Here is a 57,671-nt window from a genome sequence, read left to right as displayed (position 1 = left end):
TGCCGGCCCACTTCCCCACCGACGCCCACGGCCTCGCCGAGTTCGACGGCACCCACCTGTACGAGCACGCCGACCCCCGCGAGGGCTTTCACCAAGACTGGAACACCCTCATCTACAACTACGGCCGCAACGAGGTGCGCAGCTACCTGGCCAGCAACGCGCTGTACTGGATCGAGCGCTTCGCCATCGACGGGCTGCGGGTGGACGCCGTCGCCTCGATGCTCTACCGCGACTACAGCCGCAAGGCGGGCGAGTGGGTGCCCAACCGCCACGGCGGCCGCGAGAACCTCGAGGCCATCGAGTTCCTGCGCCGCACCAACCACCTGGTCGGCACCCAGCGCCCCGAGGCGGTGATGCTGGCCGAGGAATCCACCGCCTTCCCCGCCGTCACTCGCCCGCCCAGCGACGACCTGCAGGGCGGCGGCCTGGGCTTCCACTACAAGTGGAACATGGGCTGGATGAACGACGTGCTGGCCTACATGGCCCGCGACCCGATCCACCGCCAGCACCACCACGACCAGATCCGTTTCTCGCTGATGTACGCCTTCAGCGAAAACTTCGTGCTGCCCTTCTCCCACGACGAGGTGGTGCACGGCAAGGGCTCGCTGCTCGGCAAGATGCCCGGCGACGACTGGCAGAAGTTCGCCAACCTGCGCCTGATGTACGGCTTCATGTGGGGCCACCCGGGCAAGAAGCTGCTGTTCATGGGCTGCGAGTTCGCGCCGTGGGAAGAATGGAACGCCGACCGCGCCCTGCCCTGGCAGCTCCTCGAGCACGCCCCCCACGCGGGCGTGCAGCGCCTGGTGCGTGACCTCAACCGGGTGCTCCAGGCCTGCCCGGCCCTCCACGAGCTCGACGCCTCGCCGGACGGCTTCGGCTGGATCGACCACGCCGACGCGGCCCATTCGATCCTCGTCTTCGAGCGCCGCGCCCGCAGCGGCGAGCGGGTGCTGGTGCTGTGCAACTTCACCCCGGTGGTGCGCCACGGCTGGCGCATCGGCGTGCCCCAGGCCGGCACCTGGGCCGAGCTCATCAACACCGACGCCGACGTGTATGGCGGCTCCAACGTCGTCAACGGCCCGCTGGCCAGCGAGCCCGTGCCCTGGCAGGGCCAGGCCCAGTCGGTGCAGCTCACCCTGCCGCCCCTCGCCACCCTGATGCTGGTGCGCCGTGGCTGACCTCATCCACCTCTCGCTCCAATCCGGCCGGCCCTGGCCCCTGGGCGCGAGCTGCACCGGCACGGGCGTCAACTTTGCCGTGTGGGCGCCCGACGCCACCGCAGTCGAGCTGTGCCTGTTCAACGACAGCGGCAGCCTCGAAGAAGCGCGCCTGCCGCTCCCCGCCTGCAGCGAGGGCGTCTGGCACGGCTTTCTGCCCGGCGGCCGGCCCGGCATCGTGTATGGCCTGCGTGCCCACGGCCCGTGGGCGCCCCAGCAGGGCCACCGCTTCAACCCCGCCAAGCTGCTGCTGGACCCGTGGGCCCACGAGGTGGTGGGCCGCTACGGCCGCCAGGCTCCCGGCCCGGTCGACGACCCGCAGCAAGCCGCCCAACTCGCAGCAGAGCTCGCACTGCACGTCGGCAGCAGCCCCGACGACCCCAACCGGCCCGACCCCCGCGACAACGCCGCCACCGCCCTCAAGGCCCGCGTGCCGGCCCCCGAGCACCGCCGCCCACGCCCGCGCCGGCCGCGGGTACCGCCGGAGCTCACGGTGCTCTACGAAGCCCACGTGCGCGGCCTCACGATGGCCCACCCGGATGTCCCGCCCGAGCTGCGCGGCAGCTACGCCGCCCTGGCCCACCCGGCGATGATCGCCCACTACAAGGCGCTGGGCGTCACCACCCTGTCGCTGCTGCCGCTGCATTTCCGGGCCGACGAGGCTGCCCTGCAGCAGCGCGGTCTCGCCAACCACTGGGGCTACTCGCCCATCGCCTGGCTCGCCCCCGAGCCCCGCTACGCCAGCGGCCGGCCCGGCACCACGCCGGGCGACGAGCTGATGGACGCCATCGACGCCCTCCACGCGGAGGGCCTCGAGGTCATCATCGACGTGGTCTTCAACCACAGCGCCGAGGTGGACCGGCTGGGCCCGACGCTGTCCCTGCGCGGCCTCGCCAACGCGCACTACTACCACCTGGGCCCCCACGGCGCCTATCTCAACTGGACCGGCTGCGGCAACGCAGTCAAGCTGGCCGAGCCACGGGTCGTCGAGCTGGTGCTGGGCGCCCTGCGCCACTGGGCCGGGCGCTACCGGGTGGATGGTTTTCGCTTCGACCTCGCCACCACCCTGGCCCGCGACCGCCACGGCCACTTCGACCCCAACGCCGGGCTGTTCGCCGCGCTGCAGGCCGACCCGCTGCTGTCGCGCCTCAAGTGGATCGCCGAGCCCTGGGACATCGGCGCCGGCGGCTACCAGCTGGGCGCCTTCCCGCCCGGCTGGCGCGAATGGAACGACCAATACCGCGACACCCTGCGCAGCTGGTGGCTGCAGCGGCAAGGCGACGGGGGCAGCTTCGCCCACCGCTTTGCGGCGTCGAGCGGGCAGTTTCACCACCACGGGCGGGCGCCCACCGCCAGCGTCAACTTCATCTGCGCCCACGACGGCTTCACGCTGCGCGACCTGGTGAGCTTCGAGCACAAGCACAACCTCGCCAACGGCGAACACAACCGCGACGGCCACCACCACAACGCCTCAATCAACTGCGGCGTCGAGGGGGACACCACCGACCCGGCCGTGCTCGCCCTGCGCCACCGCCTGCAGCGCGCCCTGCTCGCCACCCTGCTGCTGTCCCAGGGCACGCCGATGCTGCTGGCCGGCGACGAGATCGGCCACAGCCAGCAGGGCAACAACAACGCCTACTGCCAGGACAACGCCACCACCCGCCTCGCCTGGCCCGCCGCCGATGCCGCGCTTCTGGCCTGCACCCGGCGCCTGCTGGCCCTGCGCCGGCGGCACCCGGCGCTGCGCCAGGCCTGCTGGCTGAGCGGCCCGTCCGACACCGGCGCGGCAGCCACCGTGCGCTGGCTGGAACCCGACGGCAGCCCGCTGTGCGGCGAAGCCTGGCAGGCCGACCACGGCGCCCTGGCGATCTGGCTCCACGCCGCGCCCCACGACCCGGCCTGCGCCGCCCCAGGGGCGGCCCTCACGCCGGTGCTCATCCTCATCAACCGCGACCCGGCCCCCTGCCACTTCACGCTGCCCGCCGGCGCCTGGCACCTGCAGTTCGACAGCGACCAGCCCGACGGCCACCCCGCCAGCACCGACACCCTGGCGCCAGCGCACGTCGACTGCCCGGGGCGAACGTTGCGCGTGCTGGTGGATGACCCCACTTGCGGCGGGGTTTCGTGAGGCACATTACGGGCATGGACGCGCAAACTGCGGAAAATCACATCCACATGATCCGGCGCTCCGCCCCGCAACCGGCACGCTGCCCCCGGGCCCGCGAGCGGACAGCATAGAGTTCAAATCAAGCAAGCAGAAAAGAGCACATCATGGATACCGGCAAGACGATAGACCGACGCGATGCCCGCCGAACCCTGGCGCTGGTGCTGGCAGGTGGCAGGGGCTCGCGGCTGCGCGACCTGACCAACGTGCGCGCCAAGCCCGCGGTGCACTTTGGCGGCAAGTTCCGCATCATCGATTTTGCGCTGTCGAACTGCATCAACTCGGGCATGCGCAGCATCGGGGTGATCACCCAGTACAAGTCCCACTCGCTGCTGCGCCACCTGCAGCGGGGCTGGAGCTTCCTGCGCAAGGAACTCAACGAGTTCGTCGAGCTGCTGCCCGCCCAGCAGCGCGTCGACGAAGAGCACTGGTACCAGGGCACCGCCGACGCCGTGTACCAGAACCTCGACATCATCCGCGACGAATCCCGCCCGCCCGACTACATCCTGATCCTGGCCGGCGACCATGTGTACAAGATGGACTACTGGGTGATGCTGCGCGACCACGTGCAGAGCGGCCGCAAGGTCACCGTGGGCTGCATCGAGGTGCCCCGCCGCGACGCCCACGCCTTTGGCGTGATGGCCATCGACGACGCCCGCCACATCACCCAGTTCGTCGAGAAACCCGCCGACCCGCCCGCCATGCCCGGCAACCCCGAGATGTCGCTGGCGAGCATGGGCATCTACATCTTCAACGCGCCCTACCTTTACCAGCTGCTCGAGGAGGACGCCCGCAACGCTGATTCCAGCCACGACTTCGGCAAGGACCTGATCCCCCGCGCGGTGGCCGAAGGCCAGGCCCAGGCCCACCCCTTCAGCCTGTCGGCGATCACCACGCCGCCCTTCTCGGGCCCCTACTGGCGCGACGTGGGCACCATCGACGCCTACTGGGCCGCCAACCTCGACCTGGCCTCCACCACCCCGGCCCTCAACATGTACGACAAGGACTGGCCGATCTGGACCTACCAGGAACAGCTGGCCCCCGCCAAGTTCGTGCATGACGAGGAGGGCCGCCGCGGCATGGCGGTGGATTCGCTGGTGTCGGGCGGCTGCATCGTGTCGGGCTCCGTGATCCGCAACTCGGTGCTCTTCTCGAGCATCCTGGTACGCTCCTACTGCGAGATCAGCGAAGCGGTGGTGCTGCCCGACGTGCAGATCAACCGCCACTGCCGGCTGCGCAAGGTGGTCATCGACCGGGGCTGCAAGCTGCCCGAAGGCCTGGTGATCGGCGAAGACCCCGAGCTCGACGCGCGCCGCTTCCACCGCACCGAAGGCGGCGTGGTGCTGGTCACCCAGCAGATGCTCGACGCCCTCCAAGGATGACCGCCATGCACGTACTCCAGGTTTGTGCCGAGATCTTCCCGCTCCTCAAGACCGGCGGCCTCGCCGACGTGGCCGGCGCGCTGCCGGCGGCCCTCGCCGCCGAGGGCGCCCAAGTGCGCGTGCTGCTGCCGGGCTTCCCGGCGATCCTCGCTGGCCTCGAGGGCGGCGTCGAAATCAGCCACCTGGCGCCGCCCGGGGCGATGGCCGCCGCCGATGCCCGTCTGTTTTTCGGCCGGCTGCCCGCCTGCGGCGTCGACGCCTACGTGATCAACGCCCCGGCCTTCTATACCCGCAACGGCGGCCCCTACGCCGACGCCCACCAGCAGCCCTACGCCGACAACCACCTGCGCTTCGCGCTGCTCGGCTGGACCGCCGCCCAGCTGGCCGGCGGGCTCGACGCCAGCTGGGTGCCCGACGTGGTGCATGGCCACGACTGGCACGCCGGGCTAGCCCCCGCCTACCTGCGCGCCGAGGCCGAGCGGCGCGGGCAGGCCCTCGCGCCCAGCCTGTTCACCGTGCATAACCTGGCCTACCAGGGCATCTTCGATGCTGCCCACTTTGCCGAGCTGAGCCTGCCGGCCCATTACTTCGCGATGCACGGCGTCGAGTTCCACGGCCGCCTCAACTTCATGAAGGCCGGGCTGTACTACGCCGACCGGATCAGCACCGTGAGCCCCAGCTACGCCCGCGAGATCCAGCACCACGACCAGGGCTGCGGCCTCGACGGCCTGCTGCGCAGCCGGGCCCATGAACTCGAGGGCATCCTCAACGGTGTCGACGCCGCTGTCTGGAACCCGGCCGTCGACCCGCTGCTGCCGGCCCCGTTCAGCGCCGACGACCCGGCCGGAAAGGCCAGCTGCAAATCGGCGCTGCAGCGGGAACTCGGCCTCAAGCGCGCGGCCAGCGCGCCGCTGTTCTGCGTGGTCAGCCGGCTCACCGAGCAGAAGGGCCTGCACCTGGTCCTCGAAGCCCTGCCCCGGCTCGTCGAGCAGGGCGCCCAGTTTGCGCTGCTGGGCAGCGGCGACGCGGCCCTGGAGGCCGCCTTCCGCGCCGCCGCCGAGGCCGACCCCGCGGCGGTGGCGGTGCGCATCGGCTACGACGAGCCCTTCGCCCACCGGCTCATCGCCGCCAGCGACGTGATAATGGTGCCGTCCCACTACGAACCCTGCGGGCTCACCCAGCTGTACGGCCTCGCCTACGGCGCGCTGCCGCTGGTGCGCCGGGTCGGCGGGCTGGCCGACACGGTGGCCGACGCACGGCTCGAAACCCTGGACAACGACGCCACCGGCTTCGTCTTCGAACCCTTCGCCGCCGAGGCCCTCGAGGCCACCATCCGCCGCGCCCTGGCCCTCTACCGCCGCCGCGCCGACTGGAAGCTGGTGCGCCAGCGCGGCATGCGCCAGCACTTCGGCTGGGACGCCGCCGCGTCGCGCTACATGGCGCTTTACGGCATACTCGCGCCCCACTCCGCCCCGTAAACCCACACCACCGCCGCGCCGGATTCGCCATGGACCTGAAGCAGTTCTCCCGCCAGTACGACCACCTGCTGCACGACGTTTCGGCGCTGAAGCGTGCCATCTGCAACAAGCTCGTTTACCAGATCGCCAAGAACCCCGAGTCGGCCCGCAGCGAAGACTGGCTCCACGCGGTGTCCTACGCGGTGCGCGACCACCTGGTCGGGCGCTGGATGGAGACCATCGGCAGCGACTACGAGCAGGACGTGAAGCGGGTGTTCTACCTGTCGATGGAGTTCCTCATCGGCCGCACCTTCAGCAACGCCATGCTGGCCCTCGACCTGATGCCCACGGTGCGCCAGGCCCTGCACGAACTCGACGTGGACCTCGACGAGCTGCTCAACCTCGAGCCCGACGCGGCCCTCGGCAACGGTGGCCTGGGCCGGCTGGCGGCGTGCTTTCTCGACTCGATGGCGACCCAGGGCGTCGCGGGCTTCGGCTATGGCATCCGCTACGACTACGGGATGTTTCGCCAGCGCATCGTCGACGGCCAGCAGGTCGAGGTGCCCGACTACTGGATGACCCACGGCAACCCCTGGGAATTCCAGCGCCCCGAGATCCGCGTGCTGGTGCGCTACGGAGGCCGCCTTGAAGAGGACGGCAAGACGGTGCGCTGGGTGGACACCGAAGACGTGCTGGCGATGGCCTACGACCAGATCATCCCCGGCTACGGCACCAAGGTCACCAACACCCTGCGCCTGTGGTCGGCCAAGGCCACCGAAGAGATCGACCTGTCGGCCTTCAACCGCGGCAACTACTTCGGCGCGGTGGAGACCAAGAACCACTCCGAGAACGTCTCGCGGGTGCTCTACCCCGACGACTCCACGCTGCTCGGCCGGGAGCTGCGGCTGCGCCAGGAATACTTCTTCGTGTCGGCCAGCCTGCAGGACATCGTGCGCCGCTACCAGGTGAACCACCAGGATTTCGACGCCCTGCCCGACAAGGTCAGCATCCACCTCAACGACACCCACCCGGTGCTGGCGATCCCCGAGCTCATGCGGCTGCTGGTGGATGAGCACAAGCTCGACTGGAAATACGCCTGGAGCCTGTGCCGCCGGGTGTTCTCGTACACCAACCACACGCTGATGCAGGAAGCCCTCGAGACCTGGCCGGTGTCGATGCTCGGCCGGGTGTTGCCGCGCCACCTGCGCATCATCTTCGACATCAACGCCGACTTCCTCGAGAGCATCGCCGCCAGGCACGGCCACGACACCGACCTGATGCGCCGGGTCTCGCTGGTGGACGAAGGCGGCGAGCGCTACGTGCGCATGGCCTATCTGGCCGTAGTGGCGTCGCATTCGGTCAATGGCGTGTCGGCGCTGCACTCGGAGCTGATGAAGACCTCCATCTTCCGCGACTTCGCCCGCCTGTGGCCCGAGCGCTTCAACAACAAGACCAACGGCGTCACCCCGCGCCGCTGGCTGGCCCAGGCCAACCCGGGCCTCGCCGCGCTGATCGACGAGCGCCTCGGCCCCGACTGGCGGCGCCAGCTCGAACTGCTGCACGGCCTGCGCGACTACGAGCACGACAGCTGCTTCATGGCCAGCTTCCGCGCCATCAAGCGCGCCAACAAGGAGCGCCTGGCGGCCTACGTGCAGAAGCAGCTGTGCATCACGCTCAACCCCGACGCCATGTTCGACGTGCACGTGAAGCGCATGCACGAATACAAGCGCCAGCTGCTCAATGTGCTGCACGTGGTCACCCGCTACCAAGCCATCCTGGCCAACCCGGGCGCCGACTGGGTGCCGCGGGTGGTGATTTTCGCCGGCAAGTCGGCCTCGGCCTACTACTTCGCCAAGCTGGTGATCCGCCTCATCAACGACGTGGCCGCCACGGTCAACAATGACCCGCGCATCGGCGACCGCCTGAAGGTGGTGTTCATCCCCAACTACCGGGTGAGCCTGGCCGAGCTGATCATCCCGGCGGCCGACCTCTCCGAGCAGATCTCCACCGCCGGCACCGAGGCCTCGGGCACCGGCAACATGAAGCTCGCCCTCAACGGGGCCCTCACCATCGGCACCCTCGACGGCGCCAACGTGGAGATCCGCGAACAGGTGGGCGCCGACAATATCTTCATTTTCGGCAACACCATCGAGCAGGTCGCCGCGATCCGCGCCGGCGCCTACCGCCCCCGCGAGATCTACGAAGCCGACCCCCGGCTCAAGAGCACCCTCGACGCCATCCGCGACGGCCTCTTCAGCCCCCAGCAACCCGACCGCTACCGCAACATCTACGACGCCCTGGTGAACCACGGCGACCACTACCTGCTACTGGCCGACTACGCCAGCTACGTGGCCACCCAGCACGAGGTCGACGCGGTCTTCCGCCAGCCCGACGAATGGAGCCGGCGTGCGCTGCTCAACGTGGCCGGCATGGGCGTGTTCTCGTCGGACCGCACGATCCTGGAGTACGCCCGCACGATCTGGAACACCCCGCCGGCCCAGCCGGCCTGAACGCCGCCGGGCCCCGGATGGCGCCGCGCCGCCCCTGTAGAATGCCGCACAAATTCGATGTCTGTTGGAAATGAAAGCGAACGTCATGCCGATCACCCACAGCGCCGCCTGGCAGGAACTCACCGCCCGGCGTGAGGAACTCTCCACCCGTCACCTGCGCGAGCTCTTCGCCGAAGACCCCGACCGCTTCGCCCGGCTGTCCCTGAGCGTCGACGGCCTGCTGGCCGACTTCTCCAAGCAGCGCATCGACGGCCGCACCCTAGAGCTGCTCATCGAGCTGGCCCGCTCGGCCGACATCGTGCGCTGGCGCGAGCGCATGTTCGCGGGCGAGCCGATCAACACCAGCGAGAACCGGGCCGTCATGCACCCGGCGCTGCGTCACCTCAAGCTCACCCCCTTCCCGACCGCCGACCACGACGTGATGCCCGAAGTCCGCGAGGTGCGGGCCCAGATGCGGGCCTTCTCCGAGCGGGTGCGCGGCGGGCTGTGGCGCGGCTTCTCGGGCGAGGCGATCCGCGACGTGGTGAACATCGGTATCGGCGGCTCGGATCTCGGCCCCAAGATGGTCGTCCGCGCCCTGTCCTCCTACCAGCGCGCAGGGCTGCGTATGCACTTCGTGTCCAACCTCGACAGCGCCCACCTGGCGCCGCTGCTCGACAGCCTCGACCCGCGCTCCACGCTGTTCATCGTCGCCAGCAAGACCTTCACCACCCAGGAGACCATGCTCAACGCCTTCACCGCGCGCCAGTGGCTGTGCGCGGCGGCCGGCGAGCAGGCGGCGCGGGCGCTGCCGCTGCACTTCGTGGCGGTGAGCTCGGCGGTCGACAAGGTGCGCGAGTTCGGCCTGCCGCCCGAGAACATCTTCCGCATGTGGGACTGGGTCGGCGGGCGTTACTCGCTGTGGTCGGCGGTCGGCCTGCCGATCGCCCTGGCCATCGGCATGACCGGCTTCGAGCGCCTGCTGGCCGGCGCCCAGGCCATGGACAACCACTTCTGCCACGCCCCCCTCGAGCGCAACCTGCCGGTGCTGATGGCCATGATAGGCATCTGGAACACCAACTTCCTGGGGGCCGAGACCTGCGCCGTGCTGCCCTACAACGAGGCACTGCGCTTTTTGCCGTCCTTCCTGCAGCAGCTCGAGATGGAGTCCAACGGCAAGACCGTCGGCCGCGACGGCCTGCCCCTCAGCTGCCACGCCAACCCCATCGTGTGGGGCGAGATCGGCTCCAACGGCCAGCACGCCTTCTTCCAGCTGCTCCACCAGGGCGGCTGGCTGGTGCCCAGCGACTTCATCGCCAGCGCCCACAGCGACTACCCGCTGCCCGGCCACCAGGCGCCGCTGATGGCCAACTTCCTGGCCCAGAGCGCCGCGCTGGCCTTCGGCAAGACCGAAGCCGAGGCCCGCAGCGAGCTGCAGGCCGCCGGCGTGCCCGCCGACAAGATCACCGAACTGCTGCCGAACAAGGTGTTCGCCGGCAACCAGCCATCCACCACCCTGCTGCTGCCTCGCCTCAGCCCCTACCACCTGGGGATGCTGCTGGCGCTCTACGAGCACAAGGTGTTCGTGCAGGGCGTGGTGTGGGGGATCAACTCCTTCGACCAGTGGGGCGTCGAGCTCGGCAAGCAGCTTGCCGGGCGGCTACTGCCGGCCCTGTGCGGTGAGGTCGGCACCGAGGGGCTGGACCCGTCCACCCGGGCCCTGATCGGCTGGTGCCGGGAGTACGGCAACTTTTGAGTCGGCCGGCGGGCCGTGATATGCGGCCCGCGCCCGGCCATCAAAAATCGTAGGCGGTGTCTTCGCCGATGTCGGGTATGCGCCTGGCCCCGGCTTCATCCACCCCGCCCCGCGGTGCAGCCTCGAAGCCGGCCAGCCCGACCTCGTGGCGCAGGGCGTTGAGGCGGTTCAGCCAGCCCTTCAGGAACACCCCCAGGCTGGCGTTGCGGCGCACGAGCTCGCGGTAGTAGGCCTCACGGGTGGCACAGTAGCTGGCAATGAGATCGCCCGGCCTGCAGGCCTGCACCGCCTTTTCGGTCTGGCTGCCAAAATCGCCATCCACACCGCAGCCGGCGGCCTTCTGCAGGAAGCGCACGGCGCGCCCGGGGCCCATATTCACGGCGGTGTCGAAGTGCACCAGGTCGAGCTGGCGCGCCAGCCGGTCGCAGTGGGGCGGAATCCAGTAGCCGGATTCGTAGATACGATGCAGCTCGGTGTCGTCGAGGCGCTTGACGTCGCGCACCGGCAGCCCCTGCCGCTTGCGCCAGGCGTCGTAAACCTTCTGGGTGACGCCCTTGTTGGTGCGCCCGCCGGGGTCGTTGGGGTGATCGACAAAGCCCCCCTCCCAGCGCAACACGAAAGGCAGGGAGGCTTCGAAGGCAGCGCTGGGCATGATGGACTCCTCGGGTCGAAGGCCGAAGGCGGCGCGGGCGCAGCCCCGGCGGCAATCACATGGCGGCCCCCGGGCAGCCAAGGCCCGAGGCTCATTTTCATGCTAGCACGTGCGCTCCGGGGCGCCAGCCGGCTGCGGGGCTACTCGAACTCCACCACCACCTCGTCGGCCTGCACGGTGTCGCCGGGCTTGACCTTGATCGTGGCGACCTTGCCGGCCACCGGCGCGGTGATGTTGGTCTCCATCTTCATGGCCTCCAGCACCATCAGGCTGTCGCCCACCTGGAGGCTCTGGCCGGGCTGGGCGACGAGCTTGACGACGATGCCCGACACCGGGCTGCGGCAGACCTTGGCTTCGTTTTCCACCGGTACGGCGCTGGGCGCAGCGACCGGCGCCGGGCTGCCCACGACGCTGCCGGCGAGCCGCGCCGAGCCGATCGGGTAGGCCGGCGGCAACCCGGCGTGGTCGGCCTCGGCCACCTCCACGTCCACTTCGTAAGTCTTGCCGTCGATGGTGATGTTGAGCTTCACGGTGATGTCCTGTCAGTGGCGTCTTTGGTGGGAGGCATGCACGTTGAGCCGCCCGATCTGGCCCCAGGTGGTGGACTGGATCAGGCGCACCTGGCGGATGTGGGCGCGCACGCCCAGGTAGGCGGCCACCGCCGCCGAGATGGCGAGGAGCTCGTCCTCGGTGATCCCCGCCGAGGCCTCTGGCGGCACAGGCTCCATGGCGGGCGTGACAGCCGGCGGCCGGATGCCGGCAGCGGCGAGGCAGCCTTCGAGCTCGGCCACCCGTCCAGCCAGGCCGCGCACTTCGTCGCGCAGCGCCTGCAGGGTGGCGACGAGCTCGCCGTCGGCCTTTGGATCGTCTCGGTCGTTCATGGCGGGCTCCTAGAGGGGCATCAGGCCGTGCTTTTTATGGGGCCGCGGCTGGCGCTTGATGCGCAGGTATTCCAGCGCCTGGGCCACGTGCCGGCGGGTGAGCGCGGGCTCGATGACCGCATCCACCAACCGGTGCTCGGCCGCCACGTAGGGGTTGGAGAAGGCCTCGCGGTACTGGGCGATGAGCTCCTGGCGCTTCTCTTCGGGCTTGTCGGCCTCGTCGATCTCCTTGCGGAAGACGATCTCGGCGGCCCCCTCGGCGCCCATCACCGCCACCTCGGCGGTCGGCCAGGCGAACACCCGGTCGGCGCCGAGGTCCTTGCCGCACATGGCCAGGTAGGCGCCGCCGTAGCTCTTGCGGAGGATCACGGTGATCTTGGGCACCGTCGCCGAGGCGTAGGCGAACAGCAGCTTGGCCCCGTGGCGGATGATGCCGCCGTATTCCTGCTTGACGCCCGGCAGGAAGCCCGGCACATCGACGAAGGTGACGACCGGGATGTTGAAGGCGTTGCAGAAGCGGATGAAGCGCGAGGCCTTGTTGGAGGCGTCGATGTCGAGCACGCCGGCCTGCACCGAGGGCTGGTTGGCGACGATGCCGACGCTGTTGCCGCCGATGCGCCCGAAGCCCACCACGATGTTCGGGGCGTGGCCGGCCTGGACTTCGAGGAAGTCGCCGAAATCCACCACCGCGGCGATCACCTTGAGCACGTCGTAGGCCTGCTTGGGGTCGACCGGCACCAGGGTTTCGAGCAGCGGGTTGGGGTCGACGGTGCAGTCGCCCTCGATCTGCGGCGGGTCTTCGAGGTTGTTGGCGGGCAGGAAGCTGAGCAGCTTCTGGCACAACAAAATGGCGTGGCGGTCGTCCTCGGCGATGAAGTGGATCACGCCGGAATGGATCATGTGAGCTTCCGGCCCGCCCAGCTGCTCGGCCGTCACCGACTCGCCGGTAACCTGCTTGATCACCTGCGGCCCGGTGATGAAGAGCTGGGCCTGGCGGGTCTGGATGATGAAGTCGGTGAGCGCCGGGCTGTAGGCGGCGCCGCCCGCGCAGGGCCCGCAGATCAGCGAGATCTGCGGCACCGCGCCCGACAGCAGCACGTTGGCGTTGAACACCTTGCCGTAGCCGGATAGCGAATCGACGCCCTCCTGCACCCGCGCGCCGCCCGAGTCGTTGATGAAAACAAAGGGCGAGCCGGTCTTGAGGGACTGGTGCATGATCTCGGCCACCTTGATCGAATGCACCTCGCCCGCGGAGCCGCCGGCCACGGTGAAATCCTGGCTGGCCAGGTGCACCAGCCGGCCGCCGATCGAGGCCGCCCCGGTCACCACCCCGTCGGCGGGCAGACTCTTGCCTTCCATCCCGAACAGCGTGGCGCGATGGGTGGCGAACAGGCCGGTCTCCTCGAAGCTGCCTTCATCGACGAGGGCCGCCACCCGCTCCCGGGCGGTGAGCTTGCCGGCCTCGCGCTGTTTGTCCTGACGCGCGGCCCCGCCGCCCAGAAAGGCCTGCTCCTGGCGGCGGCGCAAGTCGTCGATCAGATCCTGCATGGTGCTCATCATCGCGTCCTCGTTAATCGGCCGGCGCCACCGACACGCGGTGGGAACGGCCATTGAGCTTGACCTCGTAAACCACCTCGCTGCGCACCGGCCCCTTGCGCCGCTCCACCGGCGGCACGGCTGGCTGGCCGGCGTCGGCGGCATCGGGGGCGTGGCCCAGGTTGCGCGGCCCGGCGGCGCGGGTCTCGAAGAACTTGGCGCCCACCTGGGGGAACATCGCGTAGGTGAGGACGTCCTCGTCGCTGCCGTCGCAGCCCGGCAGCGCCACCGCGGTGTCCCGCAGGGTTTGCCATTCGGGCTCGAGCAGGTCGGCCGGGCGCTCGGTGATCGGCGCCTTGCCGGACTGGCGGGTGGCCAGCGCCATCACCTCCGGGTCGCGCTCGCCAGAGGTGCTGCCGTAGTAGCCGAGCATGAGGTCGGCAAACTCGCCGGACATCGCCTTGTAGCGGCCCATCATCACGTTGAAGACAGCCTGGGTACCCACGATCTGGCTCGACGGCGTGACCAGCGGCGGGTAGCCCGCGTCGCGGCGCACGTTGGGCACCTCGGCCAGCACCTCCTTGAGCCGGTGGGCGGCCTTCTGCTGCTTGAGCTGGCTCTCCATGTTGGAGATCATCCCGCCCGGGATCTGGCTGTCGAAAATGTCGGTGTCGACGCCGGTGATGTTGGACATGAACTCCCGGTAGCGCGGCCGCACCGCGTCGAAGTGGTCCTTGATGCGGTGCAGGCGCGCCTTGTCGACGCGGGTGGCAAAGTCTGTGCCTTCGAGCATCTCGACGAGGCTCTCGGTGGGGTTGTGGCCCGGGCCGAGGCTCAGCGAGCTGATGGCGGTGTCGACGCAGTCGGCGCCGGCTTCGATGGCCTTCATCAGGCTCACCAGGGTCACGCCGGTGGTGGCGTGGGTGTGCACATGCACCCGCACCGCCTCGCCGCAGGCTTCCTTGATGCCCTTCACGATGTCGTAGGCCGGCTGGGGCTTGAGCAGCGCCGCCATGTCCTTGATGCACAACGAGTCGCAGCCCATGTCGACCAGCCCGCGGGCCATGTCGACGAAGCCCTGCACCGTGTGCAGCGGGCTCACGGTGTAGCAGATGGTGCCCTGGGCGTGCTTGCCGTTGCGCCGCACCGCCTGCACCGAATGGCGGATGTTGCGCAGGTCGTTGAGGGCATCAAAGACACGGAACACGTCCATCCCGTTCTCGGCAGCCTTGTCGACGAAGCGATCGACCACCGAGTCTTCGTAATGCCGGTAGCCGAGCAGGTTCTGCCCGCGCAGCAGCATCTGCAGGCGCGAGTTGGGCAGCAGGCGACGGAAGGTGCGCAGGCGCTCCCAGGGGTCTTCGTTGAGAAAGCGGATGCAGGCGTCGAAGGTGGCGCCGCCCCAGCATTCCACCGACCAGTAGCCGGCCTGGTCGATGTCCTCGCAGGCGGGCAGCATGTCCTCCAGCGCCATGCGGGTGGCCAGCAGGCTCTGGTGGGCGTCCCGCAGGGCCAGCTCGGTGATCTCGATGGTCTTGGCCATGGCTTGAATCCTTGAGTGAAACGCGCAAGGCACCAAGCGTACATCCAAACCCGGTTTGGTGCAGGGCAGCAACGCGGCTTTCTGAGCTTGATCAAAAGCCCGCGCGGAATGCGGTTCCCACGGATGCGACAGGCCGGATTTTGTGGTCTGCAGCCTGCGCTTGCACTGCAACAAAAGCCCTGCTGATGCGGTGGCGGGACTCGCCTCTTTCAAGTGAGCACAAGGCCACCCCAACGTTTTCTTGCCCCCCACAGGGGGCGGAGCCCGGCTCTGGGGCGCTCAGTTCCTGAGCCCGGTGGGCAGCGCGTGCCCCATGCCGGCCATGGTGAGCACGCGCCACACGTAGGCCCGCGTCTCGAAGTAAGGCGGCACGCCGCCATGCCGTTGCACCGCGCCCTCGCCTGCGTTGTAAGCCGCGACGACGCGGAGCACGTCGCCCTTGAAGTGGCGGCTCAGCCAGCGCAGGTAGGCCAGCCCGCCGCGGATGTTGTCCTCTGCATCGAGGGGGTTCCTGACGTTGAAGCGGGCAGCCGTCTCGGGGATCAGCTGCATCACCCCGCGGGCGTTCTTGGGCGATTGGGCGAGGCGATCGAAGTTCGACTCGACCCCGGCGATGGCCCGGGCCAGGCGAGGGTCCACGTCGTACTCGGGGGCCAGGCGCACGACCAGCGCCGCCACGTCCTGGCGCCGGGCCGGCAGGCTCTGGACGTAGCGGTCCTCGCTGACGACGGCGGTCTGCTCGTAGGAACGCTCATCGCTCAGGCAGGCCGGCATCTGCTGGGGAACATTGCCCAGCCCATGGCGGGCCAGCGCCTCACCGGCCGCGGGGTGGCCGAGTTCATGGGCGAAGGCGAAAAATGACTTGGCCAGGCCCGCATCGCGCACGCTGCGCCCGCCCTCGGCGCGCAGCAGGCCGTTGCGGTAGTGGGCTTCGGCGCTCCCGTAGCGTGCCGCCTCGCAATACAGGGCGACGGCCAGCGGCTCGTTGCGCTCGCTGCCCTTGCCGGTCTCCGCCGCCCAGGCGCGCTCGAGCAGCGAACGCACCCGCGGCGGCTCGGCCGCCCAACGGTCGGGCATCGCGGTGCTGGCCGCAGCCGGCGGCGTGGCCGCAGCGAGGCCCGCCAGCGCCAGGGCAAGTAGGCGGAAGCGGATCATCTTGCGATCATCACTCGGCCATGCTGACCTTCATCAGCAGGTCCACCTTGCGACGCTCCGCGCCGTCCGGGTCGCGCACGATCACCAGCAGCGGGATCTGCTCGGGCGCGTTGGCCGGCAGGGTGCCGAAGATGCGCCGGCTGCCGGCGTCGAAATTGATCCAGCCCGGCAGCGGATCGCCGTTGGCGAGGGTCACGCCCTCGATCTCGCCGCGCCCGGCGATCTGGGCCAGCGAGGTCTGGAAGTGGGCGCTGCGCACTGCCGACAGCAGGATCGGCACCATCAGCGGCCGCACGCTGGCCCCCGGCGTCGCGCCGAAGAGGCCAACCGGGGTGAGCGTGCCGACCGGTTCGAGGGGCGGGCTGACCTGCACGAAGGCCGCCGCGTCGTGCAGCGGAGTGCCGTCCGGGCTGGCCGAGGAGACATTGCGGTTGTTGAACAGCGGGCCGCTGCCCGGCGCGCCGCCGCTGACGCGGTCAAACTGCTCCGGCGGCAGATAGCGGGCGGTGGTGATGTAGCCGTTGCCGGCCTGGGTCACCTGGTCGGGGCCATACACCGCGTAGCCCGACGCCAGCACCAGGAAGTCGCGGCCCAGCCCGTTCATGTCCTTGTCGGCGAAACCCGGGTTGTCATCGTAGATCAGCCAGCGGCCGTTGTTCGCCACCACCGCGGCGCTGCCCGGGGTAGCCTGGTTGTAGAAGCGCTTGCCGGCATTGAGCACGACGGCGTTGGAGCCAGCACCGTCGCCGGTGCCGGACACCGGCTGGGTGAGGCTCAGATTAGCGGAGGGCACATCGACAAAAACCTTGCCGCCGGCCGCGATGCCATCCACCGCCGCGCCACCGGCACGGGTAACGCGGCCGATCGCCAGATCGCCGCCGTTGCGGTACGCGAAGGCGCCCGCGCTGCGCGCTGCGAGGCTGGCGACGGCATTGCCGGCGTTCTGCAAGGCGCTGTCGGCGCCGGCTTCGACCAGCAGGCTATCCGCCCGCACAACGCCCGCGCCCGCCTGATTGACACCGCCACCGGCGCCTAGGCGGACGGTGCCGCCATCGACATTGCCGGCGCCCTGGGTGAGCGCGCCGCCGGCCGCCACATTGATGTCGGCCCCGCCGCTGGCGAGGTCGGTGGCGAGGGTGACGTCACCGGTGCTGGTGAGCGTGATGGCCTCGCCGCGGGTGCGGAGACCGGCGGTGGTGCCGGAAAGCAGCGCGGTCTGCGTCGTCACGCGGTCGACCGTGACGGCCTGGCTGCCGGCGAAGCTCAGCGCCCCGCCGGTGACGTCGGCGGCCAGCTTGGCCACGCGGTTGCCGGTGTTGCTCAAGGCGACGGCGCCGGCGCCCGTCTGCAGTCGCAATTGCGAGGTGCTCAGGGCAGCGGCGGCGTCGCCAGACTGGCCGATGCCACCGGCGGCCGCGAGGGTCACGGTGTCGCTGGCGCCCGCATCTGCGTTGGTGGCGACCTGCTGCGCGACGGTGATGTCGCCGGCCAGGGTCTGCACGCTGATGTGCCGGCCGGCTCCTGCCGCCAACAGGCCGGCGCGGGTGCCGGCGGCGGCGGCGGTGGCAGTGGTCACGCTGCCCACGCTCAGGGCCTGGCTGTTCACAAAGCTGATGTTGCCGTCAGCGGCTTCGGCGGCGAGCGTATTCACCGCGTTACCGGCGCTCTCCAGTGCCACCGCCCCGGCAGCGCGGACGCTCACGGCGTCGGAGCTGACCGCGGCAGCCGGCCCCTGGCTGACGTCGCCGCCCGCCTCGAGGGTGGTTACGGCGCCGGTGCCGACGGTGCTGACGGCGTTGTCGAGCTGCAGCTTACCGCTGCCCGCCACGAGCGTGGTCGCCCCGACGGCGGTAACGCCGGTGGTGGTGCCAAGGGTGGCAACGGGCCCGACCGTGGTGCTCACGCTGCCGACGCGGAGCGCCCCGGCATTCACGTAACTGCTGCGGCCGCCGGTGTTGGTGGCCAGGGTGGCAACGCTGTTGGCGGTGTTTTCGAGGATCGCGTCGCCCGCAGCCTGCACCCGCAGCGCCGCGGCCGTGACGGTGGCATCGCTGCCCGCGCCCTGGGCGACGCCAGCGGCGGAGACGAAGGTGGTGACATCGGCAGCGGTGATGGCCTGGGCCAGCGTGATGTCGCCGGCCAGGGTCTGCAGCGTGACGCTGCGGCCGCTTGACGCCGCGGTGACGCCGGCCGTGGCCCCGGAGGCGCTGCCGGTGCTCACCGCGCCAACGCTGAGCGCCTGGCTGTTCACAAAGCTGATGTCGCCAGCGCTGGCCTGGGCTGCGAGGGTGTTGATCTGGTTGGCGCTGTTGTCGAGCCGCGCCGAACCCGCCGCGGCCACCACGCGGGCCTTGTCGGCGAGGATGCGTGCCGAGGCGTCGGCCGCCTGGCTGATGGCGCCGGCCGATTCCAGCGTGACGGTGCCGGTGCCCCCGGCGATGCTCACGCCCTGGTCGAGGGCAAGGCTGCCGCCCTGGGTGCGCAGACTGATGTCGCTGCCAGCGCCGGTGGCCTGCAGGCCACCGAGCACGGGGCCGGCATTTACGCCGGTGAGTGCGCCGAGGGCAAGGTTGCCGCCGCCGTGGCTGAGCCACTGGGTATCGGCCGATTGGGTGGCGAGGGTCGTCACGCCAGAGAGCTCGATGCGCCGGCCTTCGTTGCCGATCGCCCCGCCGGCCACCAGCAAGGCATTGCCGGCGGTGCTGATCTCGGGAGTGCTGCCGTCGGCGGTGCTGGTGCGGATGTCGCCGCTGGCGATCACCTGCACCTGGCCCGTGGTCGAGCGCAGGCTGGCGCCGTCGATGGCAATCGCGTTGCCGCTACCGCCGGTGCGCAGGTCCACGCTGCCGGCGCCGTGGGCCGAGACATCCTGGGCCACGCTGAGCGCACCGGCCGCCACGTCGAGGGCGATCGGCGCGTCTCCGGTGGTGGAGACAAGGCCGGCCTTGTCAGGACCGCCGGTGTCGGCGGGCTTGAGGCCGGTGACAGCGCCGATGGTGAGGCTGCCGCTGGTCTGGCGCAGCCACTGGGCGCCGGTTGACTGGGCCGCCAGGGTGTTCACGCCGGCCAGCTCGATGCGCCGGCCGTCGGCGCCTATGCTGCCGCCGGCCACCAGCAGGGCGTTGCCCGTGGTGGCGATTTCGGTGGTGCTACCGTCAGCGGTGGTGGTGGCGATGTTGCCGCCGGCGATCAGCTGAACCTGGCCGCTGGTGGACGACAACGTCGCGCCGTCGAGGGTGATGGCCTGCCCGACGCCGTGGGTGCGCAGGTCAATGCTGCCGGCGCCGTTGGCGCTGAGGTTGCGGGTGGCGGTGAGCGCGCCGGTTTCATTGACCAGCGCGATGCGGCCATCGTTGGCGGTGGTGACCAGCCCGTCGAGGCTGCTCACCGCGCCGCCGAAGCTGGCCGACGGGTTGATCGCCGCGACGCTGCCGAGGGTGAGGTCGGCGTGGGTGCTGCCCAGCTTGCGCAGCCAGGTGTCGCCACCGGCGCGGCTGGCCAGGGTGGCGGCCTCCTGGATCTCGATGCGCTGCCCGTCGGCGCCGATGGTGCCGGCGGCCTGCAGCAGCACGCTGCCGCTGCTGCGGATCTCGGGCGTCACCACCGCGCCGCTGTTGGCGGTGCTGGTGCTGATGTCGCGGCCGGCCACCAGCTGCACGGTGCCGCTACCGGCACCCGCGCCATTGGTGGAGCGAAGCGTGGCGCCGTTGATGGCGATGTCGCCCGCCGTACCGCCGGCGCGCAGGTCGATGGCGCCATTGTTGCCGGCGCTCACGTTATTGACGACGGTGATCGCGTCCCCTACCCCGCTGCCGAGGGTGGCGACACGGATGTTGCCGTCGGCGGTGGTGATGCCGTTGGTGGCGGTGGCGCTGTCCTGGGCGGTGGCGCTGTCCTGGGCGGTGGCGCTGCCGATGGTCAGCGCCTGGTCGTTGCGGAAGCCGAAGCTGGCGCCCGTGCCGGTGATGTTGGCGGCCAGGGTGCCGACCAGGTGCCTGCCGCCGCTGCCGGTGTTGTCGAGGGCGGTGCTGTCCTGGGCATTGACGAGCAGGCGGGTGGCGCTGATGTCGACGTTGGCGGTTTCGGTGACGGCGCCCTTGATCGCTTCGAGGGTGGCGGTGGTGCTGCCGCCGGCGATCACATCGTCGCTGAGGGCGAGGTCGCCGCTGGTGCTGCCGGCGTCCTTGGAGGCCGACAGGCGGATCGCGCCGTTGGTGGTGCGCACGCCGTCCATCGGGGTGCCGGCCACGTCGGCGACGGTGCCGATGGTGAGGGCGTTCCTGTCGGAGAACACCAGCGCGCCGGCCCCGCTCACCCGCGCGGCCAGGGTGGCCACGTCGTTGGTGGTGTTGTCGAGGATCGCGCCGCTGGCCGTGCCCAGGTAGAGGTTCTGGGTGGTGATCGGCGAGGCGGCGGCCTGGCTGAGGGCGCCGGCCACGGATTCGAGCTTCACGGTGGCGCCGCCGCTGGTCGTGCCGGCGGTGATGCCGGCCGTCGCGCCGCCGCCCGCGTTGGGGGCCAGCGTGCCGACGGCGAGGTTGTCGGCATCCATGTAGCTCAGGTTGCCGCCGGCGGTATCCGCCGCCAGCGTGGCGGCGTTGTTGGCCGGGTTGGTGAGGGTGACGTCGCCGGTGCTCTTCACCAGCAGGCCGCCGGTGGCGATGGACTGGGTCTGGCTGATGGTGCCGGTGCCAGCAGGCGCGCCGGCGGTGTCGAGGGTGAGCGTGCCGCGGCTCGCCGGGCTGCCGATGGCGAGGCCGTCGGTGCCAAGCACGCTGCCGACGCTGAGCGCCCGGGCGTTGGTGAAGTCGAGCCCCTGGGCGTCGCCGCTGATGCTGCCGGCGAGCGTGCCGACCTGGTTGGCGTTGTTCAGCAGCGAGGTATTCGCTGCGCTCAGGCGGAGCGCGCTGGCGGTGACGATGGCGACGGGCACCGCGGCGTTTTCGAGGATCGCGCCCTTGCCCGACGAGAGGTCGACCACCGCGGTGCCGGCATTCACGAACTGGTCGAGCTGCAGGTTGCCGGTGGTGGAGCTGGCGTCGGCCGAGGCGGCCAGCGTGACGTTGCCGTTGTTGGTGCTCACGCCGCTGGTGCTGCCCAGCAGCGTGCTGCTGCGGGTGCCCACGCTGAGCGCGTTGCGGTCGGCGAGGCTGAGGGTGCTGCCGCTGCCGGCAAGGTTGGCCGACACGGTGCCGATGTCGTTGGTGCTGCGTGACAAGGTGGCAGAGCCGCTGGTGAGATCCAGATGCAGGCCGGTGGCGGTGATGTCCTGGCTTTGCGTGAGGCTGCCGGCGGTGAGCTGCAGGGCCACGTTACCGCTGGCCGGTTGGGTGGCGCTGATGCCGTCGCGGGTGGTTGTGGTGGTGGCCACCGTGCCATCGGCCTGGGCGACGCGGTTGGTCACGGTGACGCGGCCCACGTCGAGCCCGCGGGTGTCGCGGAATTCGAGATTGCCGGCGCTGACGCTGGCGGCCAGGGTGCCGACCACGTTGTCGTTGTTGAGCAGCGAGCTGTCGCGGGCGCCCACGTAGAGCTTGTCGGCGGTGATGACCGGCGTCGCCGCGCCGGTGGCGCCGGTTTCCTGCACCTTGCCGGCGGGGGTGGTGAGGCTGACGGTGGCGCCGGTGGCGGTGATCGAGTTGTTGATGGCGAGATCGCCCGCACTGAGCGCGATGGTGGCATCGTGGCCGGTGGTGTTGATGCCGACGGTGCTGGGCGTGGTGCCACCAAGCCAGCCGTTGGGGCCGGCGCTGGCGGTGTCGCGGGCATTGACGGTATCCACCGCCAGCGCCTGGGCGTTGTTGAAGGCCAGGTTGCCGTCGATGCTGGCGGCGAGCTTGCTCACCAGGTTGGCGCCGGTCAGCACGTTGTCGCCGCTACCGAGGAGCTGCACCGAGCTGGCCTCGATGGTGCCGGCTCCGGTGGCACCGGCCTGGGTGTCGAGGGTGAGCGTGCGCGCGTTGTCGCCGCCGGTGCTGCCCTTCACGGTGAGGGCGGCGTTGATCTTGACGTTGCCGCCGGTGCCGTCCATCTCGAGGATGGCGTGGTCACGCAGGGTGGTGGCCGCGGCCACGGTGAGGGTGCCGGTGGAGGCGCTCAGCACCGGCGTGGCGGTGGCCGATGCGGCGCTCGCCGCGTGGCCGAAAACGATGTCGGTGAAGCCCGGCTGGAACACCGAGGTGGACGCGCCGTTGAACCAGTTGCTGCCAAGGTAGAGCTTGTCCACGCCGCCCGGGGTGCCGAAGGTGATGTTGCGCCCCGCGGTTTCGGTGTGCACGCGCAGCTCGCCGCCGGAGGCGACGTTGAGGTGCAGGTTGGAGGCGTTGATGAACTGCATGCTGTCGGCCGCCAGGGTGACGATGCCGCCGGCCGTCACCCCGCCGCTCACCGCGGTGGAGGGCGCCGAGCCGATGTACATGCTGTCACCGGCCGAATAAATGCCGAAGCTGTTGGCGCCGCCCGAATCGCTGGTCTTGCCGCCCGAGCTGCCGTAGAGGCTGATGTTGCCGGAGGTGGAGACGATGCTGGTCTTGGCGTTCTCGAGCTTGATGCCGTGGTTCTCGACCAGGTAGCTCTGGTCGCCGCCGCTGCCCTTGCCGACGATGGTGATGTTGCCGCTGTCGGTCTGGACCAGTGCGGCCGAGGAGATCACCACCCCGTCGTAGCGGCTGGCGCCCGTCACCGATGGAGACGTGCCTACGCCGGTGGCGTCGCCGGTGATGGCGATGGCGCCGCTGGTGGTGGCCAGGGTGACGCGGGAGCTGCCGTCCTCGCCGATCACCACGCCGTCCTTCTGGCCGGACGAGGCGCCGCCGGACACCGTGCCGGTGATGGTGAGGTCGCCACTGCCCGAGCGCAGGTTGGTGAGCGCGCCCTTGATGCGCACGCCGGCGCCAGCGGTGGTGGTGGTGGGCGCGCTGCCAACGAGGGTGATGGCGGCGCCACCGCTGCCGGCGACCTGCGAATCGAGCACCGCGTTCTCGAGGTAGATGCCGTCCTTGATGCCCGACAGGTCGGCGCCGAAGCCGGTGGCGGCCTGGCTGGCCGAACCGAGGCTGATGCTGCCGCCGTTGCTCCTGATGCTGGCGACGACCGAATCGCTGCCCTGCAGGATCACCGCGCCGCCGCTGTTGCCGTGGGCCGACGACTGGAAGGGGTTGAGGGCCACGTCGAGCTTGCCGCTGGTGGTGCTGCCGTCGATGCTGCGCTGGACGAGCTTGATGGAGCGGTCGGCATTGATCGTGAGGGTCTTGTCGCCGGCCGCCTTGACGATGTCGAAGGTGCTCTGCAGGTAATCGGTGAAGCCGGTGTTGCTGCCGTAGGTGCCGCCGCCCACGTTGAAGGTGGTGTTGGCGGCATTGAGGACGATGGACGGAGTGCCGAGCAGCGACGAGGCGGTGATCACGTCACCCGAGGTGGAGAAGATATTGACCGTGCCGGCGTTGAGCGTGGTGCTGAGCGGGCCGACCAGGGTGAGGCTCTTCAGGCCCGCAGTGCCAGCGCCGCCCACGTAGTTGGCCGACGAGGTGCCGAGGGTGATCGCCCCGGGCCCGCTGGCGGGGGCGCCGGCGTCGGCGCCGGTGGTGTCCAGCGTCAGGGCCTGCGGATATTGCTGCAGATAGGTGCCGGAGACGATGTTGCCCTTCACGTCGATGTTGCCGCCGCGGCCGGTGAAGTTGGCGCCGCTCTGCGGGCCCTGGGCGTTGATCGTCACCGCGTAGCCGGGCGCCGCCAGGGTGACGTCCTGGTAGAAGCTCACGTTGCCCGACTGGGCGCTGCTGGCCTCGGTGATCTTGGTGGAGATCGGCGTGGTGCTGGCTAGCACGACCGGCTTGTAGAAATTGATGTTGCCGCCGTTGGTGGTCAGCGCGTTGTTGAGGGTGACGCTGCCGCCGCTCTGGGTGGCGTCGGCGCCCAGGTTGATGTTGAGCGCGCCGGCGATCGACGAGATCTGGTTGTTCACCACGATGTTGCCGCTGGCCGAGTTGAAGGTCAGCGTCGAGGCCGCCCCGACCGTCTTCGAGATGTCGGCGTTCACCGTGATGAGGTTGTCGGCCTGCAGCGTGACGGTGGTGCCGCCGGCGTTGAGGGCGGTCTGGATCGAGGTGTTGGAAACTGTCGGGTTGGTGCCGTTGGTGTTGCCCACCAGCGCCGAGCCGGTGGTGGTGACGTCGAGGGTGGCCGGATCGAGCAGCCAGTTGCCGCCCTGGCCGCTGTCGGCCGCCACATCCACCTGCCCGGCAAGGCCGAGGCTGCCCTGGGAGGATGTCTCCACCTGCCCGCCCGCGCCACTGCCGGTGCCCCGGGCGCTGATGCTGCCGTCCATCCGGGTGGCCTTGGCCGACCACAGCACGGCGGTGCCGCCCGCGCCGCTGGTGGTGGCGTCGGCCTTGATCACCGCGCCGGCCTCCTGCGTAACGCTGCCGGCGGTGGCGATGGTGGCATCCTTGCCCTGCCAGCCGCCGCCCAACAGCACCTGGCCGCCGCCGGCTGCGCCGCTGGCGTCGGTGAGCGAGCCGCTGGCCAGCGTCACCGTGTCGCCGGTGGCGACGATGCGCCCGCCCGTCTGCCCGGCGCCGCTGCCGGCCGCCTGGGTGGTGCCGGCCAGGCGCGCATCGCCGCCGCGGGCTTCGATCCACACTTCGCCGTTGCGGCTGGCGATGCTGTCGGCCCGCACGGTGCCGCCCTGATTGACCGCCGCGGCGAGCATCGGCGCCGCGCTCTTGGCGGTGAGCAGCACCTTGCCGGCATCGGCCGCCACCAGGCCACTGTTGTCCACGCGGGCCGCGTCAGACCCCGCCGCCACATCGACGCTCACCAGCCCGGTGAGGCCCAGGTTGACGGTGACCTTGTCGCCCGCCACCAGCGCCGCCGTGCCACCCGGCGTGACGATCTGCCCGGCATTGTTCACCGTGGCACCGATGAGGGTGACGAAGCCGCCCTCGCGGCTGACCAGCGCGCCGAGGTTCTCCACCTTGCCCGGCACCACCGGCTGGCCGAAGAGGTACTTGCCGGCCATGAAGTCGGCGTCGCTCATGCGCATCGCCGCGGCGATCAGGCCGCCCACGTCCACCCGCGCGCTGGCGCCGAACAGCACCCCGCTGGGGTTGAGCAGCACCACCACGCCGTTGGCGTTGAGCTGGCCGAGGATCTGCGAGGGGTCGGCCGACAGCACCCGGTTGAGGGCCACCGCCGAGCTGTTCGGCTGCACGAAATTGACCGTCGCGTTCTGGCCGATGTTGAAGCTCTGCCAGTTGGTGATCATCCGGGCGGTGTTCTGCTGGATGTTCATCACGTTGCCGGCCTGGCTGATGCTGCCCGAGCCGGCGGTGATCTGCGCACCGCCAGGCAACGCACCGGCCGCCGGCGGCGCGGCGAGCACGACCGACCCGGGGTTGAAGGTCACCGCGAAAATGAAGGCGATGAGGCGGACTTTGGGCAATTTGATGGCGTTCATCGTGGTATCCGTTGCTGTCCGGACGGTCAGAAGCTGACCGTGCCCATGATCCAGATCCGGGCCGACTTGTCGGTCCCGTCGCTGTCGGTGTCGTTGACGGTCGGGTTCGGGTTGGAGCCGCTCTTCTTCGCCACCACCGCCTTCAGCGAGGCGACGTCGGTCTTCATCAGGCTGGCGCCGATGCCGTAGCCCTTGAGCGTGTAGCTGTTGGGCCGGTTGCCGGTGCTCCAGCCGCTCCAGGTGTTGTGGTACTGGGTGATGCCGCCCAGGTCGAAGAAGCCCAGCAGCGTGAGTTCGCCCAGCGGCGTGCTGCCCAGGCTGCGGCGCAGCTCGAGGTTCGCCAGGTAGCCGGAATCGCCGAAGGCCTCGCCGACCGGGTAGGCGCGCACGCCGTTGGGGCCGCCGAGCTGGAACTTCTCAGCCGGGTCGAGGTTGTTGCCGGCGAGCTGCCCGCTGAGGGCCGCGTACCAGCTCCACGGACTGCCGGCGCCGCCGATGGGCGCCAGGCGGCTCACGGCGTAGTTGGTCTTGGTGAAATGCCCGTCGGTGCGGGCGCCGATGTTGTCGCGCAGCGCGTTGGCGGCGTTGCCCGAGAGGTCGGCGCTGCCGCTGGCCAGCGACAGGTTCCAGCTGTAGGTGCCGCCGAAGCGGTCGAGCCCGTCGCCGAGCAGGCCGAGGGTGAACAGGCTGATCTGGCGGTCGCTGTCGGTGCTGCCCTCGATGTTGTGTTGGAGGCTCTTGGCGTCGTAGCTGCCCGACAGCAGCACATTGGACGTGGCGCTGCGGTGCAGCGGATAGCTGGCAAACACCGACGCGACCCGCGCCTTGCCGTCGAGGTTGACCGGGATGACCTGCCCCGCGAAATCCATCGACACTTCCGAGTACGACGCACCGATGCGCCCACCCCGGCTGCCGACCGGCACAATTGCGCCGAAGCGGCCGCTGGTCATGCCCGACGACTTGCTGGCGGTAAGCGTCCACAGGTCGCCGTAGCCGGTGGGGCTGTTGAGGTTGGCGGCAACGCTCAGGCGGCCGCTGCCGGTGTAGTGGTTACCGTAGTTGTCGGCCCACACGCTGCCGGTGACGAGCCTGCCCTCCTCCACCTGGGCTTCCACCTGGGTGGTGCCGGGCTGGCTGCCGGGGGCGAGGTTGGCCTTGATCTTCTTCACGCCGGGCAACTCGTTGGCGACGAGCAGGCTCCGCTCGAGCGCCTCGCCATCGAGGGGCTGGCCGGCCGGTGCGCCCTCGGCGAGCACCCGGGCCACCACCTCCGGCCGGATGCGCTTGTCGGCACCACTGGTGACGATGCCGCCGATGCCCACGCTGCCATCGACAACACCCTCCTGCACCCGGATCTCCAGCGTGCCGCCGTCCACGCGCTGGGGCGGCAGGAAGGCCTGGGCGAGGGGGTAGCCCTTGGCGCGGATCGCGCCAGCGATGGCCTCGGCCGGCTTCTGCATGTCCGCAATGCTGAGCTCCTTGTCCTCCCAGGGCTCGAGGATGGCCTTCAGCTCGTCGGGGCTCAGGCGCGTCACGCCGGTGACTTCGAAGCGCTTCACATGGATCAACGGCTCCACCACCGGCACGTCGGCGTAGTCGGCCGAGCGCGGCGTGAGGCCCTCGATGGCGACCGCCATCTGGCCTTCCTTCATCATCGTCCGCGAGATGCGCACCTGCACCTTCGGGTGCCCGTTGTGGCGGAGGTAGTCGGCCACCGCATGGACGGCCTTCTCGAACTCGGGGAAGCTCAGCTCGCGGTCGAGCCAGGGCGCCATCGCCTGCTGGAGGCCGTCTTCCGAGACCCGCACGTTGCCCTCCACCCGAAAGCCCTGCATCGACAGCCGCAGACCCGCCAGGGAGGTGCGGGCCTTGGGCAGGCTGGAGCGGATCTCCGGCTTGCGGAGCGGGCTGGCCAGCGGCAGGCGCCCCGCCGGGGTGCCCTGGCTGGCCCGCGCCTGGCCTGCGGTGACGACGCCGACGTCGGCCGCAGGCGGCGCCGCCTGCGAGCCGACCACGGGCACGACGAGCAGCAGGGAGCCGGTGCCCAGCCGGGCGAGACGTTCGAGGGCAAGGGCGCGCGGACGACGGAGAGTGACCATGGCACGAGTCATCACAGTTGGAAATTGATGGCGCAGCGCTGCCCGGACGGCAGCTCGAAGCGCGGATTGGAGAGCAGCAGGCGCACCCGGAAGGTGCCGCTGGCGGCATCGATGACCCGGTCGACCTGGCTGACCTTGGCCTTCTGGGCTGACGGCCCGAGCTCGGGCAGCACGTCGAATGTCTGGCCGCCGCGCACCTTGCCGAACATCCGCGAGGGCAGGATGGTCTCGACGTAGAGCGGGTCGAGCTGGGCGATGCGGAAGATCTTTTCCTGCTTCACCAGGTCGCCGCGCTGGCGGTAAACATCGACGACGACGCCCCGGATGGGGCTCTGGATGGAGCGCAGCTTGAGCCGCTCGCGCCGCTCGCGCAGCTCGAGTTCGGCCATCTGCTGCTCGGTGGTGAGCTCGTCGAGCTCCTGGGCCGAGATCAGCTGCTTGCGCTGCAGCTCCTCGTTGCGCTGGCGCTTTCGCGCGCCGAAGCCGGCTTTCGCCGCCTGGGTGTCGACGGACGCCGACTCGACCGCCGAATTGAGGCGGGCGAGCAATTGCCCCGGGCTGACGATGTCGCCGCGGTCCACGTTCATCACCTCGATCACGCCGTCGACGGGCGTGCCGACATTGACCTCGAGGGAGGGCTGAATGAGGCAGCTGACGTCCGGATTGGCGCGGGGCCGGGCGGGGGCCGCCGGGTCGGCAGCCAGCGCGCCGCCCGCAAGCAACGCGAGCGCCAGGGTAAATAGCGTGGTCTTTTCGTTCAAGGCAATGACACCCCTCTTATTCCATCTCCCCCGTGAACGACAAGGCGACCCGGTTTCTGAAGTCCGCCCGCAGCAAAAGCTCGCGCAAATGCGCATGACGCCGCTCGACGCGCCACTGGCGCCAGCGATAAAGCGCCAGCGCGAGGCCATGCCAGGCACCGCGCTGCCCGCCGCCAGCGAGCCGCGCGGCCAGCAGCGCCAGCAGGGGGGTCGGCAGGCCGGCGGGCAGCTCGTCGTCGAGGGAGAGGATCTCCTCCCACGAGCCCGGGTCGCCCATCCGCGCGCAGCGCCCGGCCAGCTGGCGGTCGACCCGCGAGGCGTCGTGGAGCTCGGTGAGGATCACGTGCAGCCCGCCGGCCGCCCGTACCGCGTCGTCGAGCTTGATGTCGGTGCCGCGGCCGGCCATGTTAGTGGCAATGGTCACCTGCCCGGCCTCGCCGGCACGGGCGACGCAGCCCGCCTCCTGCTCGTCCTGCTTGGCGTTGAGCACCTGATGGGCAATGCCCGCCGCCTGCAGGCGCCCGGAGAGGTGCTCGGAGGCGGCGATCGAGCGGGTGCCGACCAGCACCGGGCGGCCCTGCCGGCTGTAGCGCGCGACGCTGTCCACCACCGCCAGCCAGCGTGCCTCGCTGCTGGCGAACAGCCGGGCCGGCAGGCGCAGCCGGCGGGACGGCCGGTAGGGCGGAATCCGCACCACCCCGAGCCCGTACACGCTGGCCATCTCGCCGCGCACCTCGCGGCAGGTGCCGGTCATCCCGGCGAGGCGCAGGTAGCGGCGGAAGAACAGCTGGTAGCTGATGCGGCCGAGGGTCTCCTTTTCGGGCGACACCGCGACGCCCTCCTTCACCTCGATGAGCTGCTGGAGGCCGCGCTCCCACGAGCGGTCGGGCATCACCCGGCCGGTGTTCTCGTCCACGATCATCACCTTGCCGTCGCGGACGATGTAGTGGATGTCGCGCCGGAAGGCGTGCAGCGCCTGCAGCGCCAGCACACAGGCCTCCTCGGTGCGCAGCACGCTGCGCCACACCGGCGACCCGGCGCCGGCCGCGGCGAGTTGGGGCAAACGCCGGCGGCCGGCCTCGGTCAGGCTGGGCTGGCGTTGCGGCACTTCGAGCGTGAAGTCGTCCCCCACCACCAGCTGGCCGGCCAGGGCGATGGCCTCGCGGTAGAAGGCCTCGGCCTCGACGCTCGGGCGGGCCGCCGAGATGATGAGCGGCGTGCGGGCTTCGTCCACAAACACGCTGTCGGCCTCGTCGACGATCGCAAACTGCAGGCCGTGGAGCAGCTGGCGCCGCCGCTGGCCGAGCATCGCATCCAGCGCCAGGCGCAACGGCTGCATGCGGTCGAGCAAGGCCAGGCGGTCGCGGAGGTAATCGAAGACGATGGTCTTGTTGCTGCAGTAAACGATGTCCGCCGGGTAGGCCGCAGATTTCTCTTCGGGTGTCGCCGATTCGCCCACGAAGGCGCAACTGAGGCCCAGCGCGGCGTAGAGCGGGCCGAACTCGTCCCGGTCGCGCCCGGCGAGGTAGTCGTTCACCGTCACCACATGCACCTTCATGCCGGCCAGCGCCGCGGTGGCGGCGGCGAGGGTGGCCATCAGGGACTTGCCCTCGCCGGTGTTCATCTCGGCCACGTTGCCATGCAGCAGCACCCAGGCGCCCTGGATCTGGGTGCCGAAGTGCGCCTTGCCGAGCAGCGTGCGGGAGGCCATGCGGACCACCGCGAAGGCCCGCGCCACCAGTGCGTCGTCGGCGAAGCCATCGCGGCGGAGCTGGCGCCGCAGCTCGGCCAGCACGGCCGCCCGCGCGCTGTCGTCGAGGGCCGCGAGGCCTGCCTCCTCGGCGTCCACCCGGGCAACCAGCGCCTCGCGACGCCCCACCCGCAGGGCCAGCCGCGCCGCGAGGCGCACGCGCAGGCCCTCCCCGATGCGGTCCAGCCACGGCAGATCCCGCCAGTCGCGGCGCTGCGGGTAGGTGTCGGCGTGGAGGGTGAGCGAGAACATCGGCTACACCGCGAAGCGCTTCATGAACTGCTGGCGCAGGCTGCGATACCACTGCTCGCCCAGCGGCGCCGGGTTGTGGCTGATGCGCACATGCACCCGCCCGCCCAGGTAACGCGGCTGCGCCGGGCCGGTGAACTGCATCTCGAACTGGAACAGCGGCTCCAGGGCCTTGGGCGCCCGGTTGTCGGCGCTGGCCTCCGGGTCGAGGCCGATCTGGCCGCCGCCCTGAAGGGCCAGCGCCATGCTCGGCAGCTCGGCGCTGGCGCCGGGCACCTCGCGCACGATCTGCGCCTGGAGCACGTCCCACAGGCGCTCGGCCGAGCGGATCTCGACCTTGCCGGCGCGCTGCCGCACGAGGTCCACCCGCCCCTGGGGCACCACCGCCAGCAGGGTGTAGCGGGACGGATCGAGCACGTAGGCGACCTGCTCGCCGCGGGGCAAGTAGCGGCCGGAGAAGTCGTCCAGCGCCTCCATGTCGAAGCGGCCGGCGTGGGGGCTGCGCACCACCAGGTCGCCTCGCCGCGCCGCCAGGTCGGCCAGGCGTTGTTTCTGGTGGGCGAGTTCGCTGCGCACCATCTGCAGCTGCACCCGCTCGGCGGTGGCGGCCAGGGCCAGGCGGGCTTCCTGCTCCCGCACCAGTGCCTCGGCCTGGGCCACCTGGGCGTCGAGCTCGGGTTCGGTGCAGCTGAACAGCGGCTGCCCGGCCACCACCGCCTCGGCCGGCCGGGCCAGGATGCGGTCGCCGAAGCAGGTGGCCGGCACGCGGATGCGCGACTGCTCGGGCATCCAGATCACCCCCTCGACCATCGTCCAGTCGGCCACCGGAACGAAGGCGATGAAGCCGGCGAGCACCCCGCCCAGCGTGAGGCTCACAAGCCCGGCCTGGCGGCGATGCCCCTCCAGCGACGGGTCGCGCAGCATGAAGCGGGTAAATTTCACCAGCGGCTGCACCAGCAGCCCATACGCCGCCCACAGGGCCAGCAGCACCCCGAACACAAAGAACTGCCCCGCCACCAGCACGATGATGGAGACGGTGACCACGGTGCGGTAGATCACCGAACCGACCGCGAAAAAGGTGAGCCACAGCGGCTCGCGGGCGGTGAGGTGGAGCGGCGGTCGGGCCTCGCTGCGGAACAGGTAACGGCGGACGAGGTAGCCCACGTAGCGGTTGGCGCGCTGGGACAGGTTGGGGATCTCCAGCGCGTCCGACAAGATGTAGTAGCCGTCGAAGCGCAGCAGCGGGTTGGCGTTGAAGATCAGCGTCGTCACCCCGGCGAGGATCACCACCTGATGCAGCACCGCCTTCGTCACCCCGCCGCTCACCCCGGTCCACAGCCACACCGCGATGGCCGCCAGCCCCAGCTCGGCGATCATCCCGGCCGCGCCGATCAGCATCCGCTGCCACTTGCCGGGCAGGGTCACGCTCTCGCTGGCGTCCACGTAGGGCACCGGGATGAAGACCAGGAACATCAGCCCCATCTCGCGGCAGCTGCCGCCCAGCGCCTTCACCGCCAGCGCGTGGCCAAACTCGTGGAAGGCCTTCAGCAGCGGGTACAGCAGGGCCAGGATCAGCATGTTGTCGCCGGTGAACACCCGCGCCGTGATGTCGGCGGTGAGCGCGTCCCAGTGCATGCCGACGAGCAGCGCGCCGAACAGGATCAGCGCCAGCCACACCAGCAGGATGCCGCCCCACGCGGCCGGCGGCACCCGCCGGGCGATGGCCCCCACCAGCGGGTCGGGGTCGAACAGCGGCAGCTTGAGCGACAACGGGTTGGCCAGGTATTGCTTGAGCCGCGTGCGGCGCAGGCGCTGGCCGCGCTCGGCGAGCTCGCCCAGGTCGGGCTTGCGGTCGGTGAGCAGCACGTTGGCCTGGTGGAGCTGGGTCAGCAGGCCGAGGATCTCGTCCTGGGTCGGTGCCTGGTCGCCGAGGGTCAGGCAGGCGCTCTGCCAGATCTCGTCGAGGGAGCGTACCCCGTCCATCAGGGCCAGCACCCGGTAGGCCGACGGGTTGAAGCGCAGCACCCGCCCGCTGGCGAGATCCTGCATCACGTACCAGCGCTGCCCGCGGTAGGTGTGCGGGACAATCCGGGCCTGGCGGCGCAGGCGCGGCCTGAGCTCGGCCACCCGGTACCACGATGACGAGAACAGGGCCGAGGTCATCGCGCCGCCCTCACACGCCTAGCCACGACCACAGCTGCAGTCGGCTCCAGTCGACGAAGCGGCGGGTCCAGATCCGCACCAGACGCGCCTCGCCGACGCTCACCTTGCCGACCCCGGCCATGCCCGGGCGCAGGTCGGGGATCGCCGCCTCGGGCGTGGCCTCGACACGGAACACGTTGCGGCCGCCCTCGGTGTGGGCCACCGCGGTGATCAGCGTGACGCGGAAGGGGATCACCCGGTCGGGCAGCGCGGTAAGCACCAGCTCGCCGGCCTGCCCCACCGCGAGGTGGGCGATGTCGCTCTCGGCCACCTGTAGCACGATGCGGTAGGCGTCGAGGGGCGCGATCTCGAACAGGTTCTGCCCCTTGCGCACGGCGCCGCCGAGCTGCTGGGACAGGTCGCCGCTGACGATCAGGCCGGCAAACGGCGCCCGCACCTGGGCCTTGGCCATCATCGCCTCCGACAGCTGGCGCTGGGCCTCGGCCTGCTGGCTCTGGGCGCGGGCGATCTGGATCTGCGCCAGGTTGCGCTGGGCCTCGGCGTCGTTGGCCTGCTGGTTGAACTGGTTCTGCTGGCTCGACCAGCGCGAGGCTTCGAGCTGCAGCTCCCGGTCGTCGAGGGTGGCGAGGATGTCGCCCTCCTTCACCACCTGGCCGGCCCGCGCCTGGGCCGACGCCACGAAACCATCGAAGGGCGCAACGATCAGGCGCCGCACCCGCCCTTCGAGCGTCGCGTCACCGCTGATGCGGAAGTCACCGGTGGCAAACACGCCCGCCAGCACCGCCACCACCAGCGCAAGGCTGCCCAGCTTGAACGCCCCATGGCGTGGCCCGACGAGCCGCTGCGTCAGCCGCCGGCCTGCGTCGCCGAGGCGCAGGTGGAGCGGGCGCTCCTGGCGGCGCTTGGTGACCAGGGCATGGCCGAGGATGGCCGGCAGCGCGCTCGCCAGAACTTCGGCCTGGGGGTCGATGCCGGCGTCTTCCGGCCACTCGAAGGTGAACACGCCGTGCTCCTGGCGATCCAGGCCATCGGCCGCCGGCAGCGCGAAGGGGACCGACAGGATCAGGCCGTTGCCGTAGTCGCGGGCCAGGCTGGCGTGGTCGCGCCGCACCAGTCCGTCGGGCTGGGGGTCGTTGTCAGCGTGGTCGGCCTGGCGGATCGGCTGACCCTGGTCGGCGGCCTCGGTCATGGCCGCCTCGAGGGCCCGCACCAGATCGAGCCGGCGCGCGAAGTCGGCGGTGTGGGACAGCGCCGCCAGGCGCAGCGTGGCCTTGCCCCGCGCAAAGCCGACCGCCACCCGGTCGCAGCCGAGGCGCACCGCGGCTTCGGTGGTGACGGCCCGGCAGGCGTCGTCGGCCCGGCCTTCGCCAAGGGTCAGCATCAACAGGTCGAGGGCCGTCATCAGCCGCTCGCGGAGGGCGTCGCCCTCGTCCTGGTGGCTCGCGCCGAGGCGCACGGCCAGCCAGCCGCTGCCCCAGCGCAGCCACTCGGCGGCACCGGCGGGGACACCGGCTAGGCGAAAGCGCACGCCGACCACGCCGATGAGGTCGTCGGCGACCTTGACCGGGTGGGCGAGCACCGACTCGGCACCCACCTGACGGCTGACGGCGAGGCGCAGGCCCAGCGCCTGTTCGCAGGCGGTGGCGAGCTCGGCCGAGCACGGCTGGCCGGCGGGCCACAGGGCGCGGGCCTGGAACGGCCCGGCATTGGCCGGCCCGAGCACAAGCACGGCCTCGCGGACCTGCCCCGCGCCCCCCAGCCCGACCACCGCCCGATCGAGCCAGGCGGGGGCGAACTCGGCGTCGTCGTCGAGGCGGGCGATGGCGCTCCACGGGTCGGTCAACGGATGATTCTCGGCAGCGCGCATGGGGATTTCCAGATAAAGACTGGCGGTTAATCGACCCAAACCCGGCCACTCTTGAGGGCGGCAGCCAAAAAAGTCATCGCCCCCTCGGGGGCGATGCGCTTTGTTGCGTGCTTCTTACAATCCGCCGCGGCCCGCCGCGGCTTCAGGGCACCCTCAGGGCCAGACCCCGCCCAGCCCGCGCCCCGTGGGGGCAAGGAAACTTCAGGGCGGCCCTGCGTTTTCTTGAGAGCATTCCAAGGCCATGCCGGCCTCGGCGTGGACGGAGAAACACTGGCTTGTTTCTCAAGAGATCAGAGCTTGAGTTCGCCGTAGCGGCCTTCGTACTCCTTCAACGCGATCTCGAGCAGCGCGTGGAGGCGCTTGGCGGCGTAGGGGTTCATGACGATGCGGTTGGACAGGGCCACCCGCACCTCCTTGGCGTCCTGCTGCCAGGTCTGGTGGGTGCCGAAGAGCAGCGCCATCTCCTCGCGGGTGCCCATCACGTTGCAGACATTGGCGTATTGGGTCTGCATGGCGCTGTCGTCCCACACCAGCGTCGGTGCTTCCTGGGGCTGCTGCATGTTCTGGACCGTGGCTTGATCGCTCATCGAGTGCTCTCCTTGTTTAAGGTTTTCAGGCGGCCCGCCGGCCGGATGCGCGGCGGTTAGCTGCTTTATCGGCCGCAGGCAGCGTCCATTGAATGCGACCGGCGCCGGCCAGCACGCCGGCAGCGGCAACCAGCGCACTGCCGGTGGCGGTGTCGATGTCTTCGGTGGGCTCAGCCGGGCCGGCGGTGGCCATATCGGTGCCCGGGATGAGGGCCGATGTGAGGGCCGCTTCAGGCACCTCAGCCAGCGGGCTGAGGCGCTCCACCGGCAGCACGCGGGCCGAAGGCTCGGCGGCCTGGGGCGCGGCGGGCTCGCCATCGCTGACCGCAGGCGCTTCACGATCCTGCTGCAGGCCGTTGTTGCCCGACTGGCGGTCGAGCTCGCCCGGCACCGACAGCGGGCTTTTGGCGAGGCGGATGTTCTGCCCGAAGGCGAGCATCCCGATCGGCGGGCTGGGAGGCGAGAAGACCCTGGTCCCGGTAGTTTGCGGGATGACCACCGGCGCCTGCTGGACCACCGGCGGCACGAGGCCGCCGAGGGTCGCCCCATCGGGCCGGGCGGTGCCACCGAGCGCCCCGGCGGGCTGCGCTTCGCTGCTGCTGCGGCTGCCCGCAACGGCGGCGAGGCTGCCGCTGGCGGGCTGGGCGATGCCGCCATCCATGCTGCCGCCGGCGTTGGGCAGCGCGCCGCCCTCGCCCGGCGGGGTAGCGGCCTGCAGCGGCACGGGCGCCGGGCGGGCAGCCTGCGTGCTGACACCCAGGCTGCCGGCGGAGTCGGACGGGCCGGCGCCGAAGAGCGGGGTCGCGCTGCCCAGGACCTGCCCGCTGAGCACCGGCGACAGGGCCGCGATGAGGATCGCGTCCGGGCCATTGACGGTGATCCGCACATCGACCGCGCTGCCGTCGAGGGTGCTGACGGCGATCGTCTCGATGGCGAACAGACCATCCGGCACCCGGGCGGGGTCGGCGGTGTAGGCCCAGCGGCCGGTGGTGTCGATGACCAGCCGGCCGTAGCGGCCGTCCAGCCCACCGGCGACGAAGCCGGACTGGCCGGCGTCGGCGTCGGTGGCCGTGAGCTTGCCGGTGGCGACCAGGTTGCGGTCGGTCTTGACGGCACCGCGGGTGTCGCCGCTGATCGCCGGCCGGTCGTCGCTGCCGACGATCTCCAGCGTGAGGGTGCTGGTGGCGCTGCCACCGTGGCCGTCGACCACCACGTAGGTGAACACCTCGGTGGCCGTCTGCCCTGCCCCCAGGGCCTGGCCGGCGGCGCTGTCGACCCGGTAGGTGTAGCTGCCGTCGGCGGCGAGGGTGAGCGTGCCGTAGGTGCCGGCAAGCGCCTGGCCGACCGCGTCGGCGGCAGGCAGCGCGCCGGCCACCGCGACGGCACCGACGCGGAGCACGTCGCTGGCGTCGACGTCGGTGTCGTTGGCGAGCACGCCGCGGGCGGTGATCTGCAGGGTGTCGTCCTCGCGGATCGCGCTGGTGTCGACGCCGGCCGCCGGTGCGTCGTTGCTGCCACCGATGCGGATGGCGACGGTGCGCGCCACGGTGCCACCCTGGCCATCGTCGAGCGTGAGGGTGAGTTGCTCGTCCCGCGTTTCGCCGGCCGCCAGATACTCGACGGCGGCGGCGTCGACGGTGTAAGTCCACACGATCGCACCGCCATCCACGCTGGCGGCGAGCGTGCCCAGGGCACCGTCGGAGGCGACGATATCGGGCAGCACGCGGTGGCTATCGGCGGCGTCGATGTCGGTGAAGGCGATGCGGCCAGTGTCACCGAGGCTGCCCGCCGGGGTGGCGGCTTCGGTGACGGCGCCAGCCAGGCCGCTGTCGGCGACGACGGGCGCGTCGTTGGTGCCGGTGAGGGTCACGCTGATGCTGCGGCTCGCGACGCCACCGTGGCCATCGTCGAGGGACAGCGTGAAGGTTTCCAACCGGGTCTCGCCCGCGGCGAGGTATTCGATGGCCGAGGCGGCCACCTGGTAGGCCCAGATGATCTCGCCGCCCTGCCCGTCGGCGGGGTTGGTGGGCGTGCTGACGCTGGCGGTGAGGGTGCCGAGGGCGTCCGCCGGGGCGATGATGTCGGGCAGCACGCGGTGGCTGTCCAGGCGGTCGACGTCGGCAAAGGCCACGCGGCCGCCGGTGGCGAGGTCGCCCGCCGGGGCCAGCAGCTCGGTGACCGAGCCGGACAGGCCGCTCAGCGCGATCAGCGGGGCGTCGTTGGTACCGTTGATCGTCACGCTGACCTGCGTGCTGGTGCTGCCGCCGCGGCCGTTGTCGATGACGAGGGTGAAGGTTTCGACGCGGGTCTCGCCGGCGGCGAGGTATTCCACGTCGGCGGCATCGACGGTGTAGGCCCAGGCAATGCTGCCGCCGCTGCCATCCACGGCGCTGGCCGGGGTGGTGACGCTGGCGACGAGGCGGCCCAGCGTGCCCGCCGGGGCCGTGACGCCGGCCACCTGGTGGCGGTCGGCAAGGTCGAGGTCGCTGAAGGTGATGGTGCCGCTGCTGGTGAGCGTGCCGGCGGGCGCCGCGGCTTCGGTGATCGCGCCGCTGAGTTCGCCGGTGGCAACCGGTGCGTCGTCGGCGCCGGCCACCTGGATGTCGAGGGTGGTGGTGACGCTGCGGCCGCCGTTGCGGGTGACGGTGAAGCTGAAGCTGTCGACGCCGGTTTCGCCGGCAGCCAGGTTTTCGGTGGCGGTGGCGGCGTTGTCGACGGCGTAGTGATAGCTGCCGTCGGCGTTCAGCGTGAGCTGGCCAAAGCGCCCGGCGAGGGGCGCGCCGATGCTGCCAGCGGTGCTGCCGCTGCTCACCGCGATGACGCGGGCGATCGCCGTGCCGTTGGCAAGGGTGCCGACCGCGTTGTCGAGCACGCCGCCCTGGGCGGCCGTGGCGGTGGCATCCGCGCCGGCGGTGGCGTTGAGGCTGCCGCCGGCCTCTTGAGCGGTGGTGGTGTGGGCAAAGACTTCAAGCGGCGCGCCGGTGACGGTGATGGTCACGGTGGTGCTGCTGCCGTCGGTGGTGGTGAGGTGGAAGACCTCCTGCCTCAGCTCGGCGGGCGCCAGCGCCTGCAGCGCGGACGACTGGGCAAGGCGGGCTGCCAGGGCATTCGCGCCGGCCAGGGTGTAGGACCAGGAGCCGTCCTGGCTGAGGGTCAGCGAGCCGAAGCTGCCGTCGAGGATGCCCGGCGGGAAGGTGGCGAGGCCCGAGGTGAGGGACGGGTAGGCGATGCGCCCGGCAACCGTCTGGGCGGCGCCATCGAGCACCTCGCCGGCGCCGGTCAGCTTGTACTCGGTGACGCCGCCGCCGGTGTTGCCACCGCCCGCGCCACCGCCACTGCCGCCACCGCCGGCATCGGCAGCGCTCACCAGCACGATCCCGTCGATGCTGTCGCCGCGCGTGGTGCCGTAGCCGAACTCGCCGTGTTCGCCGAGGACGGTGATGCTGACCACCACGCCCTTGCCGCCGTTGGCGGCGGCGTCGAGCATGCCGCTGCCCGGCAGGACACGATCGTCATCCGAGATGCTGCCGATCAGGCTGTCCTGCCCTGCCCCGCCGATCACGAAGTTGTGGCCCAGGCTGCCGGAGCCGTCGGTGAGCGGCACGGTGATGGTGTCGGCCGAGCTGGCCGCGGGGGCGTCGTCGGCGCTGGTCTGGATCAGGCCGGGCTGACCGGCGACGAAGTTGACCTGGCCGGTATCGCCCAGCACGACGCGGGTGGCGTTGTCGGACGCGCTGGCGCCGAGGGTGTCGTTGCCGGCTCCGCCGAACAGGTAGAGCGTGCCGGCGCCGGCCGAGATGCTGTCATTGCCGCCGCTGGCGTCGGCCAGGGTGTTGAGCTGTTCGAGCCGCCCGGAGGCGCCGATGTCGAAGGCCGCGGTGCCGGCGTCGCCGAAGATCATGGCGCTGTCGCCGGAGGCCGTGCTGGCCTCGATGCGGTCGCTGCCGGCGCCGCCGAAGGCGAGCAGCTCGCCGGAGCCGAGGCGCAGGGTGTCGTCGCCGCCGGTGAAGGGTTGCAGCACGGTGGCAAACAGGCTGCGGTAACGCGCGTCGGGGTCGGTGGCGCCGCCGTCGCTGCGGCGGTAGTCGAGGTTGTCGCCGCTGGCCACGCCGACGTAGCGGTTGGCAGCGCCGATGGTGACGGTGTCGCTGCCCACGCCGCCAGCCACGACGTTGAGGTCGGTGAGGCCCGCCACCGCCGGGCTGGCTGCCGAGACCGACAGCTGCACGGTGTCGTTGCCGCCGGTGGCGGCGTCGGTGTCGAGGGTAGCGAAACCGGTCAGGCGGCCGTTGGCGTCGAGGATCACGGTGGCGTTGTCGCCGGCGATGGCCCGCTCGCGGGCGGTCTCCGGGGTGCTGCCGCTACCCTGCACCGACGAGACGGTGATGCTGTCGCCGCCGAAGCCGCCGACGACGAGCTTGTGGCCGTCGTCCGCGCCGCTGCCCGCGCCGAGCTCGATGGTGTCGGCGCCGCCCTGGGCGACACCGAAGCTGGTGGCCTGGCGCAGCACGCCGGACGACCAGGTGAGGCTGGCGCCGTCGCCGAACACCACGCCATTACCACGGCCAGCCCGCAGGCTGTCGCCGCCCTGGCCGCCGATCAGCACCGAGGTGCCGGAGGTGGTTTCGACGATGTCGGCGGCGCCGAGATCGGGCGACAGGGTGGCCACGCCTTCGAGGTAAGAGGTGCTGGCCGGCGCAGGCTGGCCATTGGCCCACTGCATCGAGACCTGGGCGAGGTTCGGGCCGTTGGCCGGGGTGCCCTGGACGATGGAGACCTGGCCGTTGTCGCCGATCAGCAGCGCATCGGCGCTCTGGCCGGTGACGGTGAGGCGGTCGGCACCGATGCCGCCGAGCAGGATGGCCTGCCCCATCACGCCAGTGAGGCTGCCGGAGACGCCGAAGCGCAGGGTGTCGGCATCGCCGGTGGACGAGGTCTGGTCGAGGGTCTGCGCCGAGATGAGGTTTTCGGCCTGCCAGGCGGTGTTGCCGATGCCGGCATAGCTGAAGCGGGCGTTGTCGCCTGCGCCGACGCGGAAGGCGCTGCGGTTGGAATTGACTGCCAGGTTGTCGCGGCCGTAGCCGCCAATGAAAGTCACGTCGCCGTCACCGATGCTCACGCTGTCGTCACCGCCCAGGGACAGGTTGGTGCTCTCGATGCGCTGGAGCGCACCGCCGCCGGAGGCGTCGAAGGTGACCACGCCCGAATCGCCCAGCACGATGCTGCGGTTGGTGGCGGTGGCATTGCCGTTTGCGTCCGGCAGGTCGGTGGTGCGCAGGGTGATGGTGTCGGCCCCAAAGCCGCCAATGACGAGCTTGTCGCCGCGGCCCGAGACGATGGTGTCGGCGCCGCCGCTCTCGGGCACGCTGCTGGTGATCGACAGGGTGGCGTAACCCCGCGCCTTGCGCAGCAGCTCGCCGTTGTCGCCGAGGATGAGGTCGGTGGAGGCGGTCTGGTCGCGCACGGTGATGGTGTCCGCCGCCATGCCACCCATGACCACCTGGTAGCCCAGGTCGGCGCTTGCGGCGATGCCCTGGGCGCCGAGGGTGATGCCGTCGGCGCCGCCGGTGGCGGCGATCGGGTCGATCGTGGCCATGGCAGTGAGGCCGCTCTGGTCGTCGAACTCGAAGCGGGCGTTGTCGCCGGCGATGAAGCGGCCGTTGCGGCCACGGTTGCCGGTCTGTGCCGCGGTGAGCGCGGCGCCGCTGAGGCCGCCGGTCGGCAGCGTACCGGCCACGCCGACCACGCTGGTAACCCGCAGCAGCGAGCCGACAGCCCACACCGCCGCGCCGATGGCCTCGCTGGTCGCGGCGCTGCCGCTGACGTTGCCGAGGTTGTCGGCGTCGATCTGGATGGTGTCGGCGCCGAAGCCGCCGGAGACCAGCTTGAAACCTTCCTCCAGGGTGATGTTGTCGTTGCCGCCGATCACGATGTCGGTGCTGACGATGCTGCGCAGCACGCCGTTGCGGCTGACGCTGTCGTAGTCGATCTGGGCGTTGTCGCCCATCACCAGGTTGTCGCCGTCGCGGGCGTGGATGATGTCGGCGCCAAAACCGCCGATCAGCACCTTGCCGCCGTTGGCGGTGAGGATGCGGTCGTCGCCGCCCTTGTCGTTCTGAGTGGTGACGACCTGCAGCAGCTGGTTAGGCGTGCCGGCGCTACCAGCGGCGCGCTCGATGCGGCCGTTGTCGCCGATAACGATGTCGTCGCTGACGGCCTGGCCCATGCGGTCGGTCTTGGAGACGCTGTCGTACTCGGCCGAGATCCAGACCTGGTCCGCAGCCATGCCACCAAACACGAAGTTGTAGCCCAGATCACCAACGCTACTGGCGTCGCCGATGCGGATCACATCCTGGCCGCCGGTGGCGGCGATGAGGTCGGAAGTCTGGAAGACCAGGAAACCGCCCAGGCTGTCGTAGCTGATGTCGGCGTTGTCGCCGGCGATGAGGCGCGTCGAGGCGCTGGTGGTGCCGACCTGGACGAGATCGTTGCCCACGCCACCGATGATGGTCTTGTCGCCGTTGGCGGTGAGTACCCGGTCGTCGCCGCCGAGGCCGGCGGTGATCTGGGTGGAGTAGACGTGGCTGAGCAGGCTGGAGCCGCTCGGGCGGGTGATCACGCCGTTGTCGGCGAGGATCACGTCGGTGCTGGTGGCCGTGCCGAAGCTGGCGGTGCCGGCGCTCCAGCTGGCGGCGACGTGGACAGAGTCGACCTCCATGCCGCCGAAGATGTAGTTGGCGCCCAGGTCGCCGGTGCTGGCGGCCGTGCCGACGCTGATGGCGTCGATGCCGCCGGTGGCCTGCAGCGTGTCCAGTGTCGAGAAGCTCGTGAAGCTGCCCGGCGAGGCGTAGCTGATGTCGGCGTTGTCGCCGGCAATCAGGCGCGTGGACGTGCTGCTGGTGCCGACCGTGATGGTGTCGTTGCCGACGCCACCGATGATGGTCTTGTCGCCGTTGGCGGTGAGCACCCGGTCGTCGCCGCCGAGGCCGGCGGTGATCTGGGTGGAGAGCACCTGGCTCAGGCGGGCGTCGCCATCGGGCCGGGTGATGATGCCGTTGTCGGCGAGGATCACGTCGGTGCTGCGGGCAGCGCCCTGGGTGGCGATGCCGGTGGCTGCGTCGTAGGCGGCGGAGACGAGCAGCGTATCGCTGCCCATGCCGCCGATCAGGTAGTTGCTGCCCAGGTGGCGGGCGATCAGGTCGGCAGGGCTGCCGACCGAGAGCGTGTCGTTGCCGCCGGAGCTGGCCGCGGTGTCGGTGCTGGCGAAGGAGACCACGCTGCCGCTGGCGTCGGTGTCGATGCGGGCGTGGTCGCCGGCGATGAAGCGGGTGTTGGCGCCGGTGGAACTGGCCGCGTTGAAGGCGAGGCTGTCCTGCCCTGCCCCGCCGAACACGATGGCCGAGCCGCTGCCCATGCGCAGGGTGTCGTCGTTGCCGCTGCCGCCGGTCTCGGCCACCGGGGCCTCGACGTAGTCGAGCATGTGGGTGTAGGCGCCGCTCACCGCAAAGGTGAGCTTGGTCTGACCGGCGACCACGGCCTCGACAGTCTTGTACTGCACCGTGCCGTTGTCGGTGAGCACCACGTTGAAGGCGCTGGCGGAATCGGCGCCGTAAACGGTGTCGCGGCCATTGCCGGCGATCAGCAGGTTGCTGCCGCTGCCCAGGTAGATGGTGTCGTTGCCGCCGCCACGGCTGCCGAAGCTGGTGGCCGACAGCGCGCTGCGGTACAAAAAGTCGATCTGCACCCGGCCGAGGTCGGCGAGGATGGTGTCGTTGCCTTCGCCGCTGCCACCGATGTTGATGATGTCGCCGCCCAGGGCGCCGAGGATCACGTCGCTGCCGCTGCCGCCCTTGAGCACCTGGGCGCCAGCGGTGGTGAGACTGCGGTTTTCGAGGGTCTGGCCCTTCCAGATCCAGTTGCGGGCGGCCACGCCGAACTCGGCCGCGCCCACAGCCTGCAGGCTGAGGTAGTCGGCGACGTTTTTCAGCGAGCTGTCGAGGGGCCTGGTCTGGCCGGCGAGCAGGTTGGTGTAGGTGACGAAGGTGTCGGCCACCAGCAGGTCGTGGGCAGCCTGGCCCTCGAGGGTGTCGGTGCCGTCGTTGCCGACCAGCAGGTTGTTGCGCCCGTCGCCCACCAGCCAGTCGCCGCCCTGGCCGCCGAAAATGTTGTGGAAGCCACGCACCTGGATGTTGCTGGCGCCAGCGCTGCCGAAGGCGCTGTTGCCCTCTTCGTTCACCTGCACGGCGCGCGTGTATTCGGAGAAGTCGAGGGTGTTACGGGCGTTGGCGATCTCGTCGCCGCTGGCGTTGTGGTGGCGGCCACCGTCGGTGTTGCCGGTAAGCGAGCCGGTGAGCGAGGCCCCGTCGCGGACGCGGAAGACGTCGCTGCCCTGCCCGCCCACCACGTTCTCGAAGCCGGTAAAGCGGAAGCCGCGGCCGGCGTTGTCGCCGGCGTCCTTCATGGCCTGGGCGGTGGAGCTGGCAAACGCGGCCTGGGTCATGCCGCTGGCGCTGCCCTTGACCCAGCCGGCGTTGGTGCCAGTGATGCTGACCAGCAGGTTGGCGGTGTTGCCGGAGATGTCGATGATGTCGCCGCCCGCGCCGCCGCGCAGCTCGTCGAGGGTGGTGGCTGCGGCCCACTGCAGGGTGTTGCTGCCGCGCAGGGCCTTGAACTCGGCGTCGTCCACGGTGACCGCGGCGGTCTGCCGGCTGAAGTCGACGATGTTGGCGCCGCTGGTGTCGGTGATGCTGGCCTGGCCCCAGTTGCCGAGCACGCGGTAGGTGTCGTCACCGCTGCCGCCGATCAGGGTGGTGGTGCCGCCGCGGGCGATGAGGAGGTCGTTGCCGCCATTGCCGCGCAGGGTGGCGGTGCCGGTGTCGGAGCCGATCAGCACGTCGTCGGCGGAGCCGCCGATCAGGGTGTCGTTGCCGCTGCCGGCAATGAAGAGCACCGGGCGGTCGAGGCCGGAGGCGTCGAAGGTGTCGTCGCCGGCACCACCGAAGGCCTTGACCTTGGAGACGCCGACGAAGGTCTTGGTGTAGGTCTGGCCGTTGGTGAGGGTGGCCGAGATGTTCACGGTGCCGCCGCTGCCGGTGAGCGTGTAGCTCTCGTTACCGTCATCGGTGCTGCGGCGCTTGCGGTCGGCGGAGGTGTTGGTCACCGACTCCTGGCCGTCGATGCTGCCCACGCCGGAGCCGGCGTTGAGGCTCAGCGTGGAGCCGGCCATGGTGCCGAGGATGGGCTTCTTGGCCGCCGGGTCGTGCTCCCAGGTGAACAGGGTGACGTCCATGAAGGTCCATTCCCACACCCGCTCCCAGTCGAACAGCAGGAAGATGTCGACGTAGGCGGCGATGTAGGCCGAGCCGCGCAGGCTCATCGAGACCACGTCGAGGGGGTCTTCGGATACCGCGGCGATGAGCTCGGAGGCGCGGTACTTGTTGTCGCGGTTCTCGTCGTAGATATCGAGGGTGCCGGTCATGCGGATGCCGCCCTCCACGCCGCCGCGCACGATGAAGGCGTTGAGCTCGGCAAAGGCGGCCAGCTTGGCGTCGAGGCGCACCTCGGGGAGGTCGACGCCATTGACGATGTTGTCGCTCACATAGAAGCCATCGAAGATGTCGACGATGTTGTGGCTGTCGAAGAACTTGCTGATGCCGTAGGTATCGAAGCCGAGCGCGAGCGAGGCCGACAGCTTGATCTCGCCGCCGATGCCCACGTAGAGCGGCGGGTAGATCGGATAGGACACCCGGAAGCCGACCTTCACCTCGAGGTTCTGCGGGCGGAACAGCATCAGGTCGGCGGGCTTGCCGGTGAGCATGTTGATGACCGCGGTGAGCGGGTCGTCGAGGATCGGGAAGGTGAGCGCGTTGCCCGGCTTCTTGAGCTTGTCCTTGAAGCTGTTGAGGGCGTCCATCGGGCCGACGGTCTGCTGGCCGGGCACGTCGATGTTGGGCAGGCCGATGTTGATGCTGGGCAGCGAGGGCAGGCCGGGCAGGCTGATCGACCAATCAATGGTGGGCAGCAGGTCGGCCAGGCTGATGCTGGGCAGCCACACGTCGGGCATCTCGACGACGACGGTCTTCGACGGATCGACGAGGGCCGACAGCAGGCCGGCGTCGCTGATGAGGCTGCTCCAGCCGAGGTTGGTGTGGCTGGTCTGTTCCCAGACGAACTCCTTGCCGAGGCCGACCCAATGCACGGTGGGCCACTTGACCTGCACGGTGTGCAGGAAGGCGGCGATGGTGGGCAGCACGACATTGAAGGACGCGCCGGTGAGGTCGATGGTCTTGACGTTGCTGGCACTGACGAAGGGCTGCACCGCGTCCGGCCAGCGGATGTCCACCTCGCCGCCGGCGGCCCATTCCCAAGTCTTGCTGCCGATGGACCAGCTCATCTTGGGCAGCAGCAGCTTGAGTTGCGGCAGCAGGTCGGGCGTGAGGTCGATGTCGGGCATCACCACCGTCACGTCGAACCGCGGCGCGAAGTTGCCGCTGAGGATGTCGGAGAGGCGCAGATCCGGCCAGCCGGCCTTGATGTTGAGGGTGAACTGGGCGACGTTGCCGCTGCGGTCGAGGACGCCCGGGACGGTGAAGTTAACCGGGGTCACGTCGATGTAGGGCGCGGGCACCTTGACGTCGGCGTTGAGCGCGAAATCGAAGGACAGCGGCGGCAGGTTGCCCTTGAAGATCTCGAGCAGGCTCGTGTCCGTCTTCCAGCCCACGCCGGCCGACAGGCTGAACTCCAGGCTGCCGTCCTTGACCGCGACGTCGGCGAGATTGAGGTAGGGCAGATCGACCGGCACGTCGATGTTGGGGATGCCCGGCAGCGCCGGCAGCGCGGCGAGGTTGAGCTTGCGGTCGCGGGTGCCCGAGACGATGAGCGACTGGGCGACCGGGATCAACATGCGCGCGGCACTCGTCGGCAGCCCGTCGATCACGTCGAGCAGGCGCACCATGGCGATGATGAAATCCACCCTGGAGATGCCACCGAACAGGGCCGACATGTCGGAGGCCAGGTCGACCACCGAATAATCGCGGCCCATGAGGCTGGAGATGCCGGGAATAGGCGTGGTCAGGGCGTTGATGACCGGCATGATCGGGTCGGTGACGTCCTGGATCACCTTGGCGATCGGGTTCAGGAAGCGGGTAAAGAAGGTGCCCGCGTCCAGGTAAACATCCGAGAACCAGATGCTCGGCGCGCCGACCTTGAACAGCTTGTCGTAGCCGGAGGCAAAGAACTGGTCGATCTTCTGGACGTACTGGTTCTTGTTGTTGGCCATCCACGTCATGTGGAAGTCGCCGACGATGGACGGCAGGTAGCCCTCGCCGCCCAGCGACACGCCGAGCTCCATATGCAGGTTGATCTGGGCCTTGGCGTCCCAGTCCACCTTGATGAGGTCGGCGAGCTTGGCGTTGCTGAGGTCGGTGAAGGTGAGGCGGCCATTGGTGAAGCCCGACAACGCCGCGATGCCGAACAGGCCGACGTCCTTGAGGTCGACCCCGAAGTGCAACTGCAGCCGGGTGCGCGAGCCGTCGGCGCCGCTGTCGCCGTCGAACATGGACGTGGTGCGGCCGTAGTTGGCGTTCTGGGTGCCGCTGAGGCGGCCCATCGAGTCGGTGCCGCTGCCCCAGATGCCCGTGTCGTTGTCCTTGATCCAGCCGTCCCAGTTGTCGGTCATGGTGCCGTTCAGGAAGAACAGCTCGGCGTTGAGCTGGGCCGGATTGTTGCCGGCGCCGGGGGCCAGGAAGACGTCAACGGTGGCCTGCAGCTCCTTGACGGCCGCGGTCTGGCCAGGCTTGCCGACCAGCCACAGGTTGTCGATGTAGGCGTCGCGGGCGTTGTCGGCGATGCCCGTCGCGACGCCCTTCAGCGCGGGGTCGCTGCTGTAGGTGGTGAGCTGGCCGATGCCGGCGTTGCCGGGCATGTTGGTGATGACGTAGAAGCCGTCGGTCACATCCACCCCGAAGCCGAGGTAGAGATCCCAGTTGAGCTCGAGGCCGATGCCGCCGTCGAGGCCCAGGTTGAGGCCCGGCACGCCGATGTCGAAGGACAGGCCGAGGCTCGGCGTGTAGGTCTGGCCGAGGTTCATGCGGAACTGGATGGCCGTGCTCTGGTTGATCGCCACCTGGGCGGCGACCTCGGCGGCCTGGTCCTTGATGGCCTGCTTGAACTCGCTGAGCACGGCCTTCGGCACGTAGTGGGTGCCGTTGACGAGGTTGGCCTTGAGCACCGCCGCGTCGGCGGCCAGCGCGCCGGTGGAGGGCCGGAAGCCGTCGGCCACGTCGGTGAGCACGGCGGCGGTGACGCCGGCGCCGAACACGTCGGTGAGCAGCTGCTGGTAGTCGTAGCCGCCGGCGGCCTTGTCGGCAATGAAGGTGACGATCTTGGTGAGGCTGCTGAAGAAGCTCGGCTGCTCGGCGATGCCGCTGAACAGGTCGAAGAGCTCACCGGCCGTCGCCTGGACGCTGTCGATTGCGTCGGCGATGTCGTCGACGATGCGCAACAGGCTCTGGTCGAGCACCACCTGGCCGGCCTCGCCCACGTAGCAGGGCGTGCCGTCGTCGTGGTAGATGATGTTGCCGTCGGCGTCGCGCTGGACGACGTTGAGGCCCGACGTGACCCACGCGGTGCGCTGGCCGGCAATGACCGCCGGCACCGGGTTGCCTTCGCTTGTGCCAAGGTATTCGCCCAGCGCGGGGTCGAGCTCGGGCTGGCTGAAGCCGGCGAGGTACTCTACGACGATGTCGTCGGGGGTGATCAGCTGGTCGCCGTTGTAGTCGCGCAGGAAGTTGAGGAAGACGTTGCTGTTGATTTCGCCGGCCTGGATGACGTAGTCACCGTTGGTGTCGGTGGTGAGCATGTCGAACAGGCTCATGCGGAGGGCGTTGTCGAGCCCGCCGTACACATCCACCGCGTTGGCCAGCGCGGTCTTGATGGCGTCCACCACGTTGCCGCGCAGGCTGGCGACGAACTGGGTGGCCTCCTGCAGCTGGTCGCCGATGATGGGCAGGTCGAGCACGCTGCTGAAGGCGTCGAGGCCCTTCTGGATGCTCTCGAGCACCTTGTCGACGGTGTTGACGATGATCGTCGGGTCGCGCAGCAGGAAGATCAGCGGGCCGTTGATGGGCTTGTCCGGGTCGCAGCTCTCGCCAACGGCGGCCTTGAGCACCTGGCCGAGCTGGAGCTGCCAGTATTCGAAATCGGGCAACACCAGGCTGATGTCGAAGCCGCTTGCCGACGGATTGGCGGCTCCGCTACCGAACAGGCTGCCGCTGCCCACCGACACGCCGGAGGGCGTCGTGCTGGCACCGGCGCCCTCGGTGGAGCTGATGTAGGGGTCGGGGTTGGTGGTGCTGAGGCCGCCTTCGTTGTCGTTGTCCACCGGCGCGCCTTCGGGTGTCGAGGTGCCGCTGCCACTGGCGATGACCGGCCGCGCGGGCAGCACGGCCTGGGTGATCTGGCTCGAGATCACCGCATGGCTGTCGATGGCCTCGCTGGCGTCGAGCAGCGCGATACCGCCCTTCCCGCCCATCTTTGCGAAGCTGTCGCCGAGGTTGCGGTAGGCGATCTCCATCTTGCCCAGGGGCAGCGGGTTGATGAAGCCGTCGATCTGCTCCATCGCCAGCTGGCCGAGCTGGTCGGACACCTTGAGCGTCATCGGCAGGGTGGCCGACGCGCTGCCGTCGAAGAAGACCCCGAAGTTGGAGGCCTTCAGCGCGCTGGCGGCGGCCGTGTCGAGCTGGCCGTAGCTGCGCAGGTAGAGCCGGCCGTCCGCCGCACCGTCGCTGGCATCCGACTGGAGCGCGAAGCCGCTGCCGGCGGCCACGCTCACCGTCGCGCTGCCGCCGGCGATGCCGAGCCGGTAGATGCCCTGGCTCGACTCGAAATCGAGGCCCGCGCCGGTGGCCGTGAGCGCGTCGAGGCGGGCAAAGGTGCCGCTGTCGCCGGCCAGCCCGGCGGCGCCGGCGTCGCTGCGGTCGAAGAGGAAGACCTGGCCCTTCTTGGCGGTGTTGCTGAGATCGATGCCGAAGTCGAGGTTGAAGGTGAGGTCGGCGTGCAGTTGCAACTTGGCGGCGCCGGCCGAATCCTTGAGGCGGGTGATCGAACCCACCAGCCCGGCCAGCATGGCCTGCTGGGCGGGCGAGAAGAGGCCGAGGAGCGCCTCGTCGTTGAAGATCAGCTCGAGCGACACGGCGCTGTCGATGAGCACCCGGTAAGGCAGGGTGACGCGCAGGGCCTCGCTGCCGCTGGTGCTGTCGAGGCTGAGGGAGATGGCCGCGGCATCCACACCGAAGGCGCTGGCCAGCGCGGCCTGCAGGCCGTTGAGGCCGATGGCGCCCTGGCTGGTGAGGGTGCTGTCGATGGCGGCAAAGCGCGCCGTGAAATCGAACAGATCGGAGACGCTGGTGCCCAGCAGCGGCAAGGCGCGGCCAAGTTCGCCAAAGGCGCCGAGCTTGCCGAGATCACCGACGAGGCTGCCGAGCTGGCCGAGGTCGGCCTTGATGTCGCTCCAGGCGATGTCCTTGAGCGGGGTGAGCACGCCCAGCCCGTTGCTGGGCACCACGGTCACGGTGGCCTCGGCCTCGGCGCCGGCGAACAGGGCCGCCGTGTTGCTCACCGAGATCGTGATGGTGGTGGACGGCACAAGCCCCTGGGCGGTGATGGCCGCCGGCGTGAGCAGCCCGAGGCCAGAGAACTGCAGGCTCGCCAGCGGCGCGCTGCCGGGCGTACCGGCCGCGTTGCGATACACCGGCGCGGTGATGAAGTCGCCCTCCAGCAGGCGGCCGGCGACGGCGAGGTTCTTGAGGGTGATGGCCTTGGCGGTCACCACGCCGCCCTTGAGGGTGAGCGCCCCGCCGCTCTGCCCGACCAGGTCGGTGGCGGCGATGAGGGCGTCGATGCTGGCCTGCACGGCCACGTCGGTGGTGTTGCTGCGGGCCGCGGCGAGGGCCAGGTCGATGGCGTCGGAGACGCTGCCGATCAGGTCGGCCAGGGATGTGTTGGCGCTGGTGTCGGCGCTGCGCACCAGCACGTCCACGGGGCTGGCGAGGCCGGCCACGGCGACGGAGAGGCGCAGGTCGGTGGCGAGCCGGCCGGTGGCGGCATCGTAGATCTGGGCGGGGTGGTCGGCCAGGGTCAGGGTGGTGGTGGGTGCGGTGAAGCTGAGCACACGCAGCGGGCTGGCGACGGTGCCGATGTCGGTGACGCTGACGAAGCTGTGGGCAACGTAGGGGTCGGCGCCCTGCTGGCTGACGAGGGCCGCGTGGATCGCCGCGTCCACGTCGGCGGCGAGGTCGTCGATGGAGCTGTTGTTGCTGGCCGCGGCCTGGGTGACGACCACATCGAGCACGGTGGTGCCGACGGTGACCGACAGGCCCACGTCGCGCAGCAGCTGGCCGTTGCTCTGGAAGGGCGCGGCAGTGGCCGAGACGCTGCTTGAGGTGGTGAGGTCGCTGCCAAGGCCGAGCAGCGCGGTCTGGCTGGCGGCGGAGTCGTAGAGCGCGTTGAGGCTGATGCGGTCGTGGGCCGCGCCGGTGAGGCCGTTGCGCAGGCTGAAGGCCATGCTGCCGCCGTAGTCTGCCAAGAGCCCGGTGAAGCTGAGGTCGAGCATGCCGAGGGTGGCCTGGCCGGCGGTGGCGAGGCTGGCCGGCGTGCTGCCGGCCTGGCCGTGGACGACCGCCGAATAACTTGCGGCAACACTGGCGTCCTGCAGAAAGACATAGGCGCCGTTGGTGCTGGCGAACTGGCCGGGCGTGAAGCCCAGCTCGGTGGTGGCGGTGTCGCGGCCGCTGACGAGGATCTGCAGCGAGGCCAGCTTCGACGACTGGGTGACGAGCTCGATCTGGCCGTTGTTGAGGATGGCCTGCACGGCCTGGCCGAGGCTGGAGAAACCGAGCCCGCCGCTGCCGAGGTAGGCGTGCCCGGCAACCGACGTGGCGTTGAGGGCAGCGTTGAGGTCGGCGACGAGGTCGGCGGCCGAGGTGTTGCCGGCGTCCGCCGCAACGGTGACCGCCACGGCGTCGGACTGGTCCACCTTGAGTTGGAAGTGGGCGGCGGCCGAGAGCTGCCCGTTGGTGGCCAGCGTGACCGCCCTGGCGGACGGATAGACTGTGCTGGTCCTGAAGCCGAACACAGCCTGCAGGGCGTCGTTGGGGTTGGCGATGACGAGCTTGGCGTTGCTCACCGGTACGCCGAACGACAGCTGGAGCTGGTTGCCCGAGCTCAGCCCGGCCGTCACCGCCTCGCCCAGATTGTGGAAGCCGAGCCGGTCGAGCACGCCACCCGATAGCACCGCCTGCCCCCCCAGCACGCCCTGGATGTCAGCGACGAGGTCGGCGCGGGTGGTGTTGCTGCTGGTGGCGGCGGAGTCGAGGCTCAGATCGTAGTTTTCGCCGTCGAACACCAGCGAGAAGCTGGACGTGCCCGGCGGGAACAGCCCCATGAAGCCGGCGCTCCACTTCACCGCCGAGGTGTCGCTGGCGTTGGCGGTGAGGGTGGCGCCGTAGGCACCGGCCGCGCGCAGGGCGAAGGTGTTGAGGTTCTGGAAGTCGAAGCCGATCCGGGTTTCGAAGGCGGTGCTGGAGGTGAAGTCGAGGCTTGAATCGACGGTCAGGGACGACAGCTCGCCGACCTGCTCGCCGAGGCTGATGGCGATCGCCTCGGTGCTCTGCGGCAGGGCCAGCCGAACCTGGAAGACGAGGCTGCGGGTGGCGGCGTCGTAGGCCGGGCTCACCGACAGCCCGCTGGCGCTGATCGCCTGCTGGAAGCGGGCCATCAGCTCATTGAGGGTGGCGAAGCGGGTGACGCCGGCGATCTGGAACTCCTGCCCGGCCACGGCGAAGCCGAGGCGCGCCATGGAGCCGTAGGTGCCGCCCGCCGGCGAGGTGAGCGCCAGCGAGTTGACCCGCAGCTGCGGCATGTCGGTGGCGGCCAGCGCGCCGGTGAAGGCGATGTCCCAGGTGTTGCTCTTGCCGGCGACGGCGGTCACCGTCACGTCGGCGCTGCCGAGCGCGGGCTTCCACAGCTTGAGCATGTCCACCAGCGCCGTCTGCATGGCGGCGGCAGAACTGCCGTAAGCCAGGCTCGCGCTCTGGTAAAACAGCGAATCCAGCGTGGCGCCGAACGAGAAGCTGCCGCCGTTGGCATTCGAGATGCTCAGGCGCTGGACCTCATTGGCCGCCGGTGTGGCGCCGACGGCGGCGGCCACCGTCTGCTGCGTCACGACGAGGGCGTGGGCCGGCACGCTGCTGGCCCAGCCGGCGGTCTCGACGGTCATTGCGGCGTAGGTGCCGTAGTCGGTGGCATTCTTTTTGCCGAAGGCGATGTCGAAGACGCGGGTGAGGTTGTCGGCGGCGTAGTCGGGCGACACGTCGGCCACCGACAGCCCGGTGACGCCGGGCAAGGCCGCGTGGAGGGCGTTGGCGATGTCGGCGGTGCTGGCGTTCCAGGCCAGCGCGGCGGTGCTGAAGGCCACACCCGCCGTGTCGGTGCCCTTGAGGGTGAAGGTGCCCGCACCGCCATGCACGATGAACAGGCGCTGGACCGCCTCGACGGAATCCGTGCCCGCCGCGACCTGCTGGATGCTGAGGCCGCTCGCCCCGGCCACCCGCAGCACCGAGAACTCGCCCGGCACCGCCTGGCTGAGGTTGAGCTTGCCCCACATCCGCCCGTCGCTGCCGCGGGAGAGCTCGCTGGCGGTGACGTCGATGACGCTGCCGGCCACCACGTCGCCGCCCGGCAACACCTGCAGGGCAGCCTGGTCGGTGCCCGCCAGCGCGCCGGTGAATTGCACCTGGTAATACTTGGCGCGGCCGGTGACGACCACGTTGCCGACGCCCAGCACGGCCTCCAGCGCCTGCTGCACCTCGATCGGCGAGGCCAGCACCGGGATCGCGTCGGTGGCCGCACCGCCGTTGCCGAGCTTCAGCGCGTAGCTGCCCGCGGTGGCGTGGATGCGCAGCGTCTGCTCCTCGTCGGTGTGGGTGGATGCGTCGATGGCGAGGCCGCCCTTGAGGGTCTCGCTGATTTCGAACAGGCCGCCGTCCCAGCCGAGCAGGCCGTTGGCTGCGGTGGCGATCTTCTGGCCGAGCAGCGCGGCGAGCTGGTCGATGTGCTTGAAGCCGGCCGTCTCGGCGGCCGCCACGGTGATGGTGAGCACCGACGGCCGATCGTCGGCCGGGCGCTGGATGTACAGGTCGAAGGCCGTATCGCCCGCCAGCACCGGCGACACCGCTGCGCTGCCGGTGAGGCCGGACAGCAGGGTGACGGTGAGCTGCTCGTCGAGCACCTGCCGCATCGCCGCGCTGAAATCCAGCGCCGAGCCGAGCTTGACGTTGGTGAAGGGCAGCAGCGCGTCGAAGCGGCCGGAGTCACGCAGCAGCTCAAGGTAGCTGCCGAGGTCGCGCAGCATGCCCACCAGCTCGGTGGCGTCGAGGCTGGAGAAGGCCTGCAGCCCGCTGAAATGGGTGGTGGCGAGGGTGAGCGGCGCCGGCTGGATCGACGACCACGGCACCGAGCCGCTCTGGGAGCCGGTGAGCCGCGCCACGGCGCTGGCCGTGCCGTTCACGGTGGCCGTCACGGTGGTGCTGCCGAGGGCGGTGTTGACGAGCAGGCTCGCGGTGGCGGCGGACCAGACCTGGCCGCCTTCGAGGATCTGCGCCTGGATCGAATAGCTGTGCCCGTTCACCAGGGTCAGCGCGCCCGCCACGGGCACCGCGCTGGCAAGGTTGAGGGCCCACGCGCCGCCCGAGGGCGTGACGGCGTAGGTGGCGGTCTGGGCCGGGTCGGCCTGGTCGGTGAGCGTGACCCGGAAGGTCTGGCCGGACAACAGGGTGGCGGCGCCGCCGAGGGTGGGCGTGAGGGTGTGGGCGGAGATCGACTGCGCCTGCAGGCCGCCGGTGGCCACGACGAGGTCGACGCTGGCCGATGCCGACACCTGGCTGCCGCGCTTGATCTGCGCGGTGACGGTGTAGGTCTGGCCATTCACCAGGGTCAGCGAGCCGGACTGGGCGCTGGCCGTGGCCATGTCGACGGTCCAGTTGCCGTTGCTGTCGGGGGTGGCGGCGTAGGTCACGGTGTTGCTGCCGTTGCTCACGCTGACGAGGAGCTGCTGCCCGCTCAGCACCGTAGCGGTGCCGCTGAGCACCGGCGTGCTGCGGTTGACGATCGTCTCGTTCACCGTGAGGCCGCCGAAGCTGAGGCTGACGTGGGGCGTGCCGCCGGCAATGGCGGACAGGGCCGTGCCGCCGAGGGCGCCGCCGATGTCGAACTCGGCGTTGGCAAATACGCTGGGCTGGCTGCCGGAGCGGCTGATGCGGTTGTCGCCCGACTGGTAGTCGGACGCGAAGGGGCTCTTGACCTGGGTGTAGAACATCGCGAGCGGGGAACCCTGCTCCACCAGCGCAGAAGTGGCGGCGAAGGCGATGGTGCCGGTGTCGAAGGCCAGGCTGCCGCTGGCCTGGGCGTCGAGAACCCCCAGCACCACGCCGGCATTGAAGGTTTCCGACGGGGCATGGATGCGGGCGTCGAGGGTGTTCAGCTGCACCGAGCCCACGCTGAAGTCGTAGGTGGCGCCAAAGTGGATGTCGGCCACCAGGCTCACGCCCTGCCCGCTCTGGAAATCGAAACCCAGCGGCTTGAGCTTTTCGCCGAAGCCGAAGGGCTGCAGGAAGCTGCGGGACAGGCTGAGGTTGACCGTGAGGCTGTCGCCGCTCGCCGAGAAGGCGATGGAGGGGCTGCCGGCCGCGTTGTCGACCAGCGATTCGAGGCTGCTGTAGGCGCCGCGGCCGTTGAGGTAGTCGCCGAGGCGATCCATCAGCCCGCCCATGGTGGGGCTGGCGGTGCTTGCCAGGTAGTCGTCGAGCACCGTCGAGCCGGCGGTGGTGCGGAAGGACAGCACATCGCCCAGGGTGCGACCATCGGCGGTGCGGATCAGGCCACTGAAGGGCAGGTCGGCCATCGGCAGCGCGTAGCTGAGCTCGCTGCTCACATCGAGCTGGGTGCCGAGGTTGGCGGCGGCGCGAAACGCAGCCTGGGCGCCAGCGCTGGCCACCGCGTTGGCGGTGTCACCGCCCTTGGACGGGGTGACCGACGACAGCAGGTGGTCGTAAGCAAGGCCGGGCGTCAGGGCGAGCGCCTCGATGCCGCCGGTGCGCGTCTCGAGCTGCCAGTCACCGCCCAGCGCCGCGCTGCCGGTGCGGTCGTCGGAGGCGGCAACGTCGGCGCCGGTGAGCTGCGCGAGGCGCTCGACGAAGGCCTGGCCCGCCTCGCCCTCGGCCACGTTGCAGCCGTACAGCAGCAGGTCGGCGTCGGCGCCCAGCGCGGCGCCCCAGTGGGCGAGCCGGTCGGCGTAGACGTCGAGCCGGCTGCCGTCGAGCACCGTGGTGCCGAGGTTGAGCTCGCCGCTGCCGCCGTGGGACAGGATGTGCACCGCCTGCAGCGGCGCATCCTGGTACTGGCCGAGCCAGTTGGCGATCTGGTCGACGCCGTCGCTCGACAGGTCGAGCACCACCACCTCGACCCGCGCCGGCTCGGCCTGGCCGCGCCCCTGCAGGGTCTGGTCGACGAGCTTGCGATAGTCGGCGACGCGGGGGTCGACGAACACGACCTCGTTGGGCTGCACCGAGCGGGCCGCCTGCTGGCCGGCCAGGTCGATCAGCGGCGCGGCCGCCATCGAGGACAGATCGATCGCCGGGCTGCCCGAAGCCGCCGCCAGCAGCAGCGCCTGCTGCCCCGAGGCCTTCGCCAGCTCCGCCGCGTCGGCCACCACCTGGGCCTCGGCGGGCGGCGGAGGCGGCACGATCAGCGCCTCGGCCGACAACAGCACACGCGGCTCGATGGCCTCGATCACCATCTGCTCGCGCACCGCCGGGCGGGCCTTGCGGGGCCGCCCCCGGGCAGGGATGCCGAGCATCTCGCGCAGCCGGGTGGCGGTGTTGGAGGCGAGGAGCGTCGAGCGGAGCGGAGTGGTCTTCATGATCTTCCTACCTGCCCTGCCGGGCTGGAGTCATCGTTGCTGCGGGCTTGCGGTGGCGCGGGTGGTGGCCTACTTCAGCAGTTCGGCAAGATCTTCGAGATCGTTGCGCGACAGGGAGCTGACGGACTGCTTGAGCTTCAGGCGGTTGAGCAGGTAGTCGTAGCGCGCCTGCAGGTAGTCGCGCTTGGCGGCGTAATACAGCCGGTAGGCGTCGACCACCTGGACGACCGAATAGAGGCCTGAGCGCAGGCCCTCCTCCTTGGCCTCCAGCGCGCTCTCCTGGGCGACCAGCGACTTGCGCAGCGCCGACAGGGTCTGGGCGCTGGACTGCACGCCGAGGAGGGCCGAGCGGGCGAGGCGTTCGGTCTTGCGGGATTCCTGCTCGTGCTCCTCGCGGGCCTTGTCCTGGCGGGCGACGGATTCACGCACCAGCGAGGTGGTCATCCCGCCCTCGAAGATCGGCATGCTCAGGCGCACGCCGAGCTCGGTGTTCTGGATCTTGCTGGTGCCGCCGAACAGCGAGCCCTGGCTGTCGTTGTAGCTGTGGGTAGCGACGAGGCTCACGGTGGGCAGGTAGCCCGCCTTCTGGCGCTTGACCTCGAGGGCCGCGATCTCGGTGGCCATCGCGCGGGCCTGCAGCGCGAGGTTCTGCGACAACGCAGCGGCGACCCACGGCTCCACCTGGGCCGGCTGCGGCGCTGCCGGGTCGATGTCGCCCACAAAGGGCTTGAGGCTGCGCACCTCGACCCCGACGATCTCCTTGAGCGCCGCACGCGCGTCCTCGAGCTTGTTGAGGGCATCGACCTCGCGGGCCTGGGTGAGCGCGAAGCGCCCTTCCGTCTCGTTGAACTGGGTGACCGTGCCGAGGCCCGAGGCGAGCCGCACGCGGGCCTGCTCGGCCTGCTTGGCGGTGGCCTCGCGCTCGGCCTTCGCCAGCTCGACGCCGTCCTGGGTGGCCAGCAAGTTCAGGTAGGCCGCGGCAACGCGGATGATCAGGTCTTGTTCGGCCGCCACGAGGGCGAGGCGCGACTGCTCGACGGAGATCTTCGCCTGCTCCATCTTCACCCACGCCGGCGCCTTGATGATCGGCTGGCTGATGGTGAGCACGTGGGAGAACACCGGGTAACGCTGGGTCTGCCCCTGGACGGCCTTGTAGGCGTCGATCGTCGAGCTGATGATCCGCTGGTTCTCGCTGTTGCGCTGGAAGTCGTAGGTGGCGGTCGGCAGATAGGCGGCGCGGGCCTGGGGCGTGGCTTCGGCGTTGGCCAGGAAGTCGGCCTTGGCGGCGCGATAGCGCGGGTCTTTCTCGAGACCGAGGGCCAGGGTCTCGGTGAGGCCGATCGACTGCAGGCCGCTGTCGGCGCTGCGCGGCGCGTCGTCGCCGGCCGGGATGCTGCCCAGCACCAGCGGGCGCATCGGGCGCAACGGGCCGAGGGGTTCGCGGACCACCGCCAGATCGAGGGGGCGTTCCGCCGGCACGGGCTGCGCCGCGAGCGGCGGCACCACCGCGCCGGCACCACCGCGCCGCGCGG

General features: G+C 70.3%; 21 protein-coding genes (1 of these 21 running past the window's edge). 6 read left to right on the top strand and 15 right to left on the bottom strand.

The features are described from left to right. The 6 genes from glgB to pgi all read left to right on the top strand — a co-directional run. Nucleotides 1-1,178, top strand: partial view of a 1,4-alpha-glucan branching protein GlgB gene (gene glgB / locus ZRA01_RS07445; protein WP_141350862.1) — the 3' portion only. 982 nt of this gene lie to the left of the window's left edge; 1,178 of the gene's 2,160 nt are visible here — the last part of the coding sequence; its start codon lies beyond the left edge, outside the window; its stop codon occupies nt 1,176-1,178. After that, complete coding sequence (glgX, locus tag ZRA01_RS07440; RefSeq protein ID WP_218028677.1) at nt 1,171-3,345, top strand: glycogen debranching protein GlgX; 2,175 nt, start codon at nt 1,171-1,173, stop codon at nt 3,343-3,345. The genes glgB and glgX overlap by 8 nt, the downstream gene beginning before the upstream one ends. Before the next feature lie 143 nt (nt 3,346-3,488). Next, entirely contained in the window at nt 3,489-4,763 is a 1,275-nt protein-coding gene (gene glgC, locus ZRA01_RS07435; protein ID WP_141350842.1) for a glucose-1-phosphate adenylyltransferase, read from the top strand. A gap of 5 nt (nt 4,764-4,768) precedes the next feature. Beyond that, the gene (gene glgA / locus ZRA01_RS07430) at nt 4,769-6,241 is read left to right on the top strand and encodes a glycogen synthase GlgA (protein WP_141350840.1); all 1,473 of its coding nucleotides are present in this window, start codon (nt 4,769-4,771) and stop codon (nt 6,239-6,241) included. Nucleotides 6,242-6,270: 29 nt separating this feature from the next. Then, nucleotides 6,271-8,730: a glycogen/starch/alpha-glucan phosphorylase gene (locus tag ZRA01_RS07425; protein WP_141350838.1), complete on the top strand. Its 2,460-nt coding sequence runs from the start codon at nt 6,271-6,273 to the stop codon at nt 8,728-8,730. 85 nt (nt 8,731-8,815) lie between these two features. Further along, a complete protein-coding gene (pgi, locus tag ZRA01_RS07420) occupies nt 8,816-10,465 on the top strand; it encodes a glucose-6-phosphate isomerase (protein ID WP_141350858.1) in 1,650 nt (549 codons plus the stop codon). Between the two features lie 40 nt (nt 10,466-10,505). Here the strand turns inward: pgi and ZRA01_RS07415 are convergent, their stop codons facing one another. The 15 genes from ZRA01_RS07415 to ZRA01_RS07345 form a co-directional block, all read right to left on the bottom strand. Beyond that, nucleotides 10,506-11,117 carry a glycoside hydrolase family 108 protein gene (locus ZRA01_RS07415; protein ID WP_141350836.1) on the bottom strand — a complete coding sequence of 204 codons (612 nt, stop codon included), beginning with the start codon at nt 11,115-11,117 and terminating at the stop codon, nt 10,506-10,508. A gap of 140 nt (nt 11,118-11,257) precedes the next feature. After that, on the bottom strand, nt 11,258-11,647 hold the full coding sequence (locus ZRA01_RS07410; protein WP_170182917.1) for a DUF2118 domain-containing protein: 390 nt from the start codon (nt 11,645-11,647) through the stop codon (nt 11,258-11,260). A gap of 12 nt (nt 11,648-11,659) precedes the next feature. Further along, on the bottom strand, nt 11,660-11,998 hold the full coding sequence (locus ZRA01_RS07405) for a hypothetical protein (RefSeq protein ID WP_141350832.1): 339 nt from the start codon (nt 11,996-11,998) through the stop codon (nt 11,660-11,662). 9 nt (nt 11,999-12,007) lie between these two features. Further along, nucleotides 12,008-13,546 (bottom strand): acyl-CoA carboxylase subunit beta, encoded by a 1,539-nt coding sequence (locus ZRA01_RS07400; RefSeq protein ID WP_141350856.1) that lies wholly within the window; start codon nt 13,544-13,546, stop codon nt 12,008-12,010. A gap of 22 nt (nt 13,547-13,568) precedes the next feature. Beyond that, entirely contained in the window at nt 13,569-15,077 is a 1,509-nt protein-coding gene (locus tag ZRA01_RS07395) for a methylmalonyl-CoA carboxytransferase subunit 5S (protein WP_141350830.1), read from the bottom strand. A 279-nt stretch (nt 15,078-15,356) separates the two neighbouring features. Next, nucleotides 15,357-16,232: a lytic transglycosylase domain-containing protein gene (locus ZRA01_RS07390; RefSeq protein WP_141350828.1), complete on the bottom strand. Its 876-nt coding sequence runs from the start codon at nt 16,230-16,232 to the stop codon at nt 15,357-15,359. A gap of 10 nt (nt 16,233-16,242) precedes the next feature. Further along, on the bottom strand, nt 16,243-25,689 hold the full coding sequence (locus ZRA01_RS07385; protein WP_141350826.1) for a two-partner secretion domain-containing protein: 9,447 nt from the start codon (nt 25,687-25,689) through the stop codon (nt 16,243-16,245). Nucleotides 25,690-25,715: 26 nt separating this feature from the next. After that, nucleotides 25,716-27,788 carry a ShlB/FhaC/HecB family hemolysin secretion/activation protein gene (locus ZRA01_RS07380; protein ID WP_141350824.1) on the bottom strand — a complete coding sequence of 691 codons (2,073 nt, stop codon included), beginning with the start codon at nt 27,786-27,788 and terminating at the stop codon, nt 25,716-25,718. Between the two features lie 11 nt (nt 27,789-27,799). Beyond that, complete coding sequence (locus tag ZRA01_RS07375; protein WP_218028676.1) at nt 27,800-28,549, bottom strand: efflux RND transporter periplasmic adaptor subunit; 750 nt, start codon at nt 28,547-28,549, stop codon at nt 27,800-27,802. A 16-nt stretch (nt 28,550-28,565) separates the two neighbouring features. Further along, nucleotides 28,566-30,551: a preprotein translocase subunit SecA gene (locus ZRA01_RS07370; RefSeq protein ID WP_141350820.1), complete on the bottom strand. Its 1,986-nt coding sequence runs from the start codon at nt 30,549-30,551 to the stop codon at nt 28,566-28,568. A 3-nt stretch (nt 30,552-30,554) separates the two neighbouring features. Further along, complete coding sequence (locus ZRA01_RS07365) at nt 30,555-32,711, bottom strand: PqqD family peptide modification chaperone (RefSeq protein WP_141350818.1); 2,157 nt, start codon at nt 32,709-32,711, stop codon at nt 30,555-30,557. 10 nt (nt 32,712-32,721) lie between these two features. Then, nucleotides 32,722-34,578, bottom strand: coding sequence for an RND family efflux transporter (locus tag ZRA01_RS07360; RefSeq protein WP_141350816.1), 1,857 nt, complete (start codon nt 34,576-34,578; stop codon nt 32,722-32,724). A gap of 290 nt (nt 34,579-34,868) precedes the next feature. Further along, complete coding sequence (locus ZRA01_RS07355; RefSeq protein ID WP_218028675.1) at nt 34,869-35,165, bottom strand: DUF3467 domain-containing protein; 297 nt, start codon at nt 35,163-35,165, stop codon at nt 34,869-34,871. Nucleotides 35,166-35,190: 25 nt separating this feature from the next. Beyond that, nucleotides 35,191-56,139 (bottom strand): VCBS domain-containing protein, encoded by a 20,949-nt coding sequence (locus ZRA01_RS07350; RefSeq protein WP_141350814.1) that lies wholly within the window; start codon nt 56,137-56,139, stop codon nt 35,191-35,193. Between the two features lie 69 nt (nt 56,140-56,208). Beyond that, nucleotides 56,209-57,671 (bottom strand): TolC family outer membrane protein (locus ZRA01_RS07345; RefSeq protein ID WP_141350812.1); only part of this gene is annotated, 1,463 nt, incomplete at its 5' end.

The sequence above is a fragment of the Zoogloea ramigera genome (genome assembly GCF_006539865.1).
Taxonomy (GTDB): Bacteria; Pseudomonadota; Gammaproteobacteria; order Burkholderiales; family Rhodocyclaceae; genus Zoogloea; species Zoogloea ramigera.
Note: the sequence above shows the minus strand (reverse complement) of the source record. Positions and strands in the feature narration are given on the sequence as shown.

Bases quoted from the DNA above. Each gene is read 5' to 3' on its own strand.
- glgC (WP_141350842.1), top strand. From the start codon at position 3,489: ATGGATACCGGCAAGACGATAGACCGACGCGATGCCCGCCGAACCCTG.
- glgA (WP_141350840.1), top strand. From the start codon at position 4,769: ATGCACGTACTCCAGGTTTGTGCCGAGATCTTCCCGCTCCTCAAGACC.
- ZRA01_RS07425 (WP_141350838.1), top strand. From the start codon at position 6,271: ATGGACCTGAAGCAGTTCTCCCGCCAGTACGACCACCTGCTGCACGAC.
- pgi (WP_141350858.1), top strand. From the start codon at position 8,816: ATGCCGATCACCCACAGCGCCGCCTGGCAGGAACTCACCGCCCGGCGT.
- ZRA01_RS07415 (WP_141350836.1), bottom strand. From the start codon at position 11,117: ATGCCCAGCGCTGCCTTCGAAGCCTCCCTGCCTTTCGTGTTGCGCTGG.
- ZRA01_RS07405 (WP_141350832.1), bottom strand. From the start codon at position 11,998: ATGAACGACCGAGACGATCCAAAGGCCGACGGCGAGCTCGTCGCCACC.
- ZRA01_RS07400 (WP_141350856.1), bottom strand. From the start codon at position 13,546: ATGCAGGATCTGATCGACGACTTGCGCCGCCGCCAGGAGCAGGCCTTT.
- ZRA01_RS07395 (WP_141350830.1), bottom strand. From the start codon at position 15,077: ATGGCCAAGACCATCGAGATCACCGAGCTGGCCCTGCGGGACGCCCAC.
- ZRA01_RS07390 (WP_141350828.1), bottom strand. From the start codon at position 16,232: ATGATCCGCTTCCGCCTACTTGCCCTGGCGCTGGCGGGCCTCGCTGCG.
- ZRA01_RS07385 (WP_141350826.1), bottom strand. From the start codon at position 25,689: ATGAACGCCATCAAATTGCCCAAAGTCCGCCTCATCGCCTTCATTTTC.
- ZRA01_RS07380 (WP_141350824.1), bottom strand. From the start codon at position 27,788: ATGGTCACTCTCCGTCGTCCGCGCGCCCTTGCCCTCGAACGTCTCGCC.
- ZRA01_RS07370 (WP_141350820.1), bottom strand. From the start codon at position 30,551: ATGTTCTCGCTCACCCTCCACGCCGACACCTACCCGCAGCGCCGCGAC.
- ZRA01_RS07365 (WP_141350818.1), bottom strand. From the start codon at position 32,711: ATGACCTCGGCCCTGTTCTCGTCATCGTGGTACCGGGTGGCCGAGCTC.
- ZRA01_RS07360 (WP_141350816.1), bottom strand. From the start codon at position 34,578: ATGCGCGCTGCCGAGAATCATCCGTTGACCGACCCGTGGAGCGCCATC.
- ZRA01_RS07355 (WP_218028675.1), bottom strand. From the start codon at position 35,165: ATGAGCGATCAAGCCACGGTCCAGAACATGCAGCAGCCCCAGGAAGCA.
- ZRA01_RS07350 (WP_141350814.1), bottom strand. From the start codon at position 56,139: ATGAAGACCACTCCGCTCCGCTCGACGCTCCTCGCCTCCAACACCGCC.